Annotated in this window: 55 protein-coding genes, 1 pseudogene and 1 riboswitch (2 of these 57 running past the window's edge); of the genes and pseudogenes, 24 read left to right on the forward strand and 32 right to left on the reverse strand. The window is 72.7% G+C overall.

The features are described 5' to 3' along the window. Positions 1-174 (forward strand): annotated as a pseudogene (locus ACWC94_RS25370) (pectinesterase family protein); its annotated part reaches 162 nt to the left of the window's first position; the annotation flags it as partial. A 39-nt stretch (positions 175-213) separates the two neighbouring features. Here the strand turns inward: ACWC94_RS25370 and ACWC94_RS25375 are convergent. Next, positions 214-516: a hypothetical protein gene (locus ACWC94_RS25375; RefSeq protein ID WP_450799282.1), complete on the reverse strand. Its 303-nt coding sequence runs from the start codon at positions 514-516 to the stop codon at positions 214-216. A gap of 117 nt (positions 517-633) precedes the next feature. Here ACWC94_RS25375 and ACWC94_RS25380 point away from each other — a divergent pair, with 117 nt between their 5' ends. Next, the gene (locus tag ACWC94_RS25380; protein WP_450799284.1) at positions 634-1,431 is read left to right on the forward strand and encodes an HAD family acid phosphatase; all 798 of its coding nucleotides are present in this window, start codon (positions 634-636) and stop codon (positions 1,429-1,431) included. Positions 1,432-1,475: 44 nt separating this feature from the next. Here ACWC94_RS25380 and ACWC94_RS25385 read toward each other — a convergent pair whose 3' ends face one another. Further along, on the reverse strand, positions 1,476-1,634 hold the full coding sequence (locus tag ACWC94_RS25385) for a hypothetical protein (protein WP_450799286.1): 159 nt from the start codon (positions 1,632-1,634) through the stop codon (positions 1,476-1,478). Positions 1,635-1,855: 221 nt separating this feature from the next. Here ACWC94_RS25385 and ACWC94_RS25390 point away from each other — a divergent pair, with 221 nt between their 5' ends. Further along, entirely contained in the window at positions 1,856-3,253 is a 1,398-nt protein-coding gene (locus ACWC94_RS25390; protein WP_450799288.1) for an NCS2 family permease, read from the forward strand. Positions 3,254-3,260: 7 nt separating this feature from the next. On the opposite strand, the gene ACWC94_RS25395 is transcribed toward ACWC94_RS25390, so the two are convergent. The 6 genes from ACWC94_RS25395 to ACWC94_RS25420 all read right to left on the reverse strand — a co-directional run bounded on the left by ACWC94_RS25395 (position 3,261) and on the right by ACWC94_RS25420 (position 9,024). Further along, a complete protein-coding gene (locus tag ACWC94_RS25395; RefSeq protein ID WP_450799290.1) occupies positions 3,261-4,715 on the reverse strand; it encodes a peptidoglycan D,D-transpeptidase FtsI family protein in 1,455 nt (484 codons plus the stop codon). A gap of 54 nt (positions 4,716-4,769) precedes the next feature. Beyond that, complete coding sequence (locus ACWC94_RS25400) at positions 4,770-5,429, reverse strand: response regulator (RefSeq protein WP_450799292.1); 660 nt, start codon at positions 5,427-5,429, stop codon at positions 4,770-4,772. Then, a complete protein-coding gene (locus ACWC94_RS25405) occupies positions 5,426-6,715 on the reverse strand; it encodes a sensor histidine kinase (protein WP_450799294.1) in 1,290 nt (429 codons plus the stop codon). The genes ACWC94_RS25400 and ACWC94_RS25405 overlap by 4 nt, the downstream gene beginning before the upstream one ends. Continuing rightward, positions 6,712-7,653, reverse strand: coding sequence for a hypothetical protein (locus ACWC94_RS25410; RefSeq protein WP_450799296.1), 942 nt, complete (start codon positions 7,651-7,653; stop codon positions 6,712-6,714). The genes ACWC94_RS25405 and ACWC94_RS25410 overlap by 4 nt, the downstream gene beginning before the upstream one ends. 79 nt (positions 7,654-7,732) lie before the next feature. After that, positions 7,733-8,203: a GNAT family N-acetyltransferase gene (locus tag ACWC94_RS25415; protein WP_450799298.1), complete on the reverse strand. Its 471-nt coding sequence runs from the start codon at positions 8,201-8,203 to the stop codon at positions 7,733-7,735. 50 nt (positions 8,204-8,253) lie between these two features. Then, the gene (locus ACWC94_RS25420) at positions 8,254-9,024 is read right to left on the reverse strand and encodes an IclR family transcriptional regulator (protein ID WP_450799300.1); all 771 of its coding nucleotides are present in this window, start codon (positions 9,022-9,024) and stop codon (positions 8,254-8,256) included. A gap of 141 nt (positions 9,025-9,165) precedes the next feature. Here ACWC94_RS25420 and ACWC94_RS25425 point away from each other — a divergent pair, with 141 nt between their 5' ends. The 4 genes from ACWC94_RS25425 (at position 9,166) to ACWC94_RS25440 (ending at position 13,493) form a co-directional block, all read left to right on the forward strand. Further along, positions 9,166-10,695 (forward strand): aldehyde dehydrogenase (NADP(+)), encoded by a 1,530-nt coding sequence (locus ACWC94_RS25425; protein WP_450799302.1) that lies wholly within the window; start codon positions 9,166-9,168, stop codon positions 10,693-10,695. 25 nt (positions 10,696-10,720) lie between these two features. Next, positions 10,721-11,329, forward strand: coding sequence for a DUF1349 domain-containing protein (locus ACWC94_RS25430; RefSeq protein WP_450799304.1), 609 nt, complete (start codon positions 10,721-10,723; stop codon positions 11,327-11,329). Between the two features lie 269 nt (positions 11,330-11,598). After that, complete coding sequence (locus ACWC94_RS25435; RefSeq protein WP_450799306.1) at positions 11,599-12,327, forward strand: DsbA family oxidoreductase; 729 nt, start codon at positions 11,599-11,601, stop codon at positions 12,325-12,327. A gap of 59 nt (positions 12,328-12,386) precedes the next feature. Continuing rightward, the gene (locus ACWC94_RS25440; RefSeq protein WP_450799308.1) at positions 12,387-13,493 is read left to right on the forward strand and encodes an aminotransferase class V-fold PLP-dependent enzyme; all 1,107 of its coding nucleotides are present in this window, start codon (positions 12,387-12,389) and stop codon (positions 13,491-13,493) included. 140 nt (positions 13,494-13,633) lie between these two features. Here ACWC94_RS25440 and thpD read toward each other — a convergent pair whose 3' ends face one another. The 6 genes from thpD to ACWC94_RS25470 form a co-directional block, all read right to left on the reverse strand. Next, positions 13,634-14,527 (reverse strand): ectoine hydroxylase, encoded by an 894-nt coding sequence (gene thpD, locus ACWC94_RS25445; protein ID WP_450799310.1) that lies wholly within the window; start codon positions 14,525-14,527, stop codon positions 13,634-13,636. A gap of 6 nt (positions 14,528-14,533) precedes the next feature. Next, entirely contained in the window at positions 14,534-14,938 is a 405-nt protein-coding gene (locus ACWC94_RS25450; RefSeq protein ID WP_450799312.1) for an ectoine synthase, read from the reverse strand. Positions 14,939-14,976: 38 nt separating this feature from the next. After that, positions 14,977-16,248: a diaminobutyrate--2-oxoglutarate transaminase gene (gene ectB, locus ACWC94_RS25455; protein WP_450799314.1), complete on the reverse strand. Its 1,272-nt coding sequence runs from the start codon at positions 16,246-16,248 to the stop codon at positions 14,977-14,979. A 13-nt stretch (positions 16,249-16,261) separates the two neighbouring features. Then, positions 16,262-16,780 (reverse strand): diaminobutyrate acetyltransferase, encoded by a 519-nt coding sequence (gene ectA / locus ACWC94_RS25460; RefSeq protein ID WP_450799316.1) that lies wholly within the window; start codon positions 16,778-16,780, stop codon positions 16,262-16,264. A 255-nt stretch (positions 16,781-17,035) separates the two neighbouring features. After that, the gene (locus ACWC94_RS25465) at positions 17,036-17,572 is read right to left on the reverse strand and encodes a DinB family protein (protein ID WP_450799318.1); all 537 of its coding nucleotides are present in this window, start codon (positions 17,570-17,572) and stop codon (positions 17,036-17,038) included. Between the two features lie 72 nt (positions 17,573-17,644). Further along, the gene (locus ACWC94_RS25470; protein ID WP_450799319.1) at positions 17,645-18,694 is read right to left on the reverse strand and encodes a pyridoxal-phosphate-dependent aminotransferase family protein; all 1,050 of its coding nucleotides are present in this window, start codon (positions 18,692-18,694) and stop codon (positions 17,645-17,647) included. A gap of 139 nt (positions 18,695-18,833) precedes the next feature. Between ACWC94_RS25470 and ACWC94_RS25475 the strand changes: the two genes are divergently transcribed. The 5 genes from ACWC94_RS25475 (at position 18,834) to ACWC94_RS25495 (ending at position 23,462) form a co-directional block, all read left to right on the forward strand. Next, complete coding sequence (locus ACWC94_RS25475) at positions 18,834-19,685, forward strand: transporter substrate-binding domain-containing protein (RefSeq protein ID WP_450799320.1); 852 nt, start codon at positions 18,834-18,836, stop codon at positions 19,683-19,685. Then, positions 19,682-20,515 (forward strand): amino acid ABC transporter permease, encoded by an 834-nt coding sequence (locus ACWC94_RS25480; RefSeq protein ID WP_450799321.1) that lies wholly within the window; start codon positions 19,682-19,684, stop codon positions 20,513-20,515. The genes ACWC94_RS25475 and ACWC94_RS25480 overlap by 4 nt, the downstream gene beginning before the upstream one ends. Then, positions 20,512-21,306, forward strand: coding sequence for an amino acid ABC transporter ATP-binding protein (locus ACWC94_RS25485; RefSeq protein WP_450799323.1), 795 nt, complete (start codon positions 20,512-20,514; stop codon positions 21,304-21,306). Before ACWC94_RS25480 ends, ACWC94_RS25485 begins: the two co-directional genes overlap by 4 nt. 18 nt (positions 21,307-21,324) lie before the next feature. Beyond that, positions 21,325-22,416: an amidohydrolase family protein gene (locus tag ACWC94_RS25490; RefSeq protein ID WP_450799324.1), complete on the forward strand. Its 1,092-nt coding sequence runs from the start codon at positions 21,325-21,327 to the stop codon at positions 22,414-22,416. A gap of 143 nt (positions 22,417-22,559) precedes the next feature. Next, a complete protein-coding gene (locus tag ACWC94_RS25495; protein WP_450799325.1) occupies positions 22,560-23,462 on the forward strand; it encodes an SCO1860 family LAETG-anchored protein in 903 nt (300 codons plus the stop codon). 87 nt (positions 23,463-23,549) lie between these two features. Here the strand turns inward: ACWC94_RS25495 and cobC are convergent, their stop codons facing one another. Genes cobC through cobM form a run of 6 tightly spaced genes read right to left on the reverse strand, consistent with a single transcriptional unit; the run spans position 23,550 to position 29,927 of the window. Then, a complete protein-coding gene (gene cobC / locus ACWC94_RS25500; protein WP_450799326.1) occupies positions 23,550-24,617 on the reverse strand; it encodes an Rv2231c family pyridoxal phosphate-dependent protein CobC in 1,068 nt (355 codons plus the stop codon). Further along, complete coding sequence (locus ACWC94_RS25505; RefSeq protein ID WP_450799327.1) at positions 24,607-25,530, reverse strand: sirohydrochlorin chelatase; 924 nt, start codon at positions 25,528-25,530, stop codon at positions 24,607-24,609. Before ACWC94_RS25505 ends, cobC begins: the two co-directional genes overlap by 11 nt. After that, entirely contained in the window at positions 25,527-26,114 is a 588-nt protein-coding gene (locus ACWC94_RS25510; RefSeq protein ID WP_450799328.1) for a precorrin-8X methylmutase, read from the reverse strand. The genes ACWC94_RS25505 and ACWC94_RS25510 overlap by 4 nt, the downstream gene beginning before the upstream one ends. Continuing rightward, a complete protein-coding gene (cobJ, locus tag ACWC94_RS25515; protein WP_450799329.1) occupies positions 26,111-27,802 on the reverse strand; it encodes a precorrin-3B C(17)-methyltransferase in 1,692 nt (563 codons plus the stop codon). Before cobJ ends, ACWC94_RS25510 begins: the two co-directional genes overlap by 4 nt. Continuing rightward, complete coding sequence (cbiE, locus tag ACWC94_RS25520) at positions 27,799-29,112, reverse strand: precorrin-6y C5,15-methyltransferase (decarboxylating) subunit CbiE (protein WP_450799330.1); 1,314 nt, start codon at positions 29,110-29,112, stop codon at positions 27,799-27,801. The genes cobJ and cbiE overlap by 4 nt, the downstream gene beginning before the upstream one ends. Continuing rightward, positions 29,109-29,927, reverse strand: coding sequence for a precorrin-4 C(11)-methyltransferase (gene cobM / locus ACWC94_RS25525; RefSeq protein ID WP_450799332.1), 819 nt, complete (start codon positions 29,925-29,927; stop codon positions 29,109-29,111). The genes cbiE and cobM overlap by 4 nt, the downstream gene beginning before the upstream one ends. Before the next feature lie 134 nt (positions 29,928-30,061). Between cobM and ACWC94_RS25530 the strand changes: the two genes are divergently transcribed. After that, positions 30,062-30,796, forward strand: coding sequence for a ZIP family metal transporter (locus tag ACWC94_RS25530; RefSeq protein WP_450799334.1), 735 nt, complete (start codon positions 30,062-30,064; stop codon positions 30,794-30,796). A gap of 23 nt (positions 30,797-30,819) precedes the next feature. Here ACWC94_RS25530 and cobI read toward each other — a convergent pair whose 3' ends face one another. From cobI to ACWC94_RS25580, 10 genes are all read right to left on the reverse strand, one after another. Further along, positions 30,820-31,551 (reverse strand): precorrin-2 C(20)-methyltransferase, encoded by a 732-nt coding sequence (gene cobI, locus ACWC94_RS25535; protein ID WP_450799335.1) that lies wholly within the window; start codon positions 31,549-31,551, stop codon positions 30,820-30,822. After that, positions 31,548-32,897 carry a cobyrinate a,c-diamide synthase gene (locus tag ACWC94_RS25540; protein WP_450799336.1) on the reverse strand — a complete coding sequence of 450 codons (1,350 nt, stop codon included), beginning with the start codon at positions 32,895-32,897 and terminating at the stop codon, positions 31,548-31,550. Before ACWC94_RS25540 ends, cobI begins: the two co-directional genes overlap by 4 nt. Further along, positions 32,894-33,493 carry a cob(I)yrinic acid a,c-diamide adenosyltransferase gene (gene cobO, locus ACWC94_RS25545; protein ID WP_450799337.1) on the reverse strand — a complete coding sequence of 200 codons (600 nt, stop codon included), beginning with the start codon at positions 33,491-33,493 and terminating at the stop codon, positions 32,894-32,896. The genes ACWC94_RS25540 and cobO overlap by 4 nt, the downstream gene beginning before the upstream one ends. Further along, positions 33,493-35,484 (reverse strand): putative cobaltochelatase, encoded by a 1,992-nt coding sequence (locus tag ACWC94_RS25550; protein ID WP_450799338.1) that lies wholly within the window; start codon positions 35,482-35,484, stop codon positions 33,493-33,495. Before ACWC94_RS25550 ends, cobO begins: the two co-directional genes overlap by 1 nt. Then, positions 35,481-39,134 (reverse strand): cobaltochelatase subunit CobN, encoded by a 3,654-nt coding sequence (gene cobN / locus ACWC94_RS25555; RefSeq protein WP_450799339.1) that lies wholly within the window; start codon positions 39,132-39,134, stop codon positions 35,481-35,483. Before cobN ends, ACWC94_RS25550 begins: the two co-directional genes overlap by 4 nt. After that, on the reverse strand, positions 39,131-40,639 hold the full coding sequence (locus ACWC94_RS25560; protein WP_450799340.1) for a cobyric acid synthase: 1,509 nt from the start codon (positions 40,637-40,639) through the stop codon (positions 39,131-39,133). The genes cobN and ACWC94_RS25560 overlap by 4 nt, the downstream gene beginning before the upstream one ends. Next, the gene (locus ACWC94_RS25565; protein ID WP_450799341.1) at positions 40,636-41,589 is read right to left on the reverse strand and encodes a cobalamin biosynthesis protein; all 954 of its coding nucleotides are present in this window, start codon (positions 41,587-41,589) and stop codon (positions 40,636-40,638) included. Before ACWC94_RS25565 ends, ACWC94_RS25560 begins: the two co-directional genes overlap by 4 nt. Positions 41,590-41,693: 104 nt before the next feature. Next, a riboswitch (cobalamin riboswitch) is annotated at positions 41,694-41,834 on the reverse strand. A 168-nt stretch (positions 41,835-42,002) separates the two neighbouring features. Further along, positions 42,003-42,230 carry a hypothetical protein gene (locus ACWC94_RS25570; RefSeq protein ID WP_450799342.1) on the reverse strand — a complete coding sequence of 76 codons (228 nt, stop codon included), beginning with the start codon at positions 42,228-42,230 and terminating at the stop codon, positions 42,003-42,005. A 32-nt stretch (positions 42,231-42,262) separates the two neighbouring features. Then, entirely contained in the window at positions 42,263-43,513 is a 1,251-nt protein-coding gene (locus ACWC94_RS25575; RefSeq protein WP_450799343.1) for an anion permease, read from the reverse strand. Between the two features lie 143 nt (positions 43,514-43,656). Next, positions 43,657-44,403, reverse strand: a complete 747-nt coding sequence (locus ACWC94_RS25580; RefSeq protein ID WP_450799344.1) for a lysozyme — start codon at positions 44,401-44,403, stop codon at positions 43,657-43,659. 190 nt (positions 44,404-44,593) lie between these two features. Between ACWC94_RS25580 and ACWC94_RS25585 the strand changes: the two genes are divergently transcribed. From ACWC94_RS25585 to ACWC94_RS25595, 3 genes are all read left to right on the forward strand, one after another. After that, complete coding sequence (locus ACWC94_RS25585; RefSeq protein WP_450799345.1) at positions 44,594-45,256, forward strand: class II aldolase/adducin family protein; 663 nt, start codon at positions 44,594-44,596, stop codon at positions 45,254-45,256. Between the two features lie 178 nt (positions 45,257-45,434). Further along, a complete protein-coding gene (locus tag ACWC94_RS25590; RefSeq protein WP_450799347.1) occupies positions 45,435-46,562 on the forward strand; it encodes an alpha/beta hydrolase in 1,128 nt (375 codons plus the stop codon). Between the two features lie 341 nt (positions 46,563-46,903). Then, positions 46,904-48,358: a hypothetical protein gene (locus tag ACWC94_RS25595; RefSeq protein ID WP_450799348.1), complete on the forward strand. Its 1,455-nt coding sequence runs from the start codon at positions 46,904-46,906 to the stop codon at positions 48,356-48,358. A 28-nt stretch (positions 48,359-48,386) separates the two neighbouring features. On the opposite strand, the gene ACWC94_RS25600 is transcribed toward ACWC94_RS25595, so the two are convergent. Next, on the reverse strand, positions 48,387-48,800 hold the full coding sequence (locus tag ACWC94_RS25600) for a VOC family protein (protein WP_450799349.1): 414 nt from the start codon (positions 48,798-48,800) through the stop codon (positions 48,387-48,389). Positions 48,801-49,340: 540 nt separating this feature from the next. Here ACWC94_RS25600 and ACWC94_RS25605 point away from each other — a divergent pair. The 4 genes from ACWC94_RS25605 (at position 49,341) to ACWC94_RS25620 (ending at position 53,101) form a co-directional block, all read left to right on the forward strand. After that, on the forward strand, positions 49,341-49,907 hold the full coding sequence (locus ACWC94_RS25605) for a hypothetical protein (RefSeq protein WP_450799350.1): 567 nt from the start codon (positions 49,341-49,343) through the stop codon (positions 49,905-49,907). Between the two features lie 118 nt (positions 49,908-50,025). Beyond that, a complete protein-coding gene (locus tag ACWC94_RS25610; RefSeq protein ID WP_450799351.1) occupies positions 50,026-51,624 on the forward strand; it encodes an ABC-F family ATP-binding cassette domain-containing protein in 1,599 nt (532 codons plus the stop codon). Positions 51,625-51,947: 323 nt separating this feature from the next. Then, on the forward strand, positions 51,948-52,169 hold the full coding sequence (locus tag ACWC94_RS25615; protein ID WP_004002281.1) for a helix-turn-helix domain-containing protein: 222 nt from the start codon (positions 51,948-51,950) through the stop codon (positions 52,167-52,169). A 128-nt stretch (positions 52,170-52,297) separates the two neighbouring features. After that, positions 52,298-53,101, forward strand: coding sequence for an enoyl-CoA hydratase/isomerase family protein (locus tag ACWC94_RS25620; protein WP_450799352.1), 804 nt, complete (start codon positions 52,298-52,300; stop codon positions 53,099-53,101). A gap of 51 nt (positions 53,102-53,152) precedes the next feature. On the opposite strand, the gene ACWC94_RS25625 is transcribed toward ACWC94_RS25620, so the two are convergent. Next, the gene (locus tag ACWC94_RS25625; protein WP_450799353.1) at positions 53,153-53,872 is read right to left on the reverse strand and encodes a nucleopolyhedrovirus P10 family protein; all 720 of its coding nucleotides are present in this window, start codon (positions 53,870-53,872) and stop codon (positions 53,153-53,155) included. Positions 53,873-53,974: 102 nt separating this feature from the next. Between ACWC94_RS25625 and ACWC94_RS25630 the strand changes: the two genes are divergently transcribed. The 4 genes in view from ACWC94_RS25630 to ACWC94_RS25645 are tightly spaced (at most 46 nt apart) and all read left to right on the forward strand, a layout consistent with a single transcriptional unit that may run on beyond the window. Continuing rightward, positions 53,975-54,448 carry an Asp23/Gls24 family envelope stress response protein gene (locus tag ACWC94_RS25630; RefSeq protein WP_450799354.1) on the forward strand — a complete coding sequence of 158 codons (474 nt, stop codon included), beginning with the start codon at positions 53,975-53,977 and terminating at the stop codon, positions 54,446-54,448. Positions 54,449-54,494: 46 nt separating this feature from the next. Further along, on the forward strand, positions 54,495-54,689 hold the full coding sequence (locus ACWC94_RS25635; RefSeq protein WP_450799355.1) for a hypothetical protein: 195 nt from the start codon (positions 54,495-54,497) through the stop codon (positions 54,687-54,689). Positions 54,690-54,695: 6 nt separating this feature from the next. Continuing rightward, positions 54,696-55,052: a hypothetical protein gene (locus ACWC94_RS25640; RefSeq protein WP_450799356.1), complete on the forward strand. Its 357-nt coding sequence runs from the start codon at positions 54,696-54,698 to the stop codon at positions 55,050-55,052. Next, positions 55,052-55,658: the 5' portion of a DUF6286 domain-containing protein gene (locus tag ACWC94_RS25645; RefSeq protein WP_450799357.1), read on the forward strand. It continues 8 nt past the right edge of the window; the window shows 607 of its 615 coding nt (coding positions 1-607); the start codon lies at positions 55,052-55,054; the stop codon falls past the right edge of the window. Before ACWC94_RS25640 ends, ACWC94_RS25645 begins: the two co-directional genes overlap by 1 nt.

Below are 55,658 nucleotides of genomic sequence, written 5' to 3' on the forward strand. Positions count from 1 at the left end.
CGTCCGCGACACCTGGCTCGGGCCGGCATCGACGCGGTCGCGCCCTACACCGACATGTCGGCCGCCCACCCGTGGCGGCGGCAGCGGTTCGCCGAGTACCGGAACACCGGGCCCGGCGCGGCCGTCACCGTCCCGGAGAACCGCCCCCAAATCGGCGCCGGCCAGGCCGGGTCGGCGAACGGGGTGGGGCTGACGCCCGGCGGGCGCGCCCGATCAGTTCAGATGCCACAGCGCGTACGTGGCGACCAGCAGGAGCGCGCCCGCGAACGCCATCACCGCACCCAGGAACCGCAGATAGCCGGCGGACGCGAAGAGCGTGGGCGACCCGCCGGGACGACCCACGGCCGCCCACCTCTCCTCGTTCCTGCGCCGAATCCGCTCGGACCTGCTCGTGGTGATCCCGCGCACGTCGAAAGCCCAGTTCACACCGCACCACAGGGTGACCAGGCCGGCCACGGCGAAGACGGCGAGGATCACCGGTGACGGCCCGTGGGCCCCTGCGGCGTCGTACTGCATGGGTGATGTTCCTTTTCTCGTATCGATCGGATAACACGACTCGCAGAGCAAGGTGTTATGCGCGTAGACATTCTCTGACCTGGTACATCACTCTCATCCACCAGATCCGGAGAATCCATGCGGAAGTCCCACAGAGTCGTCGCCGCCGGTGCCGCCTGTGCTCTTGCCGGTGTCGCGCTGTACGGCGCGGGCGCTGCCACCGCCGGTCAGTCGACGGCGAACTCCACCCACGAGCCCTACAACATAGGGCAGTTGGTGAAGGACATCGACACCTACTACGGCACCACCGCCGACAGCAACGGCGTCTACCAGGCGTCCCCGGACAGCCCGTACGCCAAGGACCTGGCGGACATGGACGCCGCCGCCGAGCGCTACATCGACAAGGCGGCTCGCAAGGCGCACCGGCACGGCGAGAAGCCGGCCGTCGTCTTCGACATCGACGACACGCTGCTGCTCAGCCTCGACTACGAGAAGCGCTACAACTACACGTACAACCCCACCACGTGGAGCGACTACGTGAACCGCGCCGACCGCCCGGCGGTCTTCGGCAGCCCCGAGCTGGTCCGGTACGCCGAGTCCAAGGGCGTCGAGGTCTTCTACAACTCCGGCCTCAGCGAGGCGCAGCGCGCCGCCGCGGTCGCCAACCTGAAGAAGGTCGGCGCCGATGTGAACCTCGACGCCGACCACATGTTCCTCAAGGACAAGGCCAACCCGCCGGCCTACCTGGGCGACTGCGCCACCCCGGCCGCCTGGAACTGCACGACCGTGCAGTACAAGTCCGGGACGCGCAGGCACATCGAGGACGACCTCGGCTACGAGATCATCGCCAACTTCGGCGACCAGTACTCGGACCTCGACGGCGGTTACGCCGACCGTACCTACAAGCTGCCGAACCCGACCTACTTCGTCTCCTGACGGTCATCCGTAGGTCTTGAGCAGCCGTTCGTACTCGGCCCCCGTCACCGGCAGCACCGTGCCGTGGCGGGGGCCGGCCAGTACCACTTGTTCCCGGTGTTCGACCTGAAGACGGTCGGGCCCTCGCCGCGCTGGATCGCGCTCTGCGCCCAGAAGTCGTTGCTGTGCGGGTCGACCGAGCCGTCCGACCACAGCGGTGCCACAGCGCCAGCAGCGCATCCGCCGCCAGGTCGTCGGCGGCGTCGACGACTGTGCTCACGGGTGACCTCTTCTCGGCGCAGCTCTGTGGTGCGGGGGGTCGGACAGCGTATGGACCGCCGAACCGGCCGAAGGCGATTACGTAACACGGAGAAAACCTGAAACGGGTCCGGCGGGGGAACAATCCAGCCAGCATGTCGATCACCAGGTGACGAGGAGTGGGACCATGTCAGTGGACCGGTACTTCAGGATCTCCGAGCGGGGATCCACCGTCGGCCGGGAGATACGCGGCGGCTTCGCCACGTTCTTCACCATGGCCTACATCCTTGTCCTGAATCCGATCATCCTGGGCAGTGCCAAGGACAAGTTCGGCCACTCCCTCGACACCGGCCAACTCGTCACCGCCACCGCGCTGGTGGCCTGTGTGATGACGGTCGCCATGGGTCTCGGTGGCAACCTCCCGCTCGCCATCGCCGCAGGCCTCGGTCTCAACGCCGTCGTCGCCTTCCAGCTGGCGCCCCTGATGAGCTGGGCCGACGCGATGGGCCTGGTGGTCCTGGAAGGCCTGGTCATCTGCCTCCTGGTCCTCACCGGACTGCGGGAAGCCATCATGAACGCGATCCCGCAGCAGCTGAAGCAGGCCATCGGCGTCGGCATCGGCCTGTTCATCGCGTTCATCGGCTTCGTCGACGCCGGGTTCGTCAGCCGCATCCCGGACGCCGCCCACACCACCGTGCCGGTCCAGCTCGGTGCGGTCGGCCGGCTGACCGGCTGGCCCGTGCTCGTCTTCTGTCTCGGCGTGCTGCTGACCATCGCCCTGCTCGCCCGGAAGGTGAAGGGCGCGATCCTCATCAGCATCGTGACGATGACCGTCGTCGCGATCGGCGTCAACGCCGTCGCCGACATCAAGAGCTGGGGCCTGACCACGCCCAAGGTCCCCGACAGGATCGTCGCCGCCCCGGACTTCGGGCTGATCGGTCACTTCAGCCTGTTCGGCGGCTTCGCCCGGGCCGGGGTCCTCACCGCCGTCCTGCTGGTCTTCACCCTGGTCCTGTCCGACTTCTTCGACGCCATGGGCACCATCGTCGGCATCAGCGCGGAGGCCGGGCTGCTCGACGAGAAGGGGCAGGTGCCCGGCATCGGCCGCGTGCTGTTCATCGACGGCGCCGCCGCCGCGGTCGGCGGTCTCGGTTCCGCCTCCTCCAACACCGCCTACATCGAGTCCGCGGCCGGAGTCGGCGAGGGCGCCCGCACCGGCCTCGCCAACCTGGTCACCGGCGGCCTGTTCGGGCTCGCCCTCTTCCTCGCCCCGCTACTCACCATCGTCCCGCTCCAGGCGGCGGCGCCCGCGCTGATCGCGGTCGGCTTCCTGATGATGACCCACGTCAAGCACATCGACTGGGACCGGTACGAGATCGCCGTCCCGGCGTTCCTCACCATCGCCGCGATGCCGTTCACCTACTCCATCACCGACGGCATCGGGGCCGGTTTCCTGTCCTACGTCGTCATCAAGACGGTGCTGGGGAAGGCCAGGGAGGTCAACTGGCTGCTGTGGGGCGTCTCGGCGCTGTTCCTGGTGTACTTCGCGATCGATCCGGTGGAGCAGCTTCTCGGGGTGAAGTGAGGGGCGCTCACTTCAGGGCCGCCTGCATCATCGCCTTGGCCACCGGAGCCGCCAGGCCGTTGCCGCTCACCTCGGACCGGGCCGCGTCCGACTGCTCCACCATCACCGCGACAGCCACTTCCTTGCCGTTGCCGTCGGACTTGCCGAAGGACGTGAACCAGGCGTACGGCGTCTTGCTGTTGTTCTCACCGTGCTGGGCGGTGCCCGTCTTGCCGCCGACGGTGGCGCCGTCGACCAGGGCGTTCGTGCCCGTACCCTCCTTGACCACCGTCTCCATCGCCGACTGGAGCTGCTCGGCGGTGGAGGAGCTGACGATCTCCTTGCTGTCCGCGTCGTCGTCGTAGTTCTGCAGCACGGCACCGCCGCTGTCGGTGATCTGCGACACCATGTGCGGCGAGACCAGCTTGCCGCCGTTGGCTATGGCCGCGGACACCATGGCCATCTGCAGCGGGGTCGCGGTGACGTCGAACTGGCCGATGCCGGACAGCGCGGTCTGCGCCTTGTCCATGCCGGACGGGTACGCGCTGGCGTAGGCCCGCACCGGCACGTCGACCTTGTCGTCGTTGAAGCCGAACTTCTCGGCCATGGCCCTCACCTTGTCCTGGCCGAGCTGGACGGCCATATGACCGAAGACGTTGTTGCAGGAGTACTGCAGGGCGACGCGGATGGAGGCGTCCCTGCACGGCGCCGACTTGTTCTCGTTCTCCAGCACATGCGTGGTGCCCGGCGGGGTGTACGGGTCGGGGCTGTCGGTGTGCACGTCCACGTTCTTGTACAGCCCGTCCTCCAGCGCGGCCGCCGCCACGACCAGCTTGAACGTCGAGCCCGGGGGCAGCGGCTGGCGCAGCGCGCGGTTGGTGAGGGGCTTGTCCTTGTCCGCGTTCAGCGACTTCCAGGCCGCTCCGGCCGTGTTGGCGTCGGTGAGCGAGGCGGGGTCGTACGACGGCGTGGACACCACCGCGAGGACCTTGCCGGTCTTCGGGTCGATCGCGACCGCCGCGCCCTTGTTGTCACCGAGCGCGCGGAACGCCGCCTTCTGCACGTCCGGGTCGATCGTGGTGAGCACGTTGCCCGGGTCGGCGCGCTTGCCGGTGAGCGTGTCCATCACGGTCTTCAGCCGGCTGTCCGTGCCGTTCAGCAGGTCCGCGTAGATGCCCTCCAGCTGGGTGGGGGCATAGGCCTGTGAGGCATAGCCCGTCACCGCGGCGTAGAGCCTGCCGTCCTTGTACGTGCGCTTGTACGCGAGGTCGCTCCCCTTGGTCCGTGTCGAGCCGGTGATCGCGTTTCCGGCCACGATGATGTTCCCGAGCGGCCGCGAGTACGTCTGGATCGCGTTCCGCCGGTTGTCGTTGTCGTCCGCGAGGGCCTTTCCGTCGTAGAACTGCACCCAGGTCGCCCTGACCAGCAGAGCGAGCACGAGCAGCAGCGCGAAGACGGACGCTCGCCTGATCGTCTTGTTCATCCCGCTTCGAAGACGAGCGGGACGGGGTCGATCGTTCCCGTACGCCCCGTTTTCTCATCGCCCGCTCAGGAAACCCGCCTCGTACGCGGCGATCACCGCCTGGGTGCGGTCCCGGGCGCCGGTCTTCGCGAGGACCGCCGCCACGTGCGACTTCACGGTCGCCGGGCCCACGTCCAGCCGCCGGGCGATCTCGGCGTTCGTCAGTCCGTCGGCCATGTGCCGCAGCACGTCACGCTCACGTCCGGTGAGCTTGCTCACCCAGGGCGCGGCCGGGGCGGTGCCGCGCGCGTACTGGGCCGCGAGGGACCGCACGGCCGACGGGAACAGCAGGGTGTCGGTGCGCGCGACCAGCCGTACCGCCTGCACCAGGGCATCGGCGTCGGACCGTTTCAGCAGGAAGCCGGCGGCACCGGCGCGCAGGGCGTCGTACACGTACGCGTCGTTCTCGAAGGTGGTCACGACGACGATCCGCGGCGGCTGTTCCATGGTGGCGACGATCTGCTCGGTGGCCCTGATGCCGTCGGCCTCGGGCATCCGGACGTCCATGAGCACGACGTCGGGCCGCAGTTCCCGGACCACGGACACGGCCTCGGCGCCGGTGGCCGCCTCGCCGACGACCTCCAGGCCCGGCTCGGCGGAGAGGATGGCGCGCAGGGCGGTGCGGACCATGCGCTCGTCGTCGGCGAGGACGATCCGGAGGGCGGGCTGGGTCATGCGGGACCTTTCGGGAGCGGTCCGGCGGGCGTGCCGGCTGCCGTCGCGGGCGTGGTCAGGGGAAGCCGTACGTGCAGGCGCCAGGTGCCGCCCGAGGCTCCCGCCTGCGCCGCGCCGCCCAGCAGCCGCACCCGGTCGGCGATGCCCCGCAGACCGTGGCCGCCGCCGGGGCGGGGAGCCGCGGCCGTGCCCAGGGGGTTCTCGACGGTGATCTCCAGGTGGCCGGCCACGGCGCGGACGCACACGGCGACCGGTGCGCCGGCGTGCTTCAGGGCGTTGCTCAGACCCTCCTGCACGATCCGGTACGCCTCCCGGGACACCAGGGCCGGCAGCGTGGCGGGGTCGAGGCCGACGGTGGCCGTCACGGGCTGCCCGGCGGCCCTGGTCCGGCGCAGCAGCCCGTCGAGGTCGGTCGCGAGGGTCGGCGCCGGCACGGTGCCCGGCGCGTCCCCGTCCCGCAACACACCGAGTACGGCGTCGAGTTCGCCGACCGTGCGCCGGGTGGTCTCCTCGATGGCGGCGAGCGCCTCGCGGACGAACTCCGGGTCGGTGCCGAGGACTCGGCGGGCCGCGCTCGCCTGCAGGGTGACGGCGCTCAGGGCGTGACCGACGGAGTCGTGCAGTTCGCGGGCGAGCCGGTTGCGCACGGCGAGGTCGGCGGCCCGTGCCTCGGCGGCGGCCAGCCGGTCCTGCGGGGTGGGCCCGAGCAGCGCGGGTGCCCAGCGGGCCAGCAGGGCACCGCAGCCGGCCGCGCACCCGGCGAGTGCGCACAGCATGGCCAGGCCCGCGACCGGAGACAGAGCCAACGCCCAGCCGTGGTCGAGGGCTTCGGGCAGGCGGAGGGGGGAGTGGCGCAGCCCGGCGAACAGGGGCAGGGCGGTCAGTACCACCGCGAACGGCGGCACGGACAGCGACATGCCCGAGATGATCCCGCCGAGGCCGAGATGCAGGGTGAACCAGGCCGCCGTCCGGGCCCGTTCGGCCGCGCCGCGGGCCGGGCCGGTGGCCAGAGCGTCCGCGTCGACGCCGCACAGGGCCCGCACGGCGGCCGACTCCAGCGGCCGGGTCAGCGGGAACAGCGAGGTGACCGTGGCGATCGGCAATCCGACGGCGAACGAGCCGAGTTGCAGGGGAAGGGAACCGAAGACGTCGTCCACGCCGATGAGCGGGCCGACGACGGTCGAGCCGACGAGGACGTACGGCATGGCGAGCGCGCCGCCCAGGATCAGATGGATCCAGCGGCGCCGCGCCCGCCCGCCGAAGAGCAGCCGCAAAGCCCTGGTCACTGCGGCGCCCTGGCGTGCCGGTCCGTGAGGAAGCGGGCGACGACGCTCGCCACGAGGAGGCCGGTGATCATCTGCCCAGCGTAGGTCAGGGCGGTCAGCGCCGTGGGCCGGTCACCCGTCACCAGCGAGGCCAGCGCCATCCAGCCGCCCCAGCACGCCACGGCCGCGGAACCGGTCCAGGCCAGAGCCAACGGCACGGCGACGGGCAGCGTACGGCCCCGGCGGAAGGCGAGCTGCCCGGCACCGGTGACGGCCGCGGCGAGGAAGAGGACGTACACGAACTCCATGGACCGGTCGCCGCCGTCCGGGCCGGCCGCCCCGCAGCCGCGCAACAGCCGCACCGCGCCCGGGAGCAGCGCGGCAAGCGCCGCCGTCACGGCCGTCAGCCGCCGGCCCCGCGCCGCGCCCACGGCCGGCAGCTCCCGCACCCGCCCCCGCCACAGATGCCCCCAGCGCTCGTGGGCGTACCCGGCGAACAGCGTGCCCAGCGTCAGTCCCTGCACGATGAAACCGCCGTACACCACCCCGAAGACCCAGTCGTCGAGGAAGGGCCTGTCCCCCGTGCCGCCGGCCCCGCCCCGGCCGCCGTGCAGGACGAGCTGCAGCGGGAAGCCCACCATGATGGGCGCGAGCAGTCCCACGGCGAGCCACATCGGCACCGCGAGCAGCCAGGCCGGCACCCGCCGGCCCCACGGGCGGGTCAGCAGCAGCGCCAGCACGACGACGGCCGCGTCCATCAGCACGGTCAGGCCGTTGGCGAACGCCATGGTCAGCCGGTGCTCCAGCAGCGGACTGCCGTCCGGGATGCCGAGGTGACCGCCGGCGATCCAGACGGCTTTGAGGGACAGATACGGCAGGCAGGCGGCGATCGCGACGAACCGGAGCGAGCGGCGCCGCACGGAGATGCCGGCAGGGACAGGGACCGTTGGGAGCGTCATGCCTCAACACTCCCGCCCGGCCGCGCGACGCACCTCGTGCGGCCCGATGATCCGTCTCCGCCGTACGGGGGAGGGCGCCTCAGCCCCTCAGGACGAGGACGACCTCGTCGATCTCCTGCCCCCGCCCGTTCGCGTACCCCCGGGCCCGGGCCGTCTCGCGGAAGCCGCACTTCTCCAGCACCCGCAGCGACGCCGCGTTGTCGGCCGCCGCCCGCGCGTACAGCGGCCGTTCGGGGACCTCGGCGAGCAGGCCCCGCAGCGCGGCCGTCGCCACGCCCCGGCCCCAGTACGCGCGGTCGATCCAGTACGTCACCTCGCGCTCGCCGGCCACGCCGTAGACCGCCGCGTTCCCGGCCACCTCGCCGTCGGCCAGTACCGTGCGCAGGACGAGGGACGAGTTCCGCACGCGCTGCCAGTAGGTGCCGAAGGCCTTCCGGTCGTGCGGGTTCTCCGGGCCGAACGCGGCCATCCGGACCGCCTCCGGGTCGGTCATCTGCCGGAAGAAGACCGGCAGGTCTCCGTCCTCCACGGCACGCAGCGCGATCTCCATGGGGCCCGAGCCTACGACGGCGCGGGCACCGCGCCCGCGACCGCCCGCGCTCACAGCCTGCGCGTCGCCAGGGCCAGCCGGTCGCGCGCGTCGAACAGCGCGTCCTTGATCGTCTGTTCGTGGGCCGGGGTCAGCCGGGCCACCGGCACCGAGCAGCTGATCGCGTCCCGGGCCGGGGTGCGGTACGGGATCGCCACGCCGAAGCACCGCAGGCCCAGCGTGTTCTCCTCGCGGTCGACCGCGAAGCCCTGCTCGCGCACCTGGTGCAGCTCCTCGATGAGCTTCTCCCGGTCGGTGAGGGTGTTCTCGGTGAGCGCGGGCAGGGTCTCCGGCAGCAGCTTGCGCACCTGCTCGTCGGTGTACGTGGCCAGGATGGCCTTGCCGAGGGAGGTGGAGTGGGCCGGCAGCCGGCGCCCGACCCGGGTGAAGGGGCGCAGATAGTGCTGGGACTGACGGGTGGCGAGGTAGACCACGTTGGTGCCGTCGAGCCGGGCCAGGTGGATGGTCTCCGTGGTGTCGTCCGAGAGCCGGTCCAGGGTCGGCCGGGCGGCGGCCACCACCTCGTCGCCGTCGATGTACGACGTGCCCACGAGCAGCGCCCGCACCCCGATGCCGTACCGCGTGCCCGTCGCGTCCGTCTCCACCCAGCCCAGCTCCACCAGGGTGCGCAGCAGCATGTACAGGCTGGACTTGGGGTATCCCACGGCCTCCTGGACGGCCGCGAGGGAGTGCATACCGGGCCGGCCGGCGAAGTACTCGAGCAACTCAACGGTCCGCACCGCGGACTTGACCTGGGCCCCGCCCGTCTCGCCTGCCGACATCGCCCTTGACCCCTTCAATCGCCGGGAAATAGTCTCCGCAGCATATTCAGCATCAGAGACGGTGTTCAGTATATCGAACGCCCCCTGATGGTTGACCCTGGCCCGACCTTGGATATTGCGGCCTTACTGGAGGGACCCGCGGTGGCAGCAGCACCAGTCTGGAGTGTCGACCCGCGCACCGGGAAGCAGCGTGAACAGGTTGCGGTGGAGGCCACAGCCCAGGAGGTGGACACGGCGGTCAGGGCGGCCCACGCCGCACGCGGCGCCCTCGCCGACCGCGCGGTGCGCTCCGCCTTCCTGCGCTCGGCCGCCGCCGGCCTGGACGCGGCCGGGGACGCCCTGGTCGAGACCGCCGACGCCGAGACCGCCCTCGGCCCGGTCCGGCTGACCGGCGAACTCGCCCGCACCGGCTACCAGTTGCGGGCCTTCGCCGACATCGTCGACGAGGGCGCGTTCCTCGACGTCATCATCAACCACCCCGACGACACCGCCACCCCGCCCATCCCGGACCTGCGCCGCTACAAGGTCCCGCTCGGCGTGGTCGCCGTCTACTCCGCCTCCAACTTCCCCTTCGCCTTCTCCGTCGCCGGCGGCGACACCGCGAGCGCGCTGGCCGCGGGCTGCCCGGTCGTCGTCAAGGCCCACCCCGACCATCCGGCCCTGTCCGAGCTGGTCGCCAAGGTGCTGCGCCGGGCCGCCGCCGAGCACGGCATCCCCGAGGGCGTCGTCGGTCTCGTGCACGGCTTCGAGGCGGGCCTCGGGCTGATCGAGCACCCCCTGGTCGCCGCGGCCGGCTTCACCGGATCGGTACGGGGCGGGCGGGCGCTGTTCGACGCGGCCGCCGCGCGCCCGGTGCCGATTCCGTTCCACGGTGAGCTGGGATCCTTGAACCCGGTCCTGGTGACCGAGGCCGCCGCCGCCGAGCGGGGCGAGGCGATCGGCACCGGGCTGGCCGGGTCCATGACGCTCGGCGTCGGGCAGTTCTGCGTGAAGCCCGGACTCGTGCTGGTGCCGTCCGGCGCCGGGGGTGACCGGCTGGTGAAGTCCCTGACCGACGCCGTCGGCGACACCGGCGCGGGGGTGCTGCTCGACCACCGCATGCGGGACAACTTCGTCGCCGGGGTGCGGGAGCGGGCCGGCCTGGACGGGGTGGAGTCGCCGGTCACGCCCGGCGCGGGCGGCGAGCACACGGTCAGCGCCGGGTTCCTCACGGTGTCGGCGCGGCGGCTCGCCGAGGAGGGGGCGCACGACCTCCTGCTCGAGGAGTGCTTCGGACCGGTCACCGTCGTGGCCCGCTACACCTGCGAGGAGGAGGCCGCCGCTGTGCTGTCGCGGTTGCCGGGGAACCTCACGGCGACGGTCCAGCTGTCCTCGGAGGAGTCGGCCGGGGAGGGGCGCGGTCCGGAACTCCTGGCCGCACTGACGCCGTTGGCGGGCCGTGTGGTGGTGAACGCGTGGCCCACCGGTGTCGCGGTGGCTCCCGCGCAGCAGCACGGGGGGCCGTACCCCGCGACGACCTCTACGTCCACCTCTGTGGGCGGCACGGCCATCGAGCGGTGGCTGCGGCCGGTGGCCTATCAGAACGCTCCGTCGGCCTTGCTGCCGAAGGAGCTCCGCGACGGGAATCCGCTGGGGCTCCCCCGGCGGTTCAACGGGGTTCTGGAGCGGTAGACCGCGGCCCTGCGACAATCGGCCGATGGACGTGGAACTTCCCGAACTCCCCTTCGCTCTCCGTACGTACGGACCCGACGGGCACTGGGTCTACGAGGACGGCGTGCTGACCGGCTGGGCCGGGCCCCGGCAGGATCGGTTCGTCACGCCCACCGGGGAGGCCCTCGACCCCGCCTCGGACGCGCCCCGGCTGCTGGGTGCGCCCGAGGGCGACTTCCAGCTGATCGCCCGGGTCACCGTGGGCTTCCGGGCCGCCTTCGACGCGGGCGTCCTCTACGTCCATGTCGGCGAGCGGGCCTGGGCGAAGCTGTGTCTGGAGTACTCCCCGGATGTGCCCACCGTCTGCACGGTGGTCACCCGGGGGCACTCCGACGACGCCAACTCCTTCACCGTGGAGGGGAGTTCGGTGTGGCTGCGGGTCAGCCGGACCGGGCGGGCCTTCGCCTTCCACGCCTCGCGGGACGGCGAGCGGTGGACCTTCGTCCGGCTGTTCACCCTGGGCGACGAGAAGGAGACCGATGACGCGCTGGTCGGCTTCATGACCCAGTCGCCCCTGGGGGAGGGGTGCGTGGTGACGTACGACCACCTCGCGTTCAGGCCCGGCTGGCCGGACGACCTGCGAGACGGAAGCTGAGCGCGGACGTCACCGTGAGCAGGGCCGGGCTGAGGGCCGGGCACCCGTGCATACCGGCCTGGAGGCCGCGGCCGAGCAGCGCTCCGCTCACGCCGATGCACAAGGCCGCCGGCCACCTGCCGGGCGGGCACGGGTACGGCCGCGTCCTCGGTCGCGTGACCTGGGGCATACAGGCCCGGTGCCGACCGGGAATGAAGCATCCTGTTTGAACGTTCACGTACTTGTCGGGGAGAGTCCCCGCAGCCGTACGACCTGGAGAGAGCCGAAGCATGCGCGTCGAGATCTGGAGCGACATCGCCTGCCCCTGGTGCTATGTGGGCAAGGCCCGCTTCGAGAAGGCGCTCGCTGCCTTCCCGCACCGTGACGACGTCGAGGTGGTGCACCGCTCCTTCGAGCTGGACCCGGACCGCGCCAAGGGCGACGTGCAGCCGGTGATCACCATGCTCACCAGGAAGTACGGCATGAGTGAGGCACAGGCCCAGGCCGGCGAGGACAACCTGGGCGCCCAGGCCGCCGCCGAGGGCCTGGACTACCGCACCCGGGACCGGGACCACGGCAACACCTTCGACATGCACCGCCTCCTGCACTTCGCCAAGGAGCAGGGCAGGCAGGACGCGCTGATCCAGATCCTGTACCGGGCGAACTTCGCCGAGGAGCGGTCCGTGTTCACCGAGGGTGACGAGCGGCTCGTGGAGCTGGCCGTGGCGGCCGGTCTCGACGCCGACGCCGCCCGCGCGGTGCTCGCGGACCCGGTCCGCTACTCCGACGAGGTCCGCGCCGACGAGCGCGAGGCGGCCCGGCTCGGCGCCACCGGCGTCCCGTTCTTCGTCCTCGACCGGAAGTACGGCGTCTCCGGTGCCCAGCCCGCCGAGGTCTTCACCCAGGCGCTGACCCAGGCCTGGGGCGAGCACTCCCCGCTGAAGCCGGTCGGCCAGGGCGGCCGAGGGGACGCGGCGGCCTGCGGACCGGACGGGTGCGCCGTGCCGCAGCAGAGCTGAAACCGCAGGTCAGGGCGGACCTATAAGAACTCCTAAGCGGATCCACGTAAAAATTCGCAATGGACGGGGACTTCGTCGGGCCGCAGAGTGGACCCATGGAGACCACCCGGACCACGGAGTCCTTCGACAGCCTCGTCCGCGCCGAGTTCACCCCGAAGAGCACCTATCTGAACACCGCGACCAGCGGCCTCCTCCCGGCCCGTACGGTCGCCGCGCTGCACGAGGCGGTGGCCATCCGGGCCGAGGGCCGGCCGCTGGACCCGCTGTTCGACGACGTCGAGGCCGCCCGCGCCGCGTTCGCCCGGCTGGCCGGGGTGCCGGTCGCCCGGGTCGCGGCGGGCCCGTCGGTCTCCGCCCAGACCGGACTGATCGCCGCCTCGTTGCCCGCGGGCGCCGAAGTGCTCACCGCCGAGGACGACTTCACCTCCGTGCTGAACCCGTTCCATGTGCGCGGGGACCTCAAGGTGCGGGCGGTCCCGCTGGAACGGCTCGCCGAGTCGGTCCGCCCCGGTACCGCCCTGGTCGCGGTCAGCGCCGCCCAGTCCGCCGACGGCCGGATCGCCGACCTGCCCGCCCTGCGCGAGGCCGCCCGTGCGCACGGTGCGCGCACCTACGTCGACTACTCCCAGGCCGCGAGCTGGCTGCCGATGGAGGCCGGCGCCGGCGACTTCACCGTCGCGACGACCTTCAAGTGGCTGCTCGGTCCGCACGGGGCGGCCTTCCTCGTCGTCCCCGAGGACTTCGGCGGGTTGTCCCCGCTGCTGGCGGGCTGGGTCGCGGCCGAGGAACCGTGGAACAGCTGCTACGGACCGGTGACCGAACTCGCCCGAACCGCACGGCGGTTCGACGTCAGCCCCGCGCTGTTCACCTACACCGGGGTGCGCCACTCCCTCGCCCTGATCGAGGAACTGGGCGTGGCCGCCGTGCGGGCGCACGACCTGGCGCTGGCCGACCGGTTCCGCACCGGACTCGCCTCGCTCGGCCACGAACCCCTGCCCGCCCCCGGCTCGGCGATCGTCTCCGTCCCCGGACTGGGAGCCCGTCAGCCGGAGTTGAGCCGCGCCGGCATCGAGGTCGCCGACCGCGCGGGCAATCTGCGGGCCTCGTTCCACCTGTACAACACGCCGGCCGACGTGGACCGCCTGCTGGACGTGCTCGCCGGCTGACACGACCGGGCCGGGGCCTCCCGTCCCACACGAGGAGGCCCCGGCCCGGTGCTCGGGGGGGGTACTTCACCGACTTCACCGAGGTGAAGTCGCGCGCGCCGGTGCGGTGTCCGATGGCCGCCGCGCGGCGGGCGGGCCGCTCACCGGACGGGAGTGAAGTCCCTTGCCCCGATGAACTCCGGCCGGCGCACCGGTGCCGCGAAGGGTTCCACGGCGGTGTTCTCCACGCTGTTGAACACGATGAAGACGTTGCTGCGCGGGAACGGCGTGATGTTGTCGCCGGAGCCGTGCATGCAGTTGCAGTCGAACCAGGTCGCCGAGCCGGCCCTGCCGGTGAACAGCCGGATGCCGTGCTCGCCCGCCAGCGCCGTCAGCGCCTCGTCGGACGGGGTGCCCGCGTCCTGCATCTGCAGGGACTTCTTGTAGTTGTCCTTGGGCGTGGCGCCGGCGCAGCCCAGGAACGTCCGGTGCGAACCCGGCATGATCATCAGGCCGCCGTTGGTGTCGTGGTTCTCGGTCAGCGCGATCGACACGGACACCGTGCGCATGTTCGGCAGGCCGTCCTCGGCGTGCCAGGTCTCGAAGTCCGAGTGCCAGTAGAAGCCGCTCGCGCCGAAGCCGGGCTTGACGTTGATCCGCGACTGGTGGACGTAGACGTCCGAGCCGAGGATCTGCCGGGCACGCCCGACCACCCGCGGATCGCGCACCAGGTTCGCGAAGACCTCGCTGATCCGGTGCACCTCGAAGACCGAGCGGATCTCCTTCGACTTCGGCTCCACGATGGAGCGCTCGTCGGCGCGGACCGCCGGGTCGGTGACCAGCCGGTCCAGCTCGCGCTTGTAGACCTCCACCTCGTCCGGGGTGATCAGCTGGTCGACGGCGAGGAAGCCGTCACGCTCGTACGACTGGAGATCGGCCGTCGGGATCGGGCCCGGCGTGTCCGGGGATCCCCAGACGACCGGGTCCTGACGCGGGACGGTCACCTCCGTGGCGCCGCGGGTCGGGTAGAGATCCTTCACGGGTGCGGTGGTCATGGGTTCTCACACCTCCTCGGGCTCGGTGAGCAGCGGGTAGACGCCGTTCTCGTCGTGGTCCTCCCGTCCGGTCACGGGCGGGTTGAACACGCAGATGCAGTGGAAGTCCTCCTTGACGCGCAGGGTGTGCCGCTCGTGCCCGTCGAGGAGGTACATGGTGCCGGGGGTGATCGTGTACGTCTTCCCGGCCTCGTGGTCGGTGAGCTCGGCCTCGCCCCGGGTGCAGACGACGGCTTCGACGTGGTTGGCGTACCACATCGACGTCTCGGTCCCGGCGTACAGGACGGTCTCGTGCAGGGAGAAGCCGACCCGCTCCTTGGCGAGGACGATCCGCTTGCTCTCCCAGGTGCCGGACTTCGCCCTGACGTGCCGGTCGGTGTTCTCGATGTCCTTGAACGATCGGACGATCACGGTGCTGTTCTTCCTCCTAGCTGTACGAAAGCGCCTGGTCAGGCGGTTTCGCGGACGGCACGGGCGAGGACGCTCAGGCCCTCGTCCAGCTCGTCGGGGGTGATGGTGAGCGCGGGCAGCAGCTTGACGACCTCGCCCTCCGGGCCGGACGTCTCGATCAGCAGCCCCAGCTCGAAGGCCCGCCGGGCGACCCGCGAGGCCCGCGCCTTGTCCTGGAACTCCAGGCCCCACACCAGCCCGCGCCCGCGGTACTCCTTGACGTCGGCGAGGTTCTCCTCGGTGATGGAGATCAGCGCCTGCTCGACCTGCTCACCACGGGAGCGGGTCTGCTTCTCCATGGCCGAGCCGTCGGTCCAGTACGCCTCCAGGGCGGCCGTCGCCGTGACGAACGCGGGGTTGTTGCCCCGGAAGGTGCCGTTGTGCTCGCCGGGCTCCCAGACGTCCAGTTCGGGCTTGAACAGGCACAGCGACATCGGCAGCCCGTAGCCGCTGATGGACTTCGAGACCGTGACGATGTCGGGGGTGATGCCCGCCTCCTCGAAGGAGAAGAACGCGCCCGTGCGGCCGCAGCCCATCTGGATGTCGTCGACGATCAGCAGCATGTCCTGCCGCTCGCACAACTCCTTGAGCGCGCGCAGCCATGCGGGCCGGGCGACGTTGATGCCGCCCTCGCCCTGCACGGTCTCCACGATCACGGCGGCGGGCTTGTTGAGCCCGGAGCCCTGGTCCTCCAGCAGGCGCTCGAACCACAGGAAGTCCGGGACCGTGCCGTCGAAGTAGTTGTCGAACGGCATCGGCGTCCCGTGCACCAGCGGTATGCCGGCACCGGCCCGCTTGAAGGCGTTCCCGGTGACGGCGAGGGAGCCCAGGGACATCCCGTGGAAGGCGTTCGTGAACGACACGATCGCCTCCCGCCCCTTCACCTTCCGGGCCAGCTTCAGCGCCGACTCCACGGCGTTGGTCCCGGTCGGCCCCGGGAACATCACCTTGTACGGCAGGTCACGCGGGCGCAGCACCAGATCCTGGAAGGTCTGCAGGAAGGACCGCTTGGCCGTGGTCGACATGTCCAGGCCGTGGGTCACCCCGTCCCGGGACAGATAGTCGATCAACGCCCGTTTGAGTACGGCGTTGTTGTGGCCGTAGTTGAGTGAGCCGGCGCCGGCGAAGAAGTCGAGGTACGCATGACCGTCCTCGTCGTACATCCGGCTGCCCTGCGCGCGGTCGAAGACCGTGGGCCAGCCGCGGCAGTAGCTGCGCACCTCGGACTCGAGGGTCTCGAAGACGCTGAGGTCGGGCTGGGTGATGGTCACGGTGAATCGCTCCTCAGTGGGCGGTGAAGTCGGTCAACGGACCGATGCGGTAGAGGACTTCGGGATCGTGCGGGCCGTCCGGGAACAGCTCGGCGGGAAACAGCACCGCACGCTCCAGGTGCGCTCCGTGCCGGGCGGCGAACGAGGTGAACAGCCGCTCGGAGGCGGTGTTGCCGGGCGTGATGGTGGTCTCCACGTCGGTGATGCCGTGCTCGCCGGCCAGCCGTGCGGTCAGCCCGTCCAGCAGCCGGGCGGCGATGCCGTGCCCCCGGTACGCGGGGTCGACGGCCACCTGCCAGACGAGCAGCGTGCGGGGGCGCTCCGGCCGCACGTAGCCGGTGACGAACCCGACCGGCTCCCCGTCCGCACCGCGCGCCACCGCCGAGGTGCCGGCGAAGTCCCGGCACCACAGCAGATAGCTGTACGAGGAGTTCAGATCGAGGGTTTTCGAGTCCTTGGCGAGACGCCAGAGCGCGGCTCCGTCGGTCACCGCCGGCTGGTCGATGAGCAGGTCTGCGGGTGCGGCAGTCATGCGGCACGAATTTAGCGAGGTGAATTAGGAAATGCACGGCCGCTATCACTGCGCCGCACAGATACCTCGGTGAAATGCCCGAATTAACCCACGTCAAATCAGGGCAAAAGGAGCGCGCTGTGGAGTGTGTCACAGCTCGGAAACCGTCAGAAAACCGCCAGGAAACTTCCCCGTTTAGCCCTGCAAAAAGCGGGCAGAAGAAGACGGGAAGCTGTCACCGAAGGAATTGGCGGAAATTGTGAAGCTCAATTGAATTCAAGCCCCGGTGGTGCCGTCGATTCGTTCACGCAGAATGTCGGCGTGTCCGTTGTGCCGGGCGTACTCCTCGATGAGATGGATCAACACCCAGCGCACGCTCACCTCGACGCCGGCCATCGGACCGTCGGCGATCCGCCCGGTGTCCTCCAGTGCCCGTTCGGCGAGCAGCTCCCGGCCGCGCGCGATCTCCCGCCGCCACACGTCCAGCGCCTCTTCGAGCCCCCGCCCCGGATCGAGGGCGTACCCCGTCTCCTCCTCGAACACCGGCGGTACGTCGAGTCCGGCCACCACCCGCTGGAACCAGTTCCGTTCGACCTCGGCGAGGTGCTGGACGAGGCCGAGCAGCGTCAGCGACGACGGCTGCGCCGAGGCGAGCCGCGCCTGCGCGTCATCCAGCCCCCGGCACTTCAGCTCCAGTGTGCCCCGGTGAAAGTCCAGCCAGCTCTCCAGCATGGGCAGCTCGGGGCCGGTCGGCGAGGGGACGGGCCGGCCGTCGGGGAGGGTGGCGGGTGTCTGGGGTGTGAGGTCGGTCATGCGGGTGAGGGTGGCACGGGTCACCGGCACGGGCGCGGGCACGCAGGGGGAAGGGGTGCCCTTCCGGCCAACCTAGCGCCGCGTGCCGAGCGCCGCCCCGATCGCCGCCAGGCACCTCTCCACGGTCTCCAGGGAGGCGTCCGCGCCGTAGTGGTTGACCCGGATCATCTCCTGGGCCAGCGCACCCCCGCCGGCGGCGATCGGCAGCGACGGGTCGTCGGTCAGGGCCCGCGCCACCACCTCCGACGCCACCACCCCCGACGGCACCCGAAGCGTCGTGGCCACCGGCGCCGCGTCCGAGGCCTCGTACACATACGGCTCAAGGCCCCCGCCCAGGGAAACCGCGCCCGCCCGCGTGGCCAGCGCGGCGGACCGGTGCCGGTCCATCACCGCATCCAGCCCCACCGACTCGATCCGCTCCAGGCACGCCTGCAGCGCCAGCATCTCCAACTGGGCCGGAGCGTGCGGCAGTACCGCGCGCCCGGCGTCGATCCAGCGTTCCTTCCAGTCCAGCAGGGACAGATAGGAGCGGCGCGGGGCGTTGGGATTGGCCGCCATCCGGGCCCAGGCCCGCTCGCTCACCGAGATCGCCGACACACCCGCCGGACCGCCCATCGCCTTCTGCGCGCCGATCACACACAGGTCCACACCCCACGCGTCCGGCAGCACCGGCTCCGCACCCACGGAGGCGACCGCGTCCAGGTAGAACAGCGCGCCCCGCTCCCGCACCGCCTCGCCGATCTCCGCGACCGGATTGGTGTTGCCGGTCGCCGCCTCCGCGTGCACCAGCGAGACGAAGTCGATCTCCGGGTGCTCGGCGAACGCCTCCCGGATCTGGTCGGCGGTCACGGCCGTGTGGAAGGGAACGGAGAGGTCGTACACCGTCGCGCCGCAGTCCCGCAGCCAGTTCCCGAACGTCTGTCCGTACGGCCCGGTGATCACGTTCAGGGCCACCGTGCCCGGACCGGCCGCAGCGCGGATCGCGCCCTCCAGCGGCAGCAGCGCCTCACCCTGCGTGATCAGCACGTCCTGCCGGGTGTCCAGCAGCCGGGCGACGGCGTCCTCGATGGCGGCGAAGCGCCCGGCGCTCAGCGGGGGCAGATCGAGGAAGGGGTGGCTCACGGCGGGTGCTCTCTTCGTTCGCGGGCATCGGACTCCCTCGATCTTAGGTCCAACCGCCCTGTAACCCTCGGTTTGATTTGAGAGACTCAAACTCTTCCTTATAATCGGAAGCCTCAGTTCCCTCACAGGGAGATCCCCCATGAAAACGCTCCTCGGTCGCCGGACCCGCCTCCTGGCCGCCACCACCGCGACCGCCGGACTGGTCCTCGTTGTGGCCGGCTGCTCCTCGTCGTCCGGCGGAGGGAACGGCGGTGCCACCGTCAAGGGGGTCCACGTCGTCAAGGCCGGCCGGCTGACCACCTGCACCCACCTGCCGTACCCGCCGTTCCAGTCGGAGATCAACGGCAAGGTGCAGGGCTTCGACGTCTCCCTCATCGACCTCGTCGCCAAGAACCTCGGCGTCACGCAGCAGATCGTCGACACGCCGTTCGAGAACTTCAAGACCGGCGCCTTCCTGAACTCCGGCCGGTGCGACCTGGCGGCCGCCGGTATGACGATCACGCCCGAGCGCAAGAAGAACGTCGACTTCTCCGACCCGTACTTCGAGGCCACCCAGGCCGTGCTCGTGAACAAGAGCAGCGGCGTCAACTCCCTCGCCGACGTCAAGGCCAAGGGCAAGAAGCTCGGCGCCCAGGCGCAGACCACCGGTGAGGACTACGTCAAGAGCAAGGGCTACGACCCGATCTCCTTCGAGTCCTCCGACGCGGTCCTCAACGGCCTGCGCACCGGCCAGGTCCAGGCCGTCGTCATCGACTACCCGGTCGTCCAGGGCTGGCTGAAGGACAAGGCCACCGCGGACCAGTTCAAGGTCGTCGACAACCTCAAGACCGGTGAGCAGTACGGCTTCACGGTCAAGAAGGGCAACACGGCGCTGCGCGAGGCCATCAACAAGGCCCTCAAGGACGCCAAGGCCGACGGCACCTACAAGAAGATCTACGAGCGGTGGATCGGCCCGTACCACGCCTCCGTGGCCTCTCCCGCCGCCTCATGACCGACACGGACGTACGACTCCAGCCGAAGAAGAAGGGACTGACCCGGCGTCAGAAGCGGCGTCTGTCCCGGGGCGTGCAGTACGCCGTGTTCGTCGCCGCCGTGGTCGCCTTCGCGGTCACGGCGGACTGGGGACGGCTGCAGAACCAGTTCGCCCAGGCCGACATCGCCCGGCAGATGTTCCCGGACGTCATCACACTGGCGCTGCGGAACACCGTGCTCTACACGCTGTCCGGCTTTGTCGTCGGACTCGTGCTCGGCATGGCCATCGCGCTGATGCGGCTGTCCTCCGTGGGCCCGTACCGCTGGCTGGCGAGCATCTACATCGAGATCTTCCGCGGCCTGCCCGCCCTGCTGATCTTCATCTTCGTCGGTGTGGCCGTCCCGCTCGCCTTCCCCGGCACGGAGATCCCCGGCGGCACCTACGGCCAGGTCGCGATCGCGCTCGGCCTGGTCTCGGCCGCGTACATGGCGGAGACCATCCGCGCCGGCATCCAGGCCGTGCCCAAGGGACAGACGGAGGCGGCCCGTTCGCTCGGCTTCTCGCCCGCGAAGGCCATGGTCTCCATCATCGTCCCGCAGGCCTTCCGGATCATCCTGCCGCCGCTGACCAACGAACTCGTCCTGCTGTTCAAGGACTCCTCGCTGGTGCTGTTCCTCGGTGTCACCCTGGAGCAGCGGGAGCTGTCCAAGTTCGGCCGCGACCTCGCCAGCACGACCGCCAACTCCACGCCGATCCTGGTCGCGGGCCTGTGCTACCTGCTGATCACCATCCCGCTCAGCTATGTCGTCAGGCGCATGGAATCCAAGGCCCAGGAGGCGATCCGGTGAGCCGCCCGGAGATTCAGGTACGGGACCTGCACAAGTCCTTCGGCGACAACCAGGTGCTCAAGGGCATCGACCTGGAGATCGGCCGGGGCGAGGTCGTCTGTGTCATCGGCCCCTCCGGTTCCGGCAAGTCGACGCTGCTGCGCTGTGTGAACCTGCTGGAGGAGCCCACCAAGGGCCAGGTCTTCGTCGGCGGTACCGAGATCACCGACCCCGACGTCGACATCGACGCCGTACGCCGCCGGATCGGCATGGTCTTCCAGCAGTTCAACCTGTTCCCGCACCTGAGCGTCACCGAGAACCTCACCCTCCCGCAGCGCAGGGTTCTCAAGCGGGACAAGGCGCAGGCGGCGAGGGTCGCCGCCGAGAACCTCGCCCGGGTCGGCCTGGCCGAGAAGGCGCGCGCCTATCCCTCCTCCCTGTCCGGCGGCCAGCAGCAGCGCGTGGCGATCGCCCGGGCGCTGGCGATGGGCCCGGAGGTCATGCTCTTCGACGAGCCGACCTCGGCGCTCGACCCCGAGCTGGTCGGCGACGTCCTCGCGGTGATGCGCAGGCTCGCCGAGGAGGGCATGACGATGATGGTCGTCACCCACGAGATGACCTTCGCCCGCGAGGTCGCCGACCGGGTCGTCTTCATGGACGGCGGCGTGATCGTCGAGGAGGGCAGCCCCGCGCAGGTCATCGGCGACCCGCAGCACGAGCGCACCCGCCACTTCCTCTCCCGCCTGCTCGACCCGGCGATGGCCGAGGTGGAGGAGGAGACCTCCGACCAGGTGGGGAAGGACAGGCCGTAGGCCGTTAGGGTGCGGTGCATGAGCGATGGCGCGGTGCTGCACGTGAAGGGCCGGGTTCTGGCCGGGCCGGACGACGTCCGTGACGAGCTGTGGGTGGTCGGGGGCCGGGTGTCCTACGACCGCCCCGCCGGGGCACGTGACGTCCGTACCGTCGAGGGCTGGACGCTCCCGGGCCTGGTCGACGCGCACTGCCACGTGGGCCTCGGCGCGGACGGGCCGGTCGACGCGGACACCGCCGAGAAGCAGGCGCTCACCGACCGCGAGTCGGGCACCCTGCTGATCCGGGACGCGGGTTCGCCCTCCGACACCCGCTGGATCGACGACCGCGAGGACCTGCCGAAGATCATCCGGGCCGGCCGGCACATCGCCCGTACCCGCCGCTACATCCGCAACTACGCCTGGGAGATCGAACCCGACGACCTGGTCACGTACGTCGCCCAGGAGGCCCGGCGCGGCGACGGCTGGGTCAAGCTGGTCGGCGACTGGATCGACCGTGACCTCGGCGACCTCGCGCCCTGCTGGCCGCGAGAGCCGGTGGCGGCGGCCATCGCCGAGGCCCACCGGCTCGGCGCCCGGGTCACCGCGCACTGCTTCGCCGAAAGCTCCCTGCGCGACCTGGTCGAGGCGGGGATCGACTGCATCGAGCACGCGACCGGCCTGAGCGACGACCTGATCCCGCTCTTCGCCGAGCGCGGCGTCGCGATCGTCCCGACCCTCGTCAACATCGCCACCTTCCCGCGGCTCGCGGCCGGCGGCGACACCAGGTTCCCGCGCTGGTCCGCACACATGCGCCGGCTGCACGAACGCCGCTACGACACCGTGCGCGGCGCCTACGACGCCGGGATCCCGGTGTACGTCGGCACGGACGCCGGCGGCTCGCTGGCCCACGGACTGGTCGCGGCCGAGGTGGCGGAGCTGGTCACCGCCGGTATTCCGGCCGTGGCCGCCGTGTCGGCGACGAGCTGGGGCGCCCGCGCCTGGCTCGGCCGCCCCGGCCTGGAGGAGGGCGCCCCGGCCGACCTGGTGGTGTACGAGGGCGATCCGCGCGCGGACGTACGGGTGCTGGCGGCGCCGCGCCGCGTGGTGCTGAACGGGCGGATCGTGCAGTAGCGGAACGCCTGTGCCCGGTGATTCGAAGCGGTGTGCTGGACATCCACGTTCGAGTGAAGTGGTCCGGGATCGCTGACCGTTCACCCGCAGGGCGTACAAGGTTGACGGGTCCCAAGAACGTTTCCTCTGGGGGTCCCACCGCCTTGAACAGCAACAACTTCCGCACGCCCGCACGCCGTATCGCGACTGTCGCGACGGTCACCGCCCTGGCCGCCGGTCCCGCGGTCCTGGGCGCGGGCGCCGCGCACGCGACCGGTGACCACGGTCGCGCCTCCGCCGTCGTCCTGCGCACCGGGCTCGACGTGTCCCTGCTCAACAAGACCGTCGACGTCCCGCTCGCGGTCTCCCTGAACGAGGTCCGGGCACCGCGGAGCGCCGACAGGACCACGCTGTCCGCCCGGCTCGACGGCGTGGCGGGCGGCGAGCCGTTCACGGTCCTCGGCGCCGACGTCGCCTCGGCGAAGGCCACCGCGACCGCGCGGCGCGCCGAGGGCTCGGTCCGGCTCGTCGACGCACGGCTGCACCTCCCCGGCCTTCCCCTGCTGTCCCTGATCGAGGTCGGCACGGTCACCGCGCGGGCGACCTGCGAGGCCGGCAGGGCACCGGCCGCCTCGGCGAACGTCCTCGGCGCCGTCACCGTCCTCGGCAAGCGCGTCACCCTCACCGCCGGCGGTCCGACCGAGGTGAAGGTGCCCGGCGTCGGCGAGGTCCGCCTCGATCTCGCCGAGCGGCGCACCACCACCCGCTCGGCCGCCGCCACCGCCCTCGAACTCAAGGTGTCCGTCAACCCCTTGAAGCTCAACGTGGCCGACGTCCGGGGCACGGTCACGCTGGCCAAGGCGACCTGCGAGTCCCCGGCGGCCCCGCCCACGGGACACCCGGTGCCGAGCCACGACCCGGCCGCCGACGTCACACCGCAGGGCGCCCGGACCGACCTCGCGGACACGGGCGGCAGCTCCGCGACCCCGTACGTCGCGGGCGGCGCACTCGCGCTGGTGCTGGTCGGCGGGGGAGCGGTGGCGGTGGCCCGGCGCCGGAAGAGCTGACGTCACCGTCCCGTGCCACTCCCCGTCCGGCCGCCACGCCGGGTGGGAGGTGGCCTCCCGGCCGACCGCAGCGCGCGGCCGTGCCGGTCACGGCGCCAGGGCGGCCGACAGCGCTCGCAGGAACCCGCTCACGGTGGCCCGGTCCCGGACCGCGACCCGCACCCAGTGTTCGTCCAGCCCCGGAAACGTGTCGCCACGCCGCACGGCATAACCGAGCTCACGCAACCGGTGTCGTACAGCGGCAGCCCCCGCCATCCGGACCAGGACGAACGACGCCTCCGCGGGCTCCACCACCCGCACGCCCCGCGAGGCGAACCCGGACAACCCCGTCACCAGGTGGGCCCGGTCCGCCGCGATGCGATGCGCCGCGTGCCCCGCCTCCGCCAGCGCCCGCGGCGTCACACACGCCTCGGCCGCGGCCAGCGCGGGAGTCGACACCGGCCACAGCGGCTGGGCCCGTTCCAGTTCGGCGATGATCTCCGGGGGAGCCAGCGCGTACCCGATCCGGAGCCCGGCCAGCCCCCAGGTCTTGGTCAGGCTCCGCAGCACCACGAGACCCGGCACGTCCGTCCGTCCGGCCAGTGCCTCCCGCTCACCCGGCACCGCGTCCATGAACGCCTCGTCGACCACCAACACCCGTCCGGGGCGGGCCAGTCGGGCGATCACCTCCGCCGGATGCAGGACGGAGGTGGGGTTGGTCGGGTTCCCGATCACCACCAGATCGGCCCCCTCCGGCACCGCCGCCGGATCCAGCCGGAACCCGTCCTCCTCCCGCAGCAGCACCCGCTCCACGGTGTGCCCCGCGTCCCGCAGGGCGGCCTCCGGCTCGGTGAACTGCGGATGCACGACGACCGGGCGCCGTACCTTCAGCGCCCGCGCCAGCAGCACGAACGCCTCCGCCGCGCCGGCCGTCAGCAGCACCCGTTCCACCGGCAGCCCGTGCCGCGCCGCCACCGCCGCCCGCGCGGCCCGCCCGTCCGGGTAGGCCGCGAGGGACGACAGCGAGGCGGCGATCTCCTCCCGCAGCCACGGCGGGGGCGTGTCCGCGCGGACGTTGACGGCGAGGTCGGTCAGCCCTACCCCGTCGTCCCGCACTTCGGCGTCCCCGTGGTGCCGCAGATCGTGCCCGGACCCGGCGGTGTCGTCAGTGCGCATGGCTGTGCGAGTGCCCCCCGTGATGGTGGTGCCCATGACCGTGCCCGTGGTGGTGGCCGTCGTCGTCCGGGTGGAAGTGCGGCTGCTGCGGCAGTCCCACCTTGTCCTCGAAGCCCGGCAGCGCGATCCGGTACACGCACGAGTCGCAGTTCATGCGCAGATCGCCCTTGACGGCCTCCTCGTACCGCTCCATCACCAGGTCCAGCAGCTCCGGCTCGCGCCCGATGACGTCCGCCGAGCGCACGTCGGCCCCGGGGTGCCCGGCCGCCCACTCCTCGGTCTGCTGCCGCACCCGGTCCGGCAGGATCCCGGTGAACAGGAAGTAGGGGAGGACGACGATCCGCCGGGCCCCCAGCTTCGCGCACCGGTCCAGTCCGCTCGGCACGTCCGGCGCCGCCAGCGACACGAACGCCGTCTCCACCCCGGCGTACCCGCGCCCCTCCCACAGCAGCCGCGCCGCCTTGAACACCTCGGCGTTGGCGTCGGGGTCGGTCGAGCCGCGCCCGACCAGCAGCACGGTCACCTCCGCGGGGTCCGTGTCGCCCAGCACCTCCCGCAGCCGCCGCTCCAGCACGTTCAGCAGCGCCGGGTGCGGGCCCAGCGGGCGGCCGTAGGTGTACGAGATCCCCGGGTGCCGTTCCTTCTCACGGGCCAGCGCGGCCGGGATGTCGCCCTTGGCGTGCCCGGCGGACACCAGCATCAGCGGCACGGCGGCGAACCGCCGCACGCCCCGCTCGACCAGCTCGGTGACGGCCTCGCCGAGCGGCGGCGGGGACAGCTCGATGAAGCCGCCCGCGACGGGCAGCCCGGGGTGGCGGCGCCCCAGCTCGCGGACGAAGTCGCGGAACGCCTCGGCTCCGGCGTCGTCACGGGTGCCGTGTCCGGCGATCAGCAGGGCGGGCGGGGTGGTCACGAGGTCTCCTCAGACGAAAGGGGGTGGTACAGCAGGGCGTTGAGCGCGGCGGCGGCGACCGCCGAGCCGCCCTTCTCGGACACGTTGCTCACGGCGGGCAGCCCGCTCTCGCGCAACGCGGCCTTGGACTCGGCCGCACCGACGAAACCGACGGGCAGGCCGATGACGAGTGCGGGGGCGGCGTCCAGGGTGAGCAGCTCCTCCAGGGCGGTGGGCGCACAGCCGATCACCCACAGCGCGCCCGGCCCGACCTGCTCGTGGGCGAGCCGGACGGCGTGTGCCGAACGGGTCAGCCCGGGGCCGGACTTGGCGTCCTTCAGCCGGCACACGGTCTCCCGCCGGGTGATGCCGGCCGCGACCATCTCCACGTCCACGACGACCGGCGCCCCCGCGTGCAGCGCCGCGTGCGCCTTCACCAGGTCGTCCTCGGCCGTGACGAGGTCGGTCGCGTACTCCAGGTCGGCGGCGGAGTGGATGACCCGCTCCACCACCGCCCGGGTCAGCGGCGGGAAGTGCGAGGTGTCCAGGCGGGCCCGCAGCCGCCGGAAGGACTCCTGCTCGATGGGGTGGACCACACGGTTCACTGGGCGCCCTCCTGCGCTGTCTGCCAGCGGTAGCCGCGCGGGGTCACCATGCGGCCCGCGACGGTGCGGGTCGCGGTGTTGCCCACGGTGACGACCGTCATCATGTCCACCGTCGCCGGGTCCAGTCCGGCGAGCGTGGTCACCCGGCTCGACTCGTCCGGCCGCGAGGCGTTCCGTACGACGCCCACCGGTGTCGCCGGCTCCCGGTGCCCGGCGAGGATCGCGAGCGCCTTGGGCAGCTGCCAGTCGCGGCCCCGGGAGCGCGGGTTGTAGAAGGTCACGACGAGGTCCGCCTCGGCCGCCGCGCGTACCCGGCGTTCGATGACCTCCCACGGTGTGTGCAGGTCGGACAGGCTGATGGACACGTGGTCGTGGCCCAGCGGCGCGCCCAGGACCGCACCGGCGGCCAGCGCGGCCGTCACCCCGGGCACCCCGACCACGTCGATGTCGTCCGACGCCTCGGCGAGGGCCGGGGAGGCCATGGCGTACACGCCCGCGTCCCCGCTGCCGATCAGCGCCACCGCATGCCCCTTACGGGCCTCCGCGACCGCGGTGCGGGCCCGCTCCTCCTCGGCGCCGAGCCCCGACTCCAGTACCCGGGTGCCCGGTCGCAGCAGGTCGCGGATCTGGTCCACGTACTGGTCGAGCCCGACCAGCACCGAGGCCCGGCGCAGCTCGGCCGCCGCGCGCGGGGTGAGCAGGTCCCGGGCGCCCGGCCCGAGCCCGACCACCGCGAGCCGCCCGCGTGCCGGGCGCCGTACCACCGCGCAGGTCGCCATCGCGGGCCGCGCCTTTGACTTCCGCTTGGGCACGAGGAGTTCACCGCCGCGCAGCAGAGCCGCCGCCTCCGCCACGGAGGGTGTGCCGACGGCCGTGAGCGGCGCGTCCGACGGGTTGGGCACCTCGACCGCCGCCAGCTCCTCGGCGGAGTACGTCACCAGGGGCACCCCCAGCCGCTCGGCGGCGGCCACGATGCCCGGCTCCTCGGACTTGGCGTCCACGGTGGCGAGTTCGGCCACGGACTTCGGTGTGAGCCCCGCCTCCCGCAGCGCGTCCTCGACCAGTCCGAGGACCTCGTCCACCGGCGCGCCCTTGGACGCGCCGACCCCGACCACCAGGGACGGCGGACGCAACAGCACCTCACGCTCGCCCGGTGCGACCTCGCGGTCGGTGAGCCGGATCGTGTACGCGCCCTGCGCCGAGACCGGCAGTGGCGGCAGCGGCCACGGCACCTCCGCCTCCAGCGCGACCGGCTCGCCGTCCAGCAGGGCGCGGGAGACCAGGGCCACCGAGCCCTCGTACGGCAGCCCGAGCGTGTCCAGGCCCGCCAGTCCGACGGAGTCCGTCGCGGTCGTCACCACCGGCTCGGCCCCCAGCAACCCGCCGACGGCGCGGGCGAGTTCGTTGGCGCCGCCACCGTGTCCGCCGACCAGCGACACCGCGAACCGGCCGCCCTCGTCCACGCACACCACACCCGGGTCGGCCGTCTTGTCGCCGAGCAGCGGCGCGAGCAGCCGTACCGTCGCGCCCGTCGCCAGGAAGCACACCAGCTGCTCGCACTCCGCGAACGCGGCCCGTACCGCCTCGCCGACGGGACCCTCGTACACGCGCGTACGGTCCGGCCAGGCCGCGGCCAGCCGGTCCCGCGCCACCGCCCCCGCCGCGGTGGCGGAAATCAGGCCGATCACTGGGCAACTCCCTCACTTGGTACCGGGGTTCTCCCACCCCAGAGCAGAAACACAGGATTGGTGGCCGCGAGCCGGGTCACGTCCCCGGGCAGCGGCGCCAGCCGCGAGGACTGCAGCAGCACCCCGTCGCAGGTGAACCCGGCGGCCGTGAGCGCCTCACGGGCGGCCGGTACGCGGTCCAGCGCGGCCATGGCCACGACGACGGTCCGCCGGGCCCGCCGCGCGCACGCGGCGACGACGGCGGGCAGTTCCCGGCCGCCACCGCCGACGAACACCGCGTCGGGATCGTCGAGCGCGTCCAGGCACTCGGGGGCCGAGCCGTGCACCACGTCCACGTCGACCCCATGGGCGTGCGCGTTGGCGCGGATCCGCTCCACCCCGTCCGCCGCCTTCTCCACGGCGACGACGGCCGCGCCGAGCCGCGCGCACTCCACCGCCACCGAGCCCGAGCCGGCGCCCACGTCCCACACCAGGTCGCCCAGCCGCGGCCCCAGCCGGGCCAGCGCCAGCGCCCGCACCTCGAACTTGGTGATCATCGAGTCGCGGTGGGCGAACGCACCCTCGTCCAGCGCCCACCGGGCCGGTCCGGCCGGGGGCCCGGCGACCGTACGCACGCCGCCGAGGGCGCGTGCCTCGTCGAGGCACAGGACCACGCTGACGTCCGAGCCCCACTCCCGGGCGGCGGCCTCGGCGGGCGTGACCCGTTCGACGCGCTCCCGCGCGGAGCCGAGGGCGGAGGCGACGACGAGGACGCGCCCGCGGGGCCCGGCCCCCCGCTCGGCGGGTTCGGCGGCCGGGGCCGCCACCGGCTCGGGCGACGGGCTTCCCGGCGTCCGCGGGCCGTGCAGCAGCGCCGCCCCCAGTTCCGCCGGACCCGCGCCCGGCCCCGTCAGCACCGCCACCTTGGGCCGTGCGCGGCACACGTTGACCGCCGTGCGCAGATCCCTGCCGTGCGCGCTGACGACCACGGCGTCGTCCCACGGCAGCCCCGCCCGCGCGAACGCGGCGGCGACCGACGAGACACCGGGCCGCACGTCCAGCCGCCGCGACCCGAACCGCTCGGCCAGCACCCGCACGATCCCGAAGAACCCCGGGTCGCCCGAGGCCAGTACGACGACCCGGCCCTCCTTCTCCAGATGCCGATCGACGGCATCCAGCGCCGGCGCCAGCGGCCCCAGCACGACCCGCTCGGCGCCGTCGGGCAGCCGTACCGCGTCCAGGTGCCGGCGCCCGCCGACCACCAGCGCGGCGCCCGCGAGGACGTCCTCGGCGACCGGCGCGCCCGTCCCCGTGCCGACGACCGTGATCAACTCTTCGCCCTCTGCTCGCGCAGGGCCCGCCGGGCCTCCGGGTCGGCCTTGCGGTACCCGTGGAAGTGCCCGGGGTGGTACAGGTGCGAGCGGGTGCCGTGCGCGTCCAGCGCCGGACCGACCAGGAAGAGCGTGTGCTTCCAGAGCTTGTGTTCCTTGACCGTCTCCTCCAGCGTGCCGACCGTGCAGCGCACGATCAGTTCCTCCGGCCAGGTCGCCTGGTAGGCGACGACCACCGGCGTGTCCGTCGGATAGCCGCCCTCCAGCAGCTCGCGCACCAGCTGCCCGCTGCGCGCCGCCGACAGGAAGACCGCCATGGTGGTGCCGTGCCGGGCGAACTCGCGCACCTCCTCGCCGGGCGGCATCGGCGTCTTGCCGCCGCCCAGCCGGGTGAGGACGACGGACTGCGCGACCTCGGGGATGGTCAGCTCGCGCTGCGCGAGCGCGGCGACGGCGGAGAAGGACGAGACCCCCGGGACGACCTCCGTGGCGATGCCGATCTCCGCGCACCGGTCCAGCTGCTCCTGCGTACCGCCCCACAGGGCCGGGTCGCCGGAGTGGATCCGGGCCACCTTGCGGCCCTCGGCGTGGGCGCGCCGGTAGACGGCGACGACGTCCTCCAGGGACATGGTCGCCGAGTCCAGGACCTGCGCGTCCTCGCGCGCGTGCGCGAGGACCTCCTCCTGGACCAGGCTCGCCGCCCAGATCACCACGTCCGCCTCCGCGATCGCGCGCGCGGCACGGAACGTCAGCAGGTCGGCGGCGCCGGGGCCGGCACCGACGAACGTCACCTTGCCGGTGGGGGCATCGGCCATGGGAGGGGTCCTCTCGTACGGGAACTGCGGGGAGGGCGGAAACAGAAGTCGGAATCAGTGAAATGTCAGGGTCTGGGACGGTGCGATCGGTGCCGGATGTGCGCGAAGGTGCCTTCATCGGATAGCAAGGGCCCATGGCGGTCTTCGTCGCGCTCGGCGCGTTCCTGATGACGCTGGCCGGCGGCTGGACGGCACAGCGCGTGACCGACCGTCGGCACCTGGTCCTGGGACTGGCCGGCGGTCTGATGCTGGGCGTGGTCGGCCTGGACCTGCTGCCGGAGGCGCTGCACGCGGCCCACCGCGAGGTCTTCGGCGTACCCGCCGCCCTGCTGCTGTTCGTGACCGGATTCCTGCTGGCCCACCTGGTGGAGCGGACCCTGGCCGCCCGGCAGGCCGCGCACGGCGGCGCCGAGGGGCACAACCACCGCGCGCCCGAGGTGGGCCTGACGGCGGCCGGAGCCATGGTGGGGCACAGCGCCATGGACGGCGTGGCGATCGGCGCCGCCTTCCAGGTGGGCGGCGGCATGGGCACGGCCGTCGCGCTCGCCGTGATCGCGCACGACTTCGCGGACGGCTTCAACACCTTCACCCTCACGAGCCTGTACGGCAACGCCCGCCGCCGTGCGATCGCCATGCTGGTCGCCGACGCGTGCGCGCCCCTGCTCGGAGCGCTGTCGACCGCCTTCTTCCACATCCCCGAGCCGGTGCTCGGCGGCTATCTCGGCCTCTTCGGCGGTGTACTGCTCTATCTCGCCGCCGCCGAGATCCTGCCCGAGGCCCACCACGAGCACCCGGCCCGCTCCACCCTGCTGTGCACGGTGGCGGGCGCGGCCTTCATCTGGCTGGTGGTCGGCCTCTCCGGCGGCTGATCCGACCGGCCGGCCCGGGCGCCTCACAGCTTCCCGCCCCGTCCGCCGTCCCGCCGCGGGGGCGCGATCAGTGTCGACAGATACGGCAACGGCGTCCCGTCCAGCTCACCGGCCGGCCGCACCGACTCCTCCGGCAGCCCCAGCGCCGAACCCCACACGGCGTCCCCCAGCCGCCCGGTCTCCCGCAGCGCCTCGGCGACCTCGGCGGCCTGACGCCCGAACTTGTACGCCACGACGGTCCCGGGTCCGGCCAACGCGTCCTTGAGCACGGCGGACCCGGCGGTGACCGGTACGAGGGTCAGCGGCTCGGTGCCCTCGGTCAGCACGGCACCGGACCGCGCCGCCAGATCCTGCATGGCGGTGATCCCGGGCACGGTCTCCACGACGACGTCCGGCACCAGTTCCACGAGGGTCTGCGCGAGATACGTGAACGTGGAGTACACGTTCGGATCGCCGATGGTGGCGAACGCGACGGATCCGTGCGCTGCGAGGAGCTCGGCCACCCGCCCGCCCGCCGCGTCCCAGGCGGCTTCCCGGCGCGCCCGGTCGGTCCGCTCGTTCAGCGCGAACACCACCCGGACGACCTTGTCCTCGGAGACGTAGTGCAACACGGTCGCCTCGGCCCGCCCCCGCTCCCCGGTGTCCATGACGGGGACGACGACGACATCGGCGGCCCGCAGCGCGTTGACCCCCTTGACGGTCACCAGCTCCGGATCCCCGGGACCGACCCCGACCCCGACCAGCCTGCTGCTCATGACGTCCGGCACCTCTCCACGAACCGACGGGCGACACCGGGCTCGGACGCCCAGTGCGTGTGCAGGTAACTCGCGTGCACGCCCTGCTGTACGAAACCTTCGACCCGCCGTACGGGCGCCCGCACGCCCCAGGCGGGAGCCGTGCCGGCGCCGGGCTCGACGACCGTGCGGTGGAACTCGTGCCCCCGCATCCGGGTCCCCGCGGCGGCCAGCACACTGTCGCCGACGGCCACGGCGTCCCGGTAGCCGAGAGTGAGCCGTTCCGTCATGCGCGCGGTGGCGTCCAGGACCCCGCACATCGGCTGTCCGTCCAGCTCCCGGCACAGATAGAGCAGCCCGGCGCACTCGGCGGCGACGGGAGCACCGCTCAGGGCGAGTTCGGCGACGGCCTCGCGCAGTGGTTCGTTGGCGGACAGCTCGGCGGCGTACACCTCGGGGAAACCGCCGCCGACGACCAACCCGGCCGTGCCCTCGGGCAGTTGCTCGTCCCGCAGGGGATCGAAGGTGACGACCTCGGCCCCGGCGGCGGTGAGCAGCTCGGCGTGCTCGGCGTAGGAGAAGGTGAACGCGGACCCGCCGGCCACGGCGACCACCTCACGCTTCCCCGTCGGGGTGACGGGCGGTTCCCAAGGAGCGCATGACAGGTCTCCCGCACTCCGTGCCAGTCGCAGCAGAGCGTCGAGATCGCACCCCCGCTCCACCTGAGCGGCCATCGCCGCCACCGCGTCCACCGCGTCGGACCGCCGCTCGGCCACCGGCACCAACCCCAGATGCCGAGACGGCGTATCCACCCGCGGCACCCGCCGCAGCACACCCAGCACCGGCACTCCGGAGGAGTCCAGCGCCTCCCTGAGCAACTCCTCGTGCCGGTCGGAGCCCACCTTGTTCAGGATCACGCCCCCGACCCGCACCTGCGGGTCCCAGGAGGCGAACCCGTGCACCAGCGCCGCCACCGACCGCGACTGCGACGACGCGTCGACCACCAGCACCACCGGCGCCCGCAGCAGCTTGGCCACATGGGCGGTGGAGGCCAGCTCGCCTTCCCCCGCCGCCCCGTCGTACAGCCCCATCACGCCCTCGACCACGGCCAGGTCACATCCCCGCGCCCCGTGCAGGAACAGCGGAGCGACCAGCTCCGGCCCGCACAGGTACGCGTCCAGGTTGCGCCCCACCCGCCCGGTGGCGAGCGCGTGGTACCCGGGGTCGATGTAGTCCGGCCCGGCCTTGTGCGGGGACACGGCGAGCCCCCGCGCGGCGAACGCGGCCATCAGCCCCGTGGCGACGGTGGTCTTGCCGCTGCCCGAGGAGGGCGCGGCGATGACCAGCCGAGGCACCGACGACGTCACCACTCGATGCCCTTCTGGCCCTTCTGGCCCACGTCCATGGGGTGCTTGACCTTGGACATGTCGGTCACGAGATCCGCGAACCCCACCAGCTTCTCCGGCGCGTTGCGCCCGGTGATCACCACATGCTGGGTGCCGGGCCGGTTCCGCAGCACGTCGACGACCTCGTCCGTGTCCACCCATCCCCAGTGCATCGGGTAGGCGAACTCGTCCAGCACGTACAGCCGGTACGTCTCGGCGGCCAGGTCCCGCTTGACCTGCTCCCAGCCCTCCCGGGCCTTGTCCTCGTTGTCCATCTGCGCGTCCCGCTGCACCCAGGACCAGCCCTCGCCCATCTTGTGCCAGTCGACGGTCCCGCCCTCGCCGGAGGCGCCGAGCACCCGCAGGGCGTTCTCCTCGCCGACCTTCCACTTCGCCGACTTGACGAACTGGAACACCCCGATGGGCCACCCCTGGTTCCAGGCGCGCAGCGCGAGCCCGAACGCGGCGGTGGACTTGCCCTTGCCGATGCCCGTGTGCACGACGACCAGCGGACGGTTGCGGCGCTGACGGGTCGTCAGGCCGTCGTCCGGTACGACACTCGGCTGTCCCTGCGGCATTACGCGGCCCTCCTCTGTACGTCCTTCACCAGCCCGGCGATCGAGTCCGCCCGCAACTCGTCGAGCGTCACCGCCGTACCGCCCAGCTCACCCGCGAGCTGTCCGGCGAGCCCGAGCCGTACCGGCCCCGACTCGCAGTCCACGACCACCGAGGCGACCGACTCGGCCGCGAACAGCCGCGCCGCACGCCCGGCGAGGGCGACCGGCTCGGGGCCGCCGGTGGCCCGCCCGTCGGTCACCACGACCACGAGCGCCCGCCGCGCCGGATCCCGCAGCCGCTCCACGCGCAGCACCTCGTGCGCCTTGAGCAGCCCGGCCGCGAGCGGCGTACGGCCACCGGTCGGCAGCGACTCCAGCCGGGCCGCCGCCGCGTCCACGGAGGAGGTCGGCGGCAGCGCGACCTCCGCGGCCGATCCCCGGAAGGTCACCAGCCCGACCTTGTCCCGCCGCTGGTAGGCATCGAGGAGCAGCGACAGCACGGCACCCTTCACGGCGCTCATCCGCTGCCGCGCCGCCATCGACCCCGAGGCGTCCACGACGAACAGCACGAGGTTGCCCTCGCGTCCCTCCCGGGTCGCCTGCCGCAGATCGTCCCGGCGGACCACCAGCCCCGGCCCGGACCGGCCGCGCGCCCGCTGGTGCGGGGCCGCGGCCTGCACGGTGGCGGCCAGGTGCAGCTTGGTCAGCGCGCCCCGGGGCCGCCGGGCCCCGGTCGTGCGCCCGTGCTCGGTCCGCGCCCGCGAGCGCCGCCCCGCCGCACCCTCGCCGATCCCGGGCACGCTCAGCACCTTGGCCCGGAACGGCTCGGCGGCCCGTACGGCCGACTGCTCCCGCGCGCCGGACACCTGCGGTTCCCCGCCCTCACCGGCCTCCGGCCGCGCGGCGGTGTCCCCGCCCCCCTGCGGCCCGGAATCGGGCTGCGGCCGACCGCCGCCCCCGCCGGGACCGTCCGGATCGGGATCGTCGTCGCTCTCGTCCTCCCCGGAGAACTGCTCCAGCGTCTCGTCCAGCTTGTCCTCGTCCAGGCCCGGCGCGTCGAACGGGTTCCGCCGGCGCCGGTGCGGCAGCGCCAGCAGCGCCGCCTGCCGGACGTCCTCCGCGAGGACGTCCGTCCGCCCGGCCCATGCGGCCAGCGCGGTCGCCGTACGCGCCATCACGATGTCGGCGCGCATGCCGTCCACCTCGAAGGCCGCGCACGTCGCCGCGATCTGCCTGAGCGCACCGTCGCCGAGCCGCACCCGCGGCAGCAACGCCCGTGCCGCCACGATCCGTTGCCGTACGCCGGCCTCCTCCTCGGCCCACCGGGCGGCGAACGCGGCCGGATCGTCGTCGTACGCCAGCCGGCGCCGCACCACCTCGACCCGCTGGTCCGGCTCCCGCGAGGCCGCGACCTCCACCGTCAGTCCGAACCGGTCCAGGAGCTGGGGCCTGAGCTCTCCCTCCTCGGGGTTCATGGTGCCCACGAGCAGGAACCGGGCCGCGTGCCGTACCGAGACGCCCTCCCGCTCCACGTACGACGCACCCATCGCCGCCGCGTCCAGCAGCAGGTCGACCAGGTGGTCGTGGAGCAGGTTGACCTCGTCGACGTACAGGATCCCGCGGTGCGCGTCGGCCAGCAGGCCCGGCTCGAACGCCTTCACGCCCTCGGCGAGGGCCCGCTCGATGTCCAGGGCGCCGACCAGCCGGTCCTCGGAGGCGCCGACGGGCAGCTCGACCATCCGGGCCGGGCGCGCCGTACCGGGCCCCGGCTCGTGCGGCCCGTCCGGGCAGGACGGATCCGGTGCCGCCGGGTCGCAGGAGAACCGGCACCCGGGGACGACGGCCACCTCCGGCAGCAGCGCCGACAGAGCACGTACGGCCGTGGACTTGGCCGTGCCCTTCTCACCGCGCACCAGCACCCCGCCCACCGCCGGGGACACGGCGTTCAGCAGCAGCGCGAGCCGCAGGTCGTCCTGGCCGACAACGGCCGTAAAGGGGAAGGGGGTCGTCACTGGTCGTCGCCCTCCAAGTCGCCTTCCAGCTCCAGGTAGGTGGCGCGCAGCCGCTCCAGGGTGTCCGCGTCCGGCTCGGCCCACAGGCCCCGGTCGGCCGCCTCCAGCAGCCGCTCGGCGATGCCGCGCAGCGCCCACGGGTTGGACTTCTTCATGAAGTCCCGGTTCTCCGGGTCGAAGACGTACTCCGCGCTGAGCTTCTCGTACATCCAGTCGTCGACCACGCCCGCCGTGGCGTCGTAGCCGAACAGGTAGTCCACGGTCGCCGCCATCTCGAAGGCGCCCTTGTAGCCGTGCCGGCGCATGGCCGCCATCCAGCGCGGGTTGACCACCCGGGCCCGGAAGACGCGGTGCGTCTCCTCGCCCAGCGTGCGGGTCCTCACCTGGTCCGGTACGGCACTGTCGCCCACGTAGGCCTCGGGGTTGGCGCCGGTCAGATGCCGGACCATGGCGACCATGCCGCCGTGGTACTGGAAGTAGTCGTCCGCGTCGACCAGGTCGTGCTCGCGGGTGTCGACGTTCTTCGCGGCGACCGCGATCCGCTTGAACGCGGTCTCCATGTCCCCGCGCGCCGCCCGCCCGTCGAGCCCGCGCCCGTACGCGTACCCGCCCCAGACGGCGTAGACCTCGGCCAGGTCCGCGTCGCTGCGCCAGTTGCGGGCGTCGATCAGCGGCAGCAGACCGGCGCCGTAGGCCCCCGGCTTCGAGCCGAAGACCCGGGCCGTGGCGCGCCGCCGGTCGCCGTGCTCGGCGGTGTCCTCGTCGGCGTGCGCCCGCACGTAGTTGGACTCCGCCGGCTCGTCCAGCTCGGCCACCGCCCGCACCGCGTCGTCGATCAGCCCGACGACGTGCGGGAACGCGTCCCGGAAGAACCCGGAGATACGGACCGTGACGTCGATGCGGGGCCGCCCGAGCTCCGCCGGCGGGACGATCTCGAAGCCGGTGACCCGGCGCGAGGCGTCGTCCCACACCGGACGGCAGCCCAGCAGCGCCAGGATCTCGGCGATGTCGTCGCCCTGGGTGCGCATCGCGGACGTGCCCCACACCGTCAGGCCGACGGACTTCGGGTACTCACCCGTGTCCTGCAGATACCGCTGCACCAGCGAGTCGGCGAGCGACTGGCCGACCTCCCAGCTCAGCCTGGACGGAATGGCCTTGGGGTCGACCGAGTAGAAGTTCCGGCCGGTCGGCAGCACGTTGACCAGGCCCCGGGTCGGCGAACCCGACGGACCCGCCGGGACGTAACCGCCGTCCAGCGCCCGCAGGATGTGCCCGATCTCGTCCGTGGTCCTCGCCAGCCGCGGTACGACCTCGTCGCACGCGAACTCCAGCACGGACACGGCCTCCGCAAGTTCGGTGCCGAGCACGCCCCGCAGGACGGCACGGACGACCCCACGGTCCCACTCCCGCGCCTCCATGCCCTCCGCGATCCGCCGGCACAGCTGCTCCAGCAGGTCGATCGCGTCGGAGGCCGTGCGCGCCGGCCCCTCCGCCAGGTCCGTCAGCTCCACCGGCACCTTCACCGGCGCACCGGGCTGGGCCAGCAGGTCCTTCTCGTCCAGCCCGAAATGGGCCGCCAGCGAGGACCGGAGCCCCGGCAGGGCGTTCGCCTGCCCGCCCCACACCTGCGAGGCGCGCAGCACGGCGAGGACCAGGTTCACGCGCGGTTCGGCGACCGGGCCGCCGCCCAGGACGTGCAGACCGTCGCGGATCTGCACGTCCTTGATCTCGCACAGATAGCCGTCGATGTGCATGACGAACTCGTCGAACGCGTCGTCGTCCGGCTGCTCGTCCACATGCAGGTCGTGGTGCAGCTCGGCCGCCTTGACCAGCGTCCAGATCTGGGCGCGGACGGCCGGGGCCTTCGTCGGGTCCAGGTCGGAGACGAGCGCGTACTCGTCCAGCAGCTGCTCCAGCTTGGCGAGGTCGCCGTAGGTGTCGGCGCGGGCCATCGGCGGCACCAGGTGGTCGACCACCGTGGCGTGCCCGCGCCGCTTGGCCTGGGTGCCCTCGCCGGGGTCGTTGACGATGAACGGGTAGATCAGCGGCAGGTCACCGAGCACCGCGTCCGGAGCGCACCCCGCGCTCAGGCCGAGCCCCTTGCCCGGCAGCCACTCCATCGTGCCGTGCTTGCCCATGTGCACGATCGCGTCCGCGCCGAAACTGTTCTCCAGCCAGCGGTAGGCGGCCATGTAGTGGTGCGAGGGGGGCATGTCGGGGTCGTGGTAGATCGCGATCGGGTTCTCGCCGAAACCGCGCGGCGGCTGGATCATCACGACGACGTTCCCGAACCGGAGCGACGCCAGCACGATGTCGTCACCGTCGACGTAGAGACTGCCCGGCGGCTCGCCCCACGCCTCGGTCATCGCGTCCCGCAGCTCCGGGTCCAGCTTCTCGAACCACGCCCGGTAGTCGGCCAGCGGCACGCGCGCGGGCGCCGCCGCCAGCTGCTCCTCGGTGAGCCACTCCACGTCATGGCCGCCGGCCTCGATCAGCCGGTGGATCAGCTCGTCGCCGCCGGAGGGGTACTCGGTGAGTGCGTAACCGGCGTCCCGGAGGGCGTCCAGCACCCGCACCGCCGACGCGGGCGTGTCCAGACCGACCGCGTTGCCGACCCGGGAGTGCTTGGTCGGGTACGCCGTGAAGACCAGCGCGACCTTCTTCTCGGCGTTCGGCTTGTGCTTCAACCGGGCGTGGCGCAGGGCGATCCCGGCCACCCGCGCGGCCCGTTCCGGGTCGGCGAGGTACACGGGGACCTCGTCCGGGCCCTGCTCCTTGAAGGAGAACGGCACGGTGATCAGACGCCCGTCGAACTCCGGGATCGCGACCTGCATCGCCGCGTCCATGGGGGACAGGGCGGCGTCGGAGTCCTCCCACGCGGCCCGCGAGGAGGTCAGGCACAGGCCCTGCAGCACCGGGATGTCCAGATCCGCGAGGGCCCCGATGTCCCAGGACTCCTCGTCGCCGCCCGCCGACGCCTGCGAGGCGTGGGTGCCGCCGGCCGCGAGCACCGTGGCGACCAGCACGTCGGCCTTCGCCAGCAACTCGTACAGCCCGGCGTCCGCGCCGCGCAGCGAACCGCAGTAGACGGGCAGGGCGTTGGCGCCCTCCGCCTCGACCGCCTCGCACAGGGTGTCCACGAAGGCGGTGTTGCCGCTCAGTTCGTGCGCTCGGTAGAAGAGCACGCCCACGGTCGGCCGGCCGCCCTGGACCCGGTACGAGCCGTGGACGCCGTACTCCGGCATCTTCCGCGGCTCCTCGAAGCCCTCACCGGTCAGCAGCACGGTGTCCGACAGGAACCGGGACAGCTCCAGCAGGTTCGCGGGGCCGCCCTCGACCAGGTACTTCAGCGCCTCCGCCACCACACCGGCCGGCACCGACGACTCGGCCATCAGCTCGGCGTCGGGGACGGCCTCGCCGCCCAGCAGCACGGTCGGGATCCCGGCCGCCTTCAGCGCGGCGAGCCCCTCCTCCCAGGCGCGCTTGCCGCCCAGCAGCCGTACGACGGCCAGGTCGGCCCCGTCGAGCAGGCGCGGCAGCTCCTCGCGGACGTCCACCCGGGTCGGGTTGCCGATGCGGTAGTCCGCGCCGGAGGCCCGGGCCGCCAGCAGATCCGTGTCGGCGGTCGACAACAACAACACTGTGCTCATGCGGGCGCTCCCGGTGGAATGAAAGGCAGTCCTTGCGGCGCGCCCGACTCGATGAGCCGCCAGAGCGCGTCCGTGTCCGCGTGCTGTTCGATCAGGTCGCCGAGCCGGTCGAGCTGCTCCTCGCGCAGCGCGGCGAAGGAGGTGTCGGGCGCCGGCACGAAGCGGCGGCCCGCGGCGGCGGCCACCTCGCGCAGGAAGGCCCGCCGGAAGCCGTCCGACTCCAGCGAACCGTGCCAGTGCGTGCCCCAGGTCCGGCCGACCCGGCAGCCGTCCAGGAAGGCCTCACCGCCGTCGACTTCGGCGACACCGTGGTGGATCTCGTACCCCTCGACCCGCTCGCCGAGAGCCTCTCCGGCCGGCCGGGTCAGGGTCTTCTCGCGGGCGAACCGCACCCGCACGGGCAGCACACCGAGCCCGTCGACGGTGCCGGCGCGTGACTCGACCTCGTCCTCGATGCGTTCGCCGAGGATCTGGAAGCCGCCGCAGATACCGAGGACCGGGCGTCCTTCGGCGGCACGCCGGACGAGCGCGTCCGCGAGGCCCCGCTCCCGCAGCCACGCGAGCGCCCGTACGGTCCCGCGCGTGCCCGGAACGACGACCAGGTCGGCGTCCGCCAGTTCCTCCGGACGGTCCACGAACCGCACCACGACACCCGGTTCGGCGGCCAGCGCGTCCACGTCCGTGAAGTTGGACATCAGCGGGATCGCGCACACGGCGACCCGCAGCACGTCCTCGCCGACGGGCGGGATCACGGTGGACTCCCGGACGGTGCCGCGCAGGGACACGCGCAGTCCGTCCTCCTCGTCGATACCGAGACCGTGCCGGAAGGGGAGCACGCCGTACGTCCGCCGCCCGGTCAGGCCGTGGAGCATCTCCAGCCCGGGTTCCAGCAGGCCGGCATCGCCCCGGAACTTGTTCACCAGGAACCCGGCGACCAGCTCCTGGTCCTCGGGCGACAGCAGGGCGACGGTCCCGAAGAAGGACGCGAAGACGCCCCCGCGGTCGATGTCGCCCACCACCAGCACCGGCAGGCGCGCACGGCGCGCGATCCCCATGTTCACGATGTCGGTCCGGCGCAGATTGATCTCGGCCGGGCTGCCCGCACCCTCACAGATCACCGCGTCATACGTGCCCCGCAACTCGGCCAGGCAGTCCAGCACGGGACCGAGGAGCTTCTGCTGACGCCCCCCGTGGTACCCGCGCGCGCTCAGCTCGCCCACCGGCTTGCCCAGCAGTACGACCTGGCTGCTCTGCTCGCCGCCCGGCTTGAGCAGCACCGGGTTCATCAGCGCGGTCGGTTCGATCCGGCACGCCTGGGCCTGCATGGCCTGGGCCCGCCCGATCTCCGCGCCCTGACGGGTCACGAAGGAGTTGAGCGACATGTTCTGCGCCTTGAACGGCGCGACCTTCACGCCCTGGCGCACCAGCCACCGGCAGATCCCGGCCGTCACGACGCTCTTGCCGGCGTCGGAGGTGGTGCCGGCGACGAGGAGACCCCCGCTCACTTGCCACGTCCCTTCAGGCTCTTGACGAGGTGGCGCGCGGCGACCGTGGTGCCGAGCGCGAGGAGGCCGACGCGGCGGGAGAGCCGTACGGCCCGGTCGATGTCGGTGGCCCGGACGGCCCGCCCGGTGTCCCCGTTCAGCACGGGCCGGTGCTCGACCCGGCCGCCGTAGGAGAGCGTGCCGCCCAGGCGTACGCCGAGGGCGCCGGCGAAGGAGGCTTCGACGGGACCGGCGTTGGGGCTCGGGTGCTCGCGGGCGTCGGCCTTCCAGGCGCGCAGGGCCCCCCGGGGGTCGGGTCCGGCCGTGGCGGCGAGTACGGCGGTCAGCCGCGCCCCCGGCCAGCCGGCCAGGTCGTCGAGCCGGGCGGAGGCCCAGCCGTAGCGCCGGTACCGGCGGGACTTGTGACCCACCATGGCGTCCAGGGTGTTGACCGCCCGGAACCCGAGCAGCCCCGGGACCCCGGCCACGGCCCCCCACACCAGCGCCCCCACGACGGCGTCGGAGGTGTTCTCGGCGACCGACTCGACGACCGCCCGGGCGATCCCGTCGGCGTCCAGTGCCTGTGGGTCCCGGCCGCACAGATGCGGCAGCCGTGCCCGTGCCGCCTCGACGTCCCCGGCCTCCAGCGCACGCCCGATCGTGCGGGCCTCGCGGGCGAGTGACGTACCGCCGACGACCGCCCAGGTGGCCGCGGCGGTCAGCGCGAGGGTGGCGGTGGGGGAGGGGCGTACAGCGCGTGCGGCCACCGTGCCGAGTGTGACGGCGCCTCCGGCGCACACGACGGTGTGCAGGGCGCCCCAGCCGCGGTGGTCGTGCCACAACGCGCGGTCCACGGCAGCGGCCGCCCGCCCGAACGCGGCGACCGGATGACCACGGCGGGGGTCGCCGAGGAGCAGGTCACCGAGAAGGCCGGCGGCGGCGCCGTACGCGTACATGCGATCGGCACCCATCGGCTCAGCCGGCCGTGGGTGCAGGAGCGGGCCTGGGTCGGGTCCTTGTCCTTCGGCAGCCGAGCATGGCGATCCGTGTCCTCACTCAGGGTGTCCGCGCCCTGGTTCGACGAGATTCGGCGGTGAGAGTTCCTGGCTTCCGGGGTTCTTCCCCGGTGACAGTGGCGGGACCGCGCCGGATTCGCACCGGCTTCCTCTCTTGCCGCCGTACATGGCCCGGGCAGTCCACCACGCGCCCGGAACGGCCGTCAACTTGCCGTTGACCTGCACGGGGAGAGTGTGCCGATCCCCACATCGTGGGGCGTGCGGGGCAGGGGAAAGGCTCCCCTTCCGCGTGACAAAAGGCTCCCCTTCCGCGTGACAAAAGGCTCCCCTTCCGCGTCACGACGGGAGGGGAGCCTTCAGGGGGTGGGTCAGGGCTTGGCCACGATCAGGTAGATGCCGTACGCCACCGCCGCCGCGCACGCGGCGAAGCAGACGTAGGCGCCGGTGACGGCGAGGCCGGCGGAACCGCCCTGGGCCGCGGCCTTCTCGCGCCGGGCCAGACCGTTGATGCCGAGGGTGAACAGGGCCACCAGGCCCACCGCGAACGCGAGGCTGACGCCGAAGACGGAGCCGAGGGCCGCCCAGTCGATCTTCATGATGCTTCCTTCGGTAACCGGGGTGACCGGGGTCAGACGGTGGCGGCCGGCGGGGCGGCCGGAGCAACGGGCTCGGCTGTGGCCGGGGAGGGGATCGTCGCCGTGAGGTCCTCGGCGAGCGTGCCCGCCGGGGGCGGGGTCACCGCGGCGATGGCGGTGGTCACCACGCCGGCCGGCTCCTCGGTGTCGGCGACGACGTTGGTGTGGTCGACGACCTCACGGCGGGAGATCTTCCAGATCGCGGCGCTCGCGCCGACCAGGAAGACGGCGACGACGGCGGTGCCCCAGTCACCGAGGTCCGTGACGGACTCGGCGCCCGCGCCGACCAGCGCGGCGGCCGGGAGGGTGAGTACCCAGGCGACGGCCATCCGGGTCGCGGTGGACCAGCGGACCACCCCGCCCTTGCGGCCGAGGCCCGCGCCCATCACCGAACCGGAGACGACGTGCGTGGTGGACAGCGAGAAGCCCAGGTGGGACGAGGCCAGGATGGCGGTCGCGGCGCTCGTCTGGGCGGCGAAGCCCTGACGCGGCTCCAGGTCGGTCAGGCCCGTGCCCATGGTGCGGATGATGCGCCAGCCGCCGATCCAGGTGCCCAGCGCGATGGCCAGGCCGGCGGAGAGGATGACCCAGGTGGGAGGGTTGGAGCCCGGGGCGATGGCGCCGCCCGCGATCAGCGCGAGGGTGATGATGCCCATCGTCTTCTGGGCGTCGTTGGTGCCGTGGGCGAGGGAGACCAGGCCGGCGGAGGCGATCTGGCCGGCGCGGTAGCCCTTGCGGGTGGCCTCGCCCTCGGCCTTGCCGCCGATGCCGTAGGAGAACCGGGTGGCCAGCAGCGACGCGAGGCCCGCCACGACCGGCGCGGCGACCGCCGGCAGCAGCACCTTGGTGACCAGCACGTCGCCGTGGACGGCGCCGAAGCCGGCGGAGGCGACGGTGGCGCCGATCAGACCGCCCATCAGGGCGTGCGAGGAACTGGACGGCAGACCCACCAGCCAGGTCAGCAGGTTCCAGAGAATCGCGCCGACCAGGGCGGCGAAGATGACCTCGGGACGGATGCCGGTCTCGTCGACGAGACCCTTGGAGATCGTGTTCGCGACCTCCACGGAGAGGAAGGCGCCGACCAGGTTCAGGGCGGCGGACATGGTTACCGCGATCTTCGGCTTCAGGGCGCCTGTGGAGATGGTGGTGGCCATCGCGTTCGCGGTGTCGTGGAAACCGTTCGTGAAATCGAACGCGAGTGCGGTTACCACCACAATCGCGAGGATCAGCGAGAAGCTTTCCATTTACCCAGGCAATCGTTCGAGGTCATTGGCTGGACGACCGTAGGCAACCTGGGTGAACGGAAGATGAACTGAGGCGGGCGTGGCGGTGTCCGAGTGGGGGGAGTGGGGTTTCGTTCGGCCCCCGCGGCCCAGGCGCCCCATGGCTACCGGCCCCGCGCGAGGGTCCGCAGCCGGCTCGCGGACCCGTTGAAGAGATTCTGGTCACCCGGCAGCCGGCCCTTGGTGCCGTACTGCCAGATCGTCCAGTACTGCCATCCGCCCGGCAGCTTCCCCGGACGCGAGGTGCCGTGGCGGGCGATCCACAGGGGGTTGCCGGAGAACGCGCGGCTGTTGCCGGTGCACAGCTTCCACCACTGGGTGGTGGTGTAGATCACCGGGCGGCGGCCGGTCCTCCGCTTGACCTCGTTGCTGAAGGACCGGATCCAGCGGACCATCCGCCTCCTGCCCATCCCGTAGCACTTGTGCTTCTTGTCGTACGGGTTGTACTCGATGTCGAGTGCGGGTGGCAGCGTCCAGCCGTCCGCCCGCCAGCCCCCGCCGTGCCGCACGAAGTACGCGGCCTGCTGGGCGCCGGAGGACTTGTCCGGCCGGGCGAAGTGGTAGGCGCCCCGGACCAGGCCCGCCTTGCGGGCGCCGTCGTACTGCTGGGAGAAGTAGGGGTTGCGGTAGTCCGTGGACTCCGTCGCCTTGACGTAGACGAACCGCGCGCCCTTGGACCGGGCGGCCGGCCAGTCGACGCGCTTCTGGTGCGACGAGACGTCGTGTCCGTGGGGCTTGGCCGGTGCCCGGGTGCCGGCCGCCGCGGGCGCGGTGCCCACGAGGGCGAGCGCCGCCGTGGCCGCCACGAGGACACCGGCGCGGCGACGGAGGCGAGTGCGTTCACGGGCCATATGTCTCCCCGGGTCGGCGGACGGGAGAACGTCCGGCGGGCAAGGCAGACCATTGAAGGCCCGGCGATCATCGAATCTGCGCCTCATGTGCGGCGATTCCCCCCGATCTCCACCCGTTCGGGGGTGCGCGCCCGCGGCCTGGAGCGACCGCCACTCCCCTCTCCGCGGGTGCGGCTGGCAGGATCGCGGCATGGCTGAACAGCGGCGGGACGCGGAACGGGAACGGATCTGGGCGCACCTGGTCGCGACGGCGCGGCGGACCGTAGCCGACGGGCTGGTGGTCGGCACCTCCGGGAACGTCTCGGCACGCGTCGGCGACCTCGTGCTCGTCACCCCGTCGGGCGTGCCCTACGACCGGCTCACCCCGGACGACATCACGGGTGTCGACCTGGCCGGACGCCAGGTGCTCGGCACCCTGGTGCCGACCAGCGAGCTGCCCCTGCACCTCGCCGTCTACCGCACCACCGACGCCCGCGCGATCGTCCACACCCACGCCGTGCACGCGACGGCGGTCTCCACGCTCGTGCCCGAGCTGCCGCCCGTCCACTACATGGCCGGCGCCCTCGGCGGCCCCGTCCGTGTCGCCCCCTACGCCACCTACGGCACCGACGAGCTGGCCGAGAACATGCTCCGCGCCCTGGCGGGCCGCTCCGGCTGCCTGCTGCAGAACCACGGCACGATCACCTACGGCGCCGCCCTCGACCAGGCCTACGACCGCACCGCCCAGCTGGAGTGGATGTGCCGCCTGTGGCTGACGGCCTCCTCGGTGCCGGGTCTCACGCCGTCCCTGCTGACCGAGGCACAACTGAGCGAGGCCGGGGAACGCTTGAAGGGATACGGCCAACGGAGGTGACCCCTTGCCGCGCGACTCGTTCCGCTCTTTCTCGACTGCCTTCACTTCGCTCCGCCGCAACGGCGCTCAGCCACGGCGGAGGCGTCCGGCGGTGCCGGACCCGCCCGCACCCCGACGCTCCTCGTCCGGCCCCACCCTTCCGCTGGCCGGTGGCAGCAACCCCCACGACACTGGACGCGTGCGCCCCGTCAAAGCGACCGCCGCCGCCCTCACCGCGGCACTGGCCGCCGGCATGGCCTCCGTGGCCGTCGGCCGGCTCGCCAGCGACGCCGCGCTGAAGGCACCCGCGGGCCGTCCGCTGCCCACCGAGCCCCGCCTCACCGTGCACGGCACGGCCGCCGGCCGGATCGCGCTCACCCGCGACCTGGCCGCGCTGCGCCCCGGCACCTACGGCCTGGCCGGCGACGGCTCCCACGCGGTCGTCGGCCCCGTCCTGGAGGCGGCCCGGCACACGGCCGACACCGTCGTGCGCCGCCTGGAACGCGTCACGCACGGCACGTTCGCCCCCGGCGACGCGGTGTGGCTCACCCCGAACCTGTACATCGGCGATCCGTCCGCCGCCCTCGGCCTCGACCACGCCGACATCGACGTGCCCGGCGAACTCGGCGAACTGCCCGCCTGGTTCGTACCCGGCCAGCGGGACACCTGGGTGATCGCCGTGCACGGCCTGGGCACCACCCGGGAACAGGCCATGAACCTCATGGGCTTCCTGCACGCCCGCAGGCTCCCGGTCCTCGCCCTCGCCTACCGCGGCGACCTCGGCGCCCCGCGCCCGCCGGACGGCCTGAACCACCTCGGCGAGACCGAGTGGCGGGACCTGGACGCGGCCATCCGCTACGCCGTCCGGTACGGCGCCCGCCGGGTCGTCCTGCTCGGCTGGTCCACCGGCGCGACCATGGCCCTGCGCGCCGCCGAGCACTCAGCGGTGCGCGAGCGCATCGCGGGACTGGTCCTGGACTCCCCGGTGCTCAGCTGGGAGGCCACGCTGCGCGCCCTCGCCCAGGCACGCCACACCCCGCAGCCGCTGCTGCCGCTCGCCGTGCGGGCCGCACAGGGCCGGGCCGGCCTGCACGCCGACCGGGTCGTCGAGATCACCGACCCCGGCCGGCTCGCCCTACCGACCCTGATCTTCCACGGCCCCGACGACCAGGTGGCCCCCTGGGAGCTCTCCCGCCGGCTCGCCCACCGCCGTGCCGATCTGGTCGCCCTGCACACCGTGGCCAGGGCCCCGCACGCGGCGATGTGGAACGCCGACCCGAAGGAGTACGAGGAGCGGCTGCGCCGGTTCCTGACCCCCCTGATGTGAGGGCCCCCGGGTCTCCGGACGCAGGTCCGCGGATCCCCGGTCCACCCGGTGCGGGGCATTCCGTTTAAGGTCGTACGACTGGCTTGATCACCCCACCTCGCCCCGCACCGAACCCCGTGCCTTGGCCAGCCCTGTGGCCCCCCGTGACATTCCGTTTGGGTTTTCGGACCGTCAACCGGAAGACTGCACCCGTGACGTCCCGTATCCCGCGCGACTCCAGGCTCCGACTCGTCCGACCGCGACCCCTGGCCGCCGCCCCCAGAGCTGTGAACCAGCGGCGCCCGCGCCGCCCCGCACCCCGGCCGCCGGAGGGCACGCCCGCCCCGGCCGAACTGGCGAGAATGGCACGCACCGGGCTGGCCGGCCCGGTCCGTGTGGCCCGCTGGGCCGACGCCGCACTCGGCCCCGGCAGCGACGGTGCCACCGCCGACGGCAAGGCCACCCTCTCCGCCGTCACCGCCGAGCGCGCCGCCGCCGACCTGGGCCTGAGCGCCGCCCAGGTCCGCGCCGACTGGGACACCGCACGCCTGGCCGGACTCGTCGAGGTGCACGGGGACAGCGCGCGCCCCGGCTGGCGGCTGCGCGCCTGGGACCGCGACGACAGCGCCGTGCTGCGCGGCTGGGTCGCCCTCTTCGACGCCTGGTCGCTCGCGTCCCCGGAACCCGAGGGGCACGAGCCGGCCGCCGTCGCCGAGGTCGTCTCGGCCATGCCGCAGGTGCTCTCCTTCCTCCAGCTGTCCGCGGGCCCCGTCCCGGTCGAGCAGCTGCTCGACCTGCTCCAGCAGCGGGTCACCGAACTGCGCACGGAGCGCTGCGAGGTCCCCTACGGGCCCGGCACCGACCACCCCACCGGCTCCGGCCCCACGCGGCCGACGGTCCCGGGAGCCCGGCAGCCGGTCGCGCCGCTACCGATGCAGCCGACCGCGCCGGGGGCCCTGCAGCCGGCCGAGCCGGTTTCCCCGCAACTGGCCGAGCCCGGCACCGGACAGGCCGCGCACGGATCCGGACAGCCGGTCACGCACGGGGCCGGGCAGCCGGTGGCCCCAGGCCCGGCCGACCGCGCGACCGCCGCAGGCACCCCGCTCGCCCCGCTCCTCGACTGGGCGCTGCGGGCCCTCGCCGCCGTGGGCGCGCTGACCTACGGCGACGGGCAGGCCACCCTCACCCCCCTGGGCAGCTGGGCGGTCTGGGTCAAGCTGGAGCAGATCTGCGTGGCCGCGCAGAGCCCGGCCGGCAACATCGAGCAGTCGGCCGAGGACATGCTCCGCGGCTGCGCCCAGCTGCGCCCCAACGCCGCCCGCGCCGAATACCGCGCCTGGCTCGCCGCCCGCCCCGTCGGCAGCGCCGTCACCGAGCTGATCCAGGCCGCACGCGGGGAGGACGCCCTGCTGCGCGGCCTGGCCTTCGAGGCGCTGCGCGTCGTCGGCGCCCCCGCCGAGCCCGACGTACGCGCCGTCGTGGACCAGCCCGCGGTCCGGCCGTACGCCCTGTTGTGGCTCGCCGAGCACGACGGCGCCGACCCGGAGGACGCCCACGAGGTCCTGACCCGTGAGGAGGCGACCTGGCTGTGGGTGGACACCGCCGCGGCCGTCGCCGACCACGGCGAGGCGCCGATGCTGGTCCGGCATCTGGAGTCCGCGGTGCAGCCGACGGTCCCCCAGCTGCTCGACGAGGTCCGAGCCGTCGGTCACCCCCGCACCGTGCAGGTCCTGGTCGCGCTCGCCGCCGCACACCCCGACCCGGCCCTCGCCAAGGCCGTGCGCCGGGCCGCCTTCCAGGTGCACACCGGGGGGTGAGCCGGCCCCGGGCCGAGCCGCCCGCGGGTCAGGCGCCGAGCTCCGGGGCGTACGTCCCGAAGCTCCAGATGTTGCCCTCGGCGTCGCGGGCCATGTAGTCACGCGAGCCGTAGTCCTGGTCGGTCGGGGGCATCAGGATCTCCACGCCGTGCTCCAGGGCCCGCTGGTGGTGGGCGTCCACGTCGTCCACGACGACGTACACCCCGGCGGGGCCCGCGTCCTTCATCGCCGCGTCGAACAGGCCGCCCCGCCCCTTGGAGCCGATCATCACCGCGCCGTTGCCCTGGACCAGCTCGGCGTGCATCACCTTGCCGTCCTGCGTTTCGTACACCGACAGTTCGGTGAAGCCGAGGGCCTCCGTGAGCTGCCGTATCGCCGCCTTGGCGTCCGCGTACAGCACCGTGGGGTAGAGGCTCGGCCGTCCGCCGCCCGTACCTGCCATGCCGATCACTCCTTCGTGCGTCGGTTCCGTGGCGCCTCGTCCAGTCTCGCAGCCGCCACCGACAACGCCCGCCGCCGCTGCCGGCCCCACGCCCGGACAGACCTTGCGGTGCCCGGGATCCGGCTGCCGCACTCCTCCCCCGCCCACCCCGTCGCGCTTCGTCCGAAACCTGCCCGTCTCCACCGCCGTACCGCCCCGTCCCCGGACGCACACCCGAACGGGCGATTTCCCGCTCCCGCCCGCCCCGGCACCGGCCCCCGCCCGCCGTCCGCGGCTACGCTCTGCGCCTGATCCGCGGCCGAGGACACCGAAGGGGGACAGGTGGCCACCCCACCACCCGCCGACCACCCGCCTCACAGCCCCGCCGGACCACCGCGCGCAACGCGCCGCACCACCCCGGGTTCCCCCCGCCCCACGACCCACCACGGCCGTACCGCGCGCGTGCGCCGTGCCCTCCGTGTTCTCTGTGGCGTTCTCCTCGCCGTCGGTCTGCTCGGTGCCGCTCACCACGTGCGGCCCCTCCCGTACGGAGACCGTTTCGTGCCGGCCGTGCACGGGCAGCGGCAGCCGCGGGCCGGCGTGTGGACGTCCCGGGCGCGGGGTGCCGTCGTGGTCGCCTACGACACCCGTACCGGCGTACCGCGCTGGCGGTACGCGCGCGTGGGGCATCGGCCGGTCGCCGTGCTGGCCGCGGGCGAGAAGGTGATCGCGCTGTGGGAGGACGGGCTGCTCACCGGCGCCGACGGCCGCTCGGTGCGCTGGCACCGCGCGCTGCCCGACGCGGCCGAGTGGCTCCCCGCCCAGGGCGGCACCGGCGTCCTGCGCCCGCTCGGCCACGGCATCCTCGCGGTCGTCACCCCGCACCGCGTCTCCGCGTACCGCCTCGCCGACGGCGATCTGCGCTGGCTGCTGCCCGCCCGCGCCGGCTGCGCGTTCCGGCCCGAGGGAGCCGTACGGCGCGGTGCGGCCCTGCTGGTCGCCCAGCCCTGTGTGCGAGGGTCCTGGACCGGGCAGCTGGTGGCCCTGGACGACCTCGGGCGGATCACCCCGGACCGCACGCCCCTCGGCAACGATCTTCCGCGGTCCGGTCCGAACGCGCGGACGTAGAAAAACCGCTTGCACGGCCCCGTTAGACTTGTCGCATGGCCATTCTCCTCGCGCATTAGACGGCGGGAACGTCCTCAGCCGCCCACCCGCCAACCCCTGTACGCCCTGGAGTCTGTCCTTGATCTCCGCCTCCGGTATCGAGCTGCGCGCCGGTGCGCGCGTCCTCATCGAGAACGCCACCTTCCGCGTCGCCAAGGGCGACCGCATCGGCCTCGTCGGCCGCAACGGCGCCGGCAAGACCACTCTCACCAAGTGCCTCGCGGGCGAGGGCATCCCGGCCGCCGGCCAGATCACCCGCTCCGGCGAGGTCGGCTACCTCCCGCAGGACCCCCGTACCGGCGACCTGGACGTCCTCGCCCGGGACCGGGTGCTGTCCGCGCGCGGGCTCGACGTGCTCATCCGCAAGATGCGCGAGAACGAGGAGCGCATCGCCAACGGCAAGGGCTCCACCCGCGAGAAGGCCCTCAAGCAGTACGAGCGCCAGGAGACGGAGTTCCTCACCAAGGGCGGGTACGCCGCCGAGGCCGAGGCCGCCACCATCGCCGCCGCGCTGAACCTCCCCGACCGCGTCCTCGGCCAGCCGCTGCACACCCTCTCCGGTGGTCAGCGCCGCCGTATCGAGCTGGCCCGCATCCTGTTCTCCGACGCGGACACCCTGCTCCTGGACGAGCCGACCAACCACCTCGACGCCGACTCGATCGTCTGGCTGCGGGACTACCTGAAGACGTACCGCGGCGGCTTCATCGTGATCTCCCACGACGTCGACCTGGTCGAGACGGTCGTCAACAAGGTGTTCTACCTGGACGCGAACCGCTCCATGATCGACGTCTACAACATGGGCTGGAAGCTCTACCAGCAGCAGCGCGAGGCCGACGAGAAGCGCCGCAAGCGGGAACGCGCCAACGCCGAGAAGAAGGCCGCCGCCCTCAACGCCCAGGCCGACAAGATGCGCGCCAAGGCCACCAAGACGGTCGCCGCGCAGAACATGGCCCGCCGGGCCGAGAAGCTGCTCTCCGGCCTCGACGAGGTCCGGATGTCCGACAAGGTCGCCAAGCTGCGCTTCCCGGAGCCCGCGCCCTGCGGCAAGACCCCGCTGACGGCCGAGGGCCTGTCGAAGTCGTACGGCTCGCTGGAGATCTTCACCGACGTCGACCTCGCCATCGACAAGGGTTCGCGGGTCGTCATCCTCGGCCTCAACGGCGCCGGCAAGACCACCCTGCTGCGGCTGCTCGGCGGCGTCGAGAAGCCCGACACCGGTCAGGTCGTCCCCGGCCACGGCCTCAAGCTCGGCTACTACGCCCAGGAGCACGAGACCCTCGACGCCGACCGCACGGTCCTGGAGAACATGCGCTCGGCCGCCCCCGACATGGACCTGGTCGAGGTCCGCAAGGTGCTGGGATCGTTCCTGTTCTCCGGGGACGACGTCGACAAGCCGGCCGGTGTCCTCTCGGGCGGTGAGAAGACCCGTCTCGCCCTGGCCACCCTCGTCGTCTCCTCGGCGAACGTCCTCCTCCTCGACGAGCCCACCAACAACCTCGACCCGGCGAGCCGTGAGGAGATCCTCGGCGCCCTGCGCACCTACAAGGGCGCGGTCGTCCTCGTCACCCACGACGAGGGCGCCGTCGAGGCACTCCAGCCCGAGCGGATCATCCTGCTGCCGGACGGCGTCGAGGACCTGTGGGGCTCCGACTACGCGGACCTCGTCGCCCTGGCGTGATCCACTGCGTATGGATCATTCGGCCGATCCGTGATCCATCATCTGTGTGAGATCTCCTCGTATCGAGGTGTGTCGTACACGGATTTCGCGGCCGATCCTCTCCGTGTCAAGGGGTCGGCCGCTTCGCGTCGCTGACCTGGCACTTCGCGAATCCACCCGTTCGGCCGTGCGGACACCACTCCATGGAATTGCGTGTTCCGCTTGTGGGGATCGGCTCCTGTCGTCACAACGATGTCTTACGGACCTTGCCGAATGGGTGGCCATCACGCCCAAGAGGGGTGATCATGAGGAGACCAGAGCGCACTTCCCATGAGGAGGCACGGGTGGCCGAGACTCTGAAGAAGGGCAGCCGGGTGACCGGCGCCGCGCGCGACAAGCTCGCGGCAGACCTGAAGAAGAAGTACGACTCCGGTGCGAGCATCCGGGCGCTGGCCGAGGAGACCGGCCGCTCGTATGGCTTCGTACACCGGATGCTCAGCGAGTCGGGCGTCACGCTCCGTGGGCGTGGCGGAGCGACCCGGGGCAAGAAGGCCGCTTCGTCCTGACTCCGGGCGGCCCACCGGCTTCGATGGTGGCCACCCGGTCGGCGATCTGATCGGCCGGGTGGTTACTGTGCAGTCACTTAAGCATGCCCCCGGCATGCCCGGCTGACCGCACCCATCGGAGGCGCCCCATGGCTTCGCCCGACCAGGACCTCGCTCCTGTACTCGACAAGGACGGCGTACGGCTCACCGTCGACGACGCGCTCGCCACGGTGACGCTGACCAACCCGGCCAAGCGCAACGCGCAGAGCCCCGCCCTGTGGCGGGCGCTCACCGAGGCCGGGCGGCTGCTGCCGGGCTCCGTCCGTGTCGTGGTGCTGCGTGGCGAGGGCAGGTCCTTCTCCGCCGGTCTCGACCGGCAGATGTTCACTCCGGAGGGGATCCCGGGCGAGCCGACCTTCATCGAACTCGCGCGCCGTGACGACGCCGGGCTCGACGCGAGCATCGCCGAGTTCCAGGAGGCGTTCACCTGGTGGCGGCGGAACGACATCGTGTCCATCGCCGCCGTCCAGGGGCATGCCATCGGGGCCGGCTTCCAGCTCGCGCTCGCCTGCGATCTGCGGGTCGTCGCGGACGACGTGCAGTTCGCCATGCGCGAGACCAGCCTCGGCCTCGTGCCCGACCTGACCGGCACGCACCCGCTGGTCGGTCTCGTCGGGTATGCCCGCGCACTGGAGATCTGCGCGACCGGGCGGTCCGTCGGGGCGGAGGAGGCGGTGGCGTCCGGGCTGGCCAACGTTGCCGTGCCGGGCGGACAACTGGACGACGCCGTACGGGACTTGGCCGCGGCGCTGTTGGCTGCGCCGCGGGATGCGGTGGTGGAGACCAAGGCGTTGCTCCGTGGTGCCGTTGACCGTACGTACGACGAGCAGCGTGCGGCCGAGCGGGCTGCCCAGGCTCGGCGACTGCGGGACCTGGCCGGCGTGGGCGAATGAGCCCCGCGCTGGTACGGCGCCCCGCGGGACGGCTGCCCACAGCGGCGGCCCCTAGTCCACCGCCGTCACCAGCACCGCTACCGTCGGGCGGTCCTCCAGCACGTCCCGGACGACCTCGCGGACCCGCCGGGCCACCTCCACGGCCCGGTGGTCCGGGCCGGTCGTCAGCTCCACGCGCACGTGCCGGTGCGGCAGCGCCGTACCGGTCGTGCGCTCCTGCAGATGTACCGCCCGGCCGAGACCGCCCAGGGAACCCGTCAGACCGGTCACCCCGGGGACGGTCAGTGCGGCCTCGGCCACCCGCGTCTCGTCCGGGTCCATGGGCCGACGCGCGGGTGCCGGCCGTGGCGCACGCCGCTGAGGGGCCGCCTCCTCCGTCTCCAGCAGGTCGGTCACCCGCAGGTCGACCTCCGTCACCACGAGCCCGAGCCGCTCCGCCGCAGCCGTCGCCAGGGCCAGCCGCACGCGGGACGCCACCGCCGGCAGCGGCTCGTCCGCCGTCGCGGCGAAGTCCGCCGTCAGCCGCAGCGCGCCCGGCGGCAGCGCGCTCGGCGGAGCCGGTACGACGGGCTCGCGCACCTCGTCCGGGTCGGCGAGCAGGATCCGCAGCGCGCCCAGCCGCACCCCGGGCACCCCGGCCACCGCGCGTTCCAGCACCGCCCCGGCGGCGCCCTCCGCGATCCAGGCGCCGTCACATGGCCCGCCCAGCGGCAGCAGCCGGCCCAGCGCCCCTTGATGCCGTACGACCTGTGTCCATCGCTCCGCCGTCATTCCACCAGCCTGCCGTATCACCGGCGCGCGGCCGGGGAACCTTGCATACGGTGGTCACAGGGGACGAACGGAGGGGACGACGACCGAAAGGGACGTACGGCGATGACCGACATGACGACGACCCCCGAGGACGACCACGAGCCGCAGGTGGCGACCCGTAAGGCCACCCGGCGCGGTGGCGGCGATCCGGCGGCGCGCGGACGGACGACCATCGCCGACGGCGTCGTGGAGAAGATCGCGGGTCTCGCGGCCCGCGACGTGGTCGGCGTCCACGCCCTGGGCAGCGGCCTGGCCCGCACCCTCGGCGCCGTGCGCGACCGGGTGCCGGGCGGCTCCAAGTCGGTGACGCGGGGCGTGAAGGCCGAGGTCGGCGAGGTGCAGACCGCGCTGGACCTGGAGATCGTCGTGGACTACGGCGTCTCGATCGCCGATGTCGCCCGCGCCGTACGGGAGAACGTGATCGTCGCCGTGGAACGCATGACCGGACTCGAGGTGGTCGAGGTCAACATCGCGGTCAGCGACGTCAAACTGCCGGAAGAAGAGGACGAGGAGCCCGAGCCGCCGCGCATCCAGTGACGCGCCGGCGGCCCGACCCCCCACCCGATGAGCTGAGGAGCGCCGCATGAGCATGGCAGTGATCGGCATGATCGCCGGAATGGGGCTGGGCTTCGCCGGGTACTTCGGCGGCTTCGCCGCCTTCCTGCTGGTGGCGGCGCTGGGGGCGGTCGGGTTCGTCCTCGGCCGGTTCGCGGACGGCGACCTGGAACTGGGTGACTTCTTCCGCACCCGTGTCGACCGGCGCGACCGGCGGCGGTGACCGGCGGTGACCGCCGAGACCGGCGTGGTGCGCCCGGCGTCGGCCCTCGTGCCGCCGGGCGAGCGCGGCGCCACCCGGATCGCCGACCGGGTCGTGGCGAAGGTCGCCGCGCAGGCGGCCCGCGAGGCGCTGCAACCGCTGCCCGCCGGCGTGGCGGCCCCGCACGCCACGGTCGTCGTCCACCGACAGGCGGCCCGGGTGCACGTCCATCTCGAACTCGGCTATCCCTGCGACATCGGCGCCCACTGCGCCGCCGTGCGTCGCCAAGTCGCCGAGCGGGTAGGTGCGTTGGTGGGCATGACGGTGCCCGAGGTCACCGTCCGGGTCGAACGGCTGCACCCGGCACCGCACGGGAGGGCGTGATGAGTGAGCCCCGGACGACCACCCCGACCCTCGACAAGGACCCCGGAGCCGGCCCGCCCGCCCCCGGCGAAGGCAGCGGCCGCTTCTGGTCACCGCGCCGCGTCCCGGCCGCCGTCGCAGCGGTCCTGCTGCTGGCCGGCGCCGGGCTTCTGCTGTACGACATCGCCGCCGTACGGGCCCACCACCCCGCCATGCGCTGGCGGCGCGCCCTGGCCCGGCAGCTGGCCGAACGGCCCCTGGACGACACCTGGGTGCTGACCGGCGCGGCCGTCGCCGCCGTTCTCGGCCTGTGGCTGATCGTCCTCGCGGTCACCCCCGGCCTGCGCGGTCTGCTGCCCATGCGGCGCCCGCACCCCGACGTCCGCGCCGCACTGCGGCGCGACGCGGCGGCACTCCTGCTGCGCGACCGGGCCATGGACGTGTCCGGGGTCCGCGCGGCCCGGGTCCGGGTGGGCCGCAGAAGGGCGGACGTCCGTGCCGTCTCGCACTTCCGCGACCTGGACGACGTACGCGCCGACCTGGTCACCGTCCTCACGGACGCGGTCCGGGGGCTCGGCCTGACCCGGCCGCTCACCCTGTCCGTGCAGGTGACCCGGCCCGGACGGA

Source organism: Streptomyces sp. NPDC001135 (genome assembly GCF_053598395.1).

Coding starts and splice junctions, on each gene's coding strand:
- ACWC94_RS25375 (WP_450799282.1), bottom strand. CDS start 516: ATGCAGTACGACGCCGCAGGGGCCCACGGGCCGTCACCGGTGATCCTC.
- ACWC94_RS25380 (WP_450799284.1), top strand. CDS start 634: ATGCGGAAGTCCCACAGAGTCGTCGCCGCCGGTGCCGCCTGTGCTCTT.
- ACWC94_RS25390 (WP_450799288.1), top strand. CDS start 1,856: ATGTCAGTGGACCGGTACTTCAGGATCTCCGAGCGGGGATCCACCGTC.
- ACWC94_RS25395 (WP_450799290.1), bottom strand. CDS start 4,715: ATGAACAAGACGATCAGGCGAGCGTCCGTCTTCGCGCTGCTGCTCGTG.
- ACWC94_RS25400 (WP_450799292.1), bottom strand. CDS start 5,429: ATGACCCAGCCCGCCCTCCGGATCGTCCTCGCCGACGACGAGCGCATG.
- ACWC94_RS25410 (WP_450799296.1), bottom strand. CDS start 7,653: ATGACGCTCCCAACGGTCCCTGTCCCTGCCGGCATCTCCGTGCGGCGC.
- ACWC94_RS25415 (WP_450799298.1), bottom strand. CDS start 8,203: ATGGAGATCGCGCTGCGTGCCGTGGAGGACGGAGACCTGCCGGTCTTC.
- ACWC94_RS25420 (WP_450799300.1), bottom strand. CDS start 9,024: ATGTCGGCAGGCGAGACGGGCGGGGCCCAGGTCAAGTCCGCGGTGCGG.
- ACWC94_RS25430 (WP_450799304.1), top strand. CDS start 10,721: ATGGACGTGGAACTTCCCGAACTCCCCTTCGCTCTCCGTACGTACGGA.
- ACWC94_RS25435 (WP_450799306.1), top strand. CDS start 11,599: ATGCGCGTCGAGATCTGGAGCGACATCGCCTGCCCCTGGTGCTATGTG.
- ACWC94_RS25440 (WP_450799308.1), top strand. CDS start 12,387: ATGGACGGGGACTTCGTCGGGCCGCAGAGTGGACCCATGGAGACCACC.
- thpD (WP_450799310.1), bottom strand. CDS start 14,527: ATGACCACCGCACCCGTGAAGGATCTCTACCCGACCCGCGGCGCCACG.
- ectA (WP_450799316.1), bottom strand. CDS start 16,780: ATGACTGCCGCACCCGCAGACCTGCTCATCGACCAGCCGGCGGTGACC.
- ACWC94_RS25465 (WP_450799318.1), bottom strand. CDS start 17,572: ATGACCGACCTCACACCCCAGACACCCGCCACCCTCCCCGACGGCCGG.
- ACWC94_RS25475 (WP_450799320.1), top strand. CDS start 18,834: ATGAAAACGCTCCTCGGTCGCCGGACCCGCCTCCTGGCCGCCACCACC.
- ACWC94_RS25480 (WP_450799321.1), top strand. CDS start 19,682: ATGACCGACACGGACGTACGACTCCAGCCGAAGAAGAAGGGACTGACC.
- ACWC94_RS25490 (WP_450799324.1), top strand. CDS start 21,325: ATGAGCGATGGCGCGGTGCTGCACGTGAAGGGCCGGGTTCTGGCCGGG.
- cobC (WP_450799326.1), bottom strand. CDS start 24,617: ATGCGCACTGACGACACCGCCGGGTCCGGGCACGATCTGCGGCACCAC.
- cobM (WP_450799332.1), bottom strand. CDS start 29,927: ATGGCCGATGCCCCCACCGGCAAGGTGACGTTCGTCGGTGCCGGCCCC.
- ACWC94_RS25530 (WP_450799334.1), top strand. CDS start 30,062: ATGGCGGTCTTCGTCGCGCTCGGCGCGTTCCTGATGACGCTGGCCGGC.
- cobI (WP_450799335.1), bottom strand. CDS start 31,551: ATGAGCAGCAGGCTGGTCGGGGTCGGGGTCGGTCCCGGGGATCCGGAG.
- cobO (WP_450799337.1), bottom strand. CDS start 33,493: ATGCCGCAGGGACAGCCGAGTGTCGTACCGGACGACGGCCTGACGACC.
- cobN (WP_450799339.1), bottom strand. CDS start 39,134: ATGAGCACAGTGTTGTTGTTGTCGACCGCCGACACGGATCTGCTGGCG.
- ACWC94_RS25565 (WP_450799341.1), bottom strand. CDS start 41,589: ATGGGTGCCGATCGCATGTACGCGTACGGCGCCGCCGCCGGCCTTCTC.
- ACWC94_RS25570 (WP_450799342.1), bottom strand. CDS start 42,230: ATGAAGATCGACTGGGCGGCCCTCGGCTCCGTCTTCGGCGTCAGCCTC.
- ACWC94_RS25575 (WP_450799343.1), bottom strand. CDS start 43,513: ATGGAAAGCTTCTCGCTGATCCTCGCGATTGTGGTGGTAACCGCACTC.
- ACWC94_RS25580 (WP_450799344.1), bottom strand. CDS start 44,403: ATGGCCCGTGAACGCACTCGCCTCCGTCGCCGCGCCGGTGTCCTCGTG.
- ACWC94_RS25585 (WP_450799345.1), top strand. CDS start 44,594: ATGGCTGAACAGCGGCGGGACGCGGAACGGGAACGGATCTGGGCGCAC.
- ACWC94_RS25595 (WP_450799348.1), top strand. CDS start 46,904: ATGGCACGCACCGGGCTGGCCGGCCCGGTCCGTGTGGCCCGCTGGGCC.
- ACWC94_RS25600 (WP_450799349.1), bottom strand. CDS start 48,800: ATGGCAGGTACGGGCGGCGGACGGCCGAGCCTCTACCCCACGGTGCTG.
- ACWC94_RS25620 (WP_450799352.1), top strand. CDS start 52,298: ATGGCTTCGCCCGACCAGGACCTCGCTCCTGTACTCGACAAGGACGGC.
- ACWC94_RS25625 (WP_450799353.1), bottom strand. CDS start 53,872: ATGACGGCGGAGCGATGGACACAGGTCGTACGGCATCAAGGGGCGCTG.
- ACWC94_RS25630 (WP_450799354.1), top strand. CDS start 53,975: ATGACCGACATGACGACGACCCCCGAGGACGACCACGAGCCGCAGGTG.
- ACWC94_RS25635 (WP_450799355.1), top strand. CDS start 54,495: ATGAGCATGGCAGTGATCGGCATGATCGCCGGAATGGGGCTGGGCTTC.